The sequence below is a fragment of the Streptomyces sp. NPDC107546 genome, assembly GCF_055639175.1.
In genome coordinates this window covers 115344-171537 of record NZ_JBVKBA010000006.1, presented here as the reverse complement: position 1 = coordinate 171537, position 56194 = coordinate 115344, and the positions used below count along the sequence as shown (strand labels likewise).

Sequence of the window (56194 nt, the reverse complement as noted above, 5' to 3'; positions counted from 1 at the left end):
AGCAGCGTCATGAAGCACGCGGTGAAGACGCACCGGATCGCGGCCAGCCCATGCCACGACCACGATCTGCCGCGCAACGACGACCAGGACGACCACGTCTACCTCACCCACGACCAGCTGGAGACGCTCGCCGAACACGCCGGCCGCTACCAGACGTTCGTCAGGACGCTCGGATACACCGGCATCCGCTGGGGCGAGGCCATCGCCATCAAGGCCGGCCGGGTGCAGCTCGACGACCGGCGAGTCCGCATCCTGCAGGCGTACTCGGACATTGACGGGCACCTCGAGCTCGGGCCGGTAAAGAACCACGAGAAGCGATCGGTGCCGCTGCCGCGGTCGTTCGCCGAGGAGCTGCGGCCCCTGGTCGTCGGCAAGCCGCGGGACGGGCTCGTGTTCACGGCCCCGGAGGGCGGCCCAATGCGGTATCCGAACTTCAGGCGCCGCGACTGGGACAAGGCGGTGAAGGCGGCCGGACTGGACGGCCTCGACCTCACGCCGCACAAGCTGCGGCACACAGCCGCCTCGCTCGCGATCGCGGCCGGCGCGGACGTGAAGGTCGTGCAGACGATGCTGGGGCACAAGTCGGCGGCGATGACGCTCGACGTGTACGGGCACTTGTGGCCGGACCGCCTCGACGAGGTGGCGGACGTCCTCGACGCGGGCCGGGCCGCCGCTCTGGCGAGGCTGAGAGCGCCAATCACCCCTGTCGGGTAGCCAAAACCACGTGTACAAAATACGTACTGCCCCCCGAGTTGATCTCGGGGGGCAGTTTCGTGATCTAGCCCGTGACCTGCATGGACTGTGCTGTGCCCCCGGCAGGATTCGAACCTGCGACACCCGCTTTAGGAGAGCGGTGCTCTATCCCCTGAGCTACGAAGGCAAGGCCGAAGGCGTGAGAACGCGTGTCGACCGCTCACAGCCTAGCGGATGTGCTCCCTTGTGGTCGTCCCCGTTCCCCTGTAGTCGTGTGAGGGGACGCTCCCCGACCCTGGGGACATCCTGCCCGCGGCGACTCCCAGTGGCGTGAACCTGCGGCATGCCTACAGTAATCAGCCAGTTGCGTGGCGTAATTCGTCCGCCGTCAGAGGTGGCTCGCCCTCGATACACCGAAGCTACTCGGTCGGCTTCAGGGGCTCGACCGACCCCCCACCCGCGATCGGTATGCGCGACAGCATCTCCGGTGGGAAGTCGAACGCGTCGGCCAAGGGCAGCATCTGCGGGGCCAGCTCGGTGATGAGCGTGTCGCGTGCCGTGGGCAGTGCTCGTACGTGGTCCGGCGACAGGTGGCCCTCCGCGAGCAGATCCCCGGTGTGCGCGCGCAGCTGGCGGAGCAGGAACAGGCGGCACAGGCTGCGCAGCAGCCGCCGGGTCCTCGGGTCCGTCGGCCGTTCGGACGCCGTGGCGAACGCGTTCGCCGCCTGCAGCTGGGCGTGGGCCGAGACCATCTCCAGGGCGGCTTCCGAGGTGGTGTTCCAGCGGCCGACCGGGTCGCCGGACGGGCCCTCGCGCAGGGCCGCGCGAGCGCGTTGCTGCCAGACGGCCTCGACCCGGGCGAGCAGGCCCCGTAGGAAGGCGAGGTCTGTCAGGTCTGCGTCGGCCGGCGGTGCCTGCGGGGGGCTCGCATCGTGGCCGAAGACCATCTCGGAGGCGGCCTTCAGCCAGATCACCAGGTTGTCGCCCTCGGCGGTGATGCCGCCTTCGATGTTGCCGGGCAGCTCCGAGATGCCGTTGGCGGGGAACAGACCCTGCGCGCCGCACCGTTCGCGGCACTCGACGGTGATCGCGCGTGCCTGCCAGGTGATCCAGCCCTTGGCGATCGCCGCGAGTCGCTCGACCTCCTCGCGGTCCTCCTCGGTGTGTGCGGCGAACCGGTCCACGACGGTGCGGTGCAGGAACGTCATCGCGTACGCCGTCGCCAGGCCGTCGAGCAGTCGGCTGTGGTGGCTGCGGTGGGCGGCGACCGGTATACGCTCACCGGCCCTGGGGCCGGCGATCAGACGGCTGTGGGCGTGGCGGACCGTGATGGCGAGCGCGGCACGGGCCATGCCCAGGGTGCCGGCGCTCATGCAGAGCTTGCCCATCGTGACGCGGTTGATGGAGCGCAGGAACCGTTTGCGCTTGTTGCCGAGGTTGCTCGCCAGCGTGCCGTCCGGGGCGAGGCGGCCGTGGTCGGCCTCAAGGAGCGCCTCGCGCGGCAGCCACACGTGGTCGAAGGACGTGAGGGCGTGGTCGACCGGGGTGCCGGTGCGCTCCGGCAGTCTGCGGACCGTCACCCCCGGCAGGTGCCCGGTCTCGTCGCTGAGCGGGGTGAGGAGGAGGAACACGCCCTGGTCCTCGCCGTCCACGAGGAGCCGGGCGGCGACGACCGCCGTCTTGGGGCCGCCCGTCAGGGTCGTGTTGGGCATGAACTTCCGCGCGCCGGGCGTCGGCGTGTGCAGATGGAAGCCGCCGCTCGTGCGGTCGAAGACGGCGACGGTCTCCATCGCGGCCACGTCGTTGCCGTGCTCCAGCTCGGTACACAGAAACGTTCCTGTGCTGCGGAGCGAGCAGAAGGCGGACAGGTCGCGGTCCCCGTGGTCGTGGTCGACGAGGCTGCCGAGGAAGAGGTTGTAGTGGATGCTCGCGAGGGTGGTCAGCCCGCCGTCCACCGGTCCGATCCACTCGTGCAGCGCGGCCAGTCGGTGCGGGTCGGCCGCGAACCGCAGCGGATCGTCGAGGGTGTCGTTGAGGAGGCGCAGACGGTCGTAGGAGAGAGCGGTCCGCTCGGCGGCGGACAGGCCGGGCCGGTACGCGAACGCCCGGCCGGAGATCGCCGCGCGCCAGACGCCGTGGTTACGATCACGACGAGCGCCCTCGAAGAGAAGGTGCGCCAGATCGTCGGTCACCGGGTGTGCCTGGCCCCCGGCTTCCGTTCCTGACGTTGCTTCCGTCCCTAACGTCTCGGACGTCATGACAGTCATGGAGCTTTCCCCTGGTGTGGGTCCCTGGTGTGGGTCTGGGTCTCGAGGCGCGAAGCAGGACCGAAGATACGTACCAACCGGTTTTCTTTTCAAGCCCCCCACGGGTCGCGTGGGGCTCTCCCCGTCACTGGCCGGCCCCTTTTCGCTCCCGAGTGTCCGTTTCTCGGGGCGGTGTATCAGGGTTGTCAAACCGTTTGGCTGGTTTTATTGTCCGGTGCGACGGGAGAGGGGACTGCTTGTGGCGCGGCAGGAGCGGGCCATTCGCACGCGGCGGGCGATCCTGGTCGCCGCGGCGCAGGTGTTCGACGAGGTCGGGTACGAGGCGGCGACGATCTCCGACGTACTGAACAGGTCGGGGGTCACCAAGGGCGCCCTGTACTTCCACTTCGCCTCCAAGGAAGAGCTGGCCCAGGCGGTGCTGGCCGAGCAGGTCTCCTCGCTGCCGCGCGTCCCCGAGCAGGAGCTGAAGCTGCAGGAGTCGCTGGACGAGGCGCTGCTGCTGTCGTACCTGCTCCGCGGCGACACCGGTGACCCCATCGTCCAGGGAAGCGTGCGCCTGACCGTGGATCAGGGGTCGCCCAAGGACCGCCTCAACCGCCGGGTGCCGATGCAGGAGTGGACCGAGCACACGCAGGCCCTCTTCGAGGAGGCCAAGCAGAGGGGCGAACTCCTCCCGCACGTCGACGTCGCCGCGCTCGCCAAGCTGTTCGTCGGCGCGTTCACCGGGGTCCAGGTCCTGTCGCGGATCATGACCGGGCGGGTGGACCTGGCCGAGCGGGTGGCCGATCTCTACCGGTTCCTGATGCCGTCCGTGGCCGTGCCGGGGATCCTGGTCCGCCTGGACTTCTCCGCGGAGCGGGGGCCGAAGGTGTTCGAAGCCGCGATGAGACGCCGCGCGGAAGAACTCGAACAGGAACGCGAAGAAGAAAAACGCGGGTGATGCCTCCGCCGGCGCACCGCGTCGAAAGCCGAAGGGCCGACCGACCGATCGAACGGAGTGCACCCCCATGGACATGAGCGCGTGCCCGTACGCCCTTGACGTGACCGGACGTGACCTGCCCGGCGAGACCGCGCGGTTACGGTCGCGGGGACCCGCCGTCGAGGTGCAGCTGCCGGGCGGGGTGCGCGCCTGGGCCGTCGTACGGCAGAAGTACGTCAAGCGGCTCCTGACGGATCCCCGGGTCTCGAAGGACGCCCGCCGGCACTGGCCCGACTTCGTCGCCGGCCGCATAGGTGAGGACTGGCCGCTGTACCCGTGGGTGGCGAACGAGAACATGCTCTTCGCCTACGGTGACAGCCATGGTCGGCTGCGCCGGTTGGTCGCCGCCGCCTTCACCGTCCGCCGTACCGAGGCGCTGCGGCCCCGCGTCGAGCAGCTCACCGGAGAACTGCTCGACGAGCTGGAGGCGCTGCCGGACGGCGAAGTGGTCGACCTGCGGGACCGGTTCGCCAAGGTGCTGCCGATGCGAGTGATCTGCGAGCTGTTCGGCGTCTCCGAGGAGGCGCGCGAACCGCTCTGCGCCGACCTGGAGTTGGTGTTCGGTACGGCCGTGCCCGGGGCCGAGATGGCCGCGGCGCAGGTGCGGGTCTTCGGAATGCTCGGCGAGCTGGTCGCGGGGAAACGAGCCAGGCCCGGCGACGATCTGACGACCGCGCTGATCGAGGTCCGGGACAGCGACGAGGGCCGGCTGACCGAGCAGGAACTCCTCGGCACGCTCTACCTGATGATCGCCGCGGGCCAGGAGACGACCTGCACGCTCATCACGAACGCCGTCGGCGCGCTGTGCGCCCACCCGGAGCAGCGGGCGCACGTCCTTCAGGGGCGCGCGGACTGGGCCGACGTGGTGGCCGAGACGCTGCGCACGCACGCGCCCGCCGCGTATTCGCCGATGCGGTTCGCCGTCGAGGACATCGAGCTCGACGGGGTGCTCATCAGGAAGGGTGATCCGATCCTGGTCTCCTTCGCGGGCGCGGCTTCGGACCCCGAGGCCTACGGGGACGACGTGGGCGTCTTCGACGTACTGCGGCCCGGCCGGAGGGACGACCTGGCCTTCGGGCACGGTGTCCACCGTTGCCTGGGGGCACCCCTGGCCCGGTTGGAGGCGACGTCCGCCCTGGCGGCGCTCTTCACCCGCTTCCCCGACCTGGAGGCGGCGATGCCGCTGGACGGGATCGAACCGGCGCGGTCCTTCATCGTCCACGGATACGGGTCCCTGCCCGTCGTGCTCCGCCCGGACTGACCGAGCCGGTCGAGAGTCGGGCCCGCCGAGCCGGTGGGGCCCGCCGGATCGGCTCCCCCACCGAGCCCGCGGTACCGGCCTCGTCCGCCGAGCCCACCGGACCGGCCTCGTCCGCCGAGCCCACCGGACCGGCCTCGTCCGCCGAGCCCACCGGACCGGCCTCGTCCGCCCAGCCGATCGAGGCGATCGAGCCGATCGAGCTCAGAAACCGCACGGACGGTTTGTTATCCTGGCGGTACCCGCGCAGCAACGGAGCGTCTGATGGCCAAGCAGGAACGTGCTGTCCGCACGCGCAACGCCCTGATCGAGTCCGCCGCCGAACTGTTCAGCCGCGACGGCTACGAGGTGGTCTCGCTGGCGGCGATCAGCGCCAGGACCGGGGTCAGCAACGGCGCGCTGCACTTCCACTTCCCCAGCAAGGCCGACCTCGCCGCGGCGGTGCGAGGCGCGGCGGCCGAGCGGTTCGACCGGATCGTCTCCGCCGAGCGACCGCCGCCCCAGCTCGGCGGTTCGCTGCAGGCGCTGGTCGACACGAGTCACGCTCTGCTGCTGAGCCTGCGTCAGGACCTCGTGCTGCGCGCGGGCTTCTGCCTCGACGGTGTCGCGGAGGAGGCCGGTCGCGGTGTGAGCCTCAACGAGCGCTGGCACTCCTGGGTGGAGGACATCGTCGCCCGGTGTGCGCGGGAGGGGCTGCTCTCCGACGTCGCACCCCGGGACCTCGTGGCCACGGTGGTCGGCGCGACGGTCGGTTTCGCCGAGCTGGGCGGGCACGATGTGCGCTGGCTGTCCCGCGTCACGCTCACCCGCTTCTGGTCGCTGCTCCTGCCGCGCATCGCCACGGCGCCGATCCGGCGCAGGGTGGTGGCCACGGGGAGACAGGCGGAGGTCGTCTGATCGGTGCCCCCGATCCGCCGCGAGGACGCGAGGGTACGAGTGCGTGAGGGTGCGAGGGTACGAGTGCGTGAGGGTGCGAGGGTACGAGTGCGTGAGGGTGCGAGTGCGTGAGGACGCGAGTGCGCAGGGTCGCAGGTCGTCACCCCGTCAGGTGTTCGGCACCCTCCGGAACCGCCCCGCCACCCGCAGGTCCGCCTCGATCCGCGCCGCCGTCGCGTGCAGCTGCGGCAGGACGTCCGTCACGCACTCCTCGGGTGTACGGCGGCTGCTGTGCATGGCCACGTTGACCGCCGCCACCACCCGGCCCCCGCGCTCCCGCACCGGGACCGCGATCGACCGCAGCCCCGCCTCCAGTTCCCCGTCGACCAGGGCGTATCCGTCGCGCCGTACGCCCTCCAGCACCTTACTCAGCTCGGCCGGGTCCGTGACCGTCAACCGCGTCAGCGGGGCCGGCTCGGGCAGCGGCGGCTCCGGCAGGTCCGCCAGCATCACCCGGCCCAGCGAGGTCGCGTAGGCCGGCAGCCGGGCGCCGACCGTGATGTTGACGCTCATGATGCGGCTCGGGGTCACCCGGGCCGTGTACTGGATGTCGTCGCCGGTCAGCACCGCCAACGAGGTCGACTCGTGCACCCGGTCGGACAGGGCGGCCAGATGCGGGGTCGCGATGTCCGACAGGGTCGTCCGCGACAGCGGTGGGAAGCCGAGGCCCAGTACACGCGGGGTGAGCCGGAAGAAGCGGCCGTGCACGGTGACGTAGCCCAGGTGCTCCAACGTGATGAGCGCCCGCCGTGCCGTGGCCCGTGCCAGCCCCGTCGCCTCGGCCACCTCCGTCAGCGTCAGCTCGGAACGGCCCTCCCCGAACGAGGTGATCACCGTCAGCCCGCGGGCCAGCGACTCCACGAACTCCCGCCCCAGCTCCTGCTTCGACGCCCCCGTCCAGGCCGCGAGCCCGGACGGCGCCGTGGGTACGGCGGGCGGCGCCTCGCGCAGCTCCCGCTCCATCGCCGCGACCGCCGTGCGCAGCCGCGGCAGCAGTGCCCGGCGCAGATCGTCCGCCGTGTGTCGGCTGGTGTGGCTCACCACGCTCATCACGCAGGCGATCCCGCCGTCCTCCTCCCGCACCGGCAGGGACAGCGCGACCAGACCCGGCTCGATCAACTGGTCGTCCAGCGCCCATCCCCGTGCCCGCGCCTGCCTGGTGCGTTCCTCGAAGTCGTCGCCCACCGAGTGGTCGGAGCCGTCGAGCGGGCGGCTGCGCGCCGGCACCGCCGGGAAGCGGCGGTCCTCGGGGTCCTCCGCCCGGCGCGCGTGCCACCGCGCCCAGTCCTCCTCGTCCCACTCGGTCGCGAACAGCGGGCCCGGAGCGGTGCGTTCCGCGGGAAGCAGATCGCCGATGCGGAAGCTCAGCGACATCGCGCGGCGCCGGGTCGCCTGGTGGATGAAGCGGATGCCGTCCAGGTCGGCGACCGCGAGCGACACCGACTCGTCCAGCTCGTCGGCCAGCGCGTCCGCGTGCGCGTCCAGCAGCTTCGGCAGCCGCAGCCCCGCGAGGTAGGCGTTGCCCAGCTCCATCAGCCGCGGCGCGAGCACGACGTCCCGGCCGTCCAGCCGGACGTACTCCATACGGGCGAGGGTCACCGTGATCCGGTCGACCGTGGACCGGGCGAGCCCGCTGGCCCGCTCCAGGGCGCTGAGGCTGCAGCTGCCGTCGGCGTCGGTGAGCCGCCGCAGCACGTTGAGGCCGCGCATGAGGGGGGCGACGGCTTCGGCGGGGGCGGTCGTGTCCGGGGCCGGGGTGACGTTCGGGGGCATGGGGTCACGGTAATGCGGGGTCGGCCGCCTGCGTCGTGTTCACATACGGCGCAGGGCGCCCCGACCCCCGTATGCCTTCCGTGCGCGCCTCGCGGGTGCGTCAGCGCCGCGTCACCCGGACCCGGTAGTCGCCGGACGGGTCCTTCGCCTCGACGGTGATGACGATCCCCTCCTTGGGGTCCGCGAAGCTCTGCCCGGGCACGAACGGCGCGTCGGACAGCTCGACCTGCACGTTCGGGCTGCGGGTGCAGCCGCCGCTGTCCCGTGTGGAGTCGTAGACCTGGATGGGGCCGTTGCCGGTGTCGACGTCCGCGTCGACGCGGTAGACGAGGACGCCGGGCCGGCACACCGCCGCGTCGTTGCCCTCTCGGGTGCGCAGCTCCAGGGCGTACCCGGCCTTGGGGCTGAGGGGCAGGAAGACCAGTTTGCGGCCGCCGGGGCGGGCCAGCGGGGTCAGCGTGTACTGCCCGGACCCGCGCGCGGCCACACAGGCGATCTGGGAGTCGTCGAGCCAACCGAGCTTCCACTTGTGCCAGGCGAGCATGTCGTTGTCGGCGCCCCAGTCCTCGCTCATGATGTCCCAGTGCCCCACGGCGCCGCCGCCCTCCTGGGTGTAGAGGTCGGGCAGCCCGAAGATGTGGCCGTTCTCGTGGGGCAGGACCCGGAAGCCGGTCTGCGGGTAGGAGCCGGAGCCGTCGTCCTGGCGGCTGTAGATGAAGGACGCGTTGGCGACGGGGACGCCGTCGGCGACCGGGGCCTCGGCGTTGCCGGCGAAGGTCACCGACAGGACGGTGTCCAGGGCGGAGGGGCCGGCGTTCGGGGTGACGAGTACGTTCACCAGGTCGTAGTGGCGGAAGTCGACCTCGGGGTCGGCGGCGGTCACGAGGTCCTGCACCAGTTCGCGGTAGCCGGGGTCGAAGGGGGCGCCGCGCTGTATGCCGTACTCCCTGAACGGCTTGGGCATGCGCAGCCAGTGGCGTATCGGGGCCTCGGTGCGGTAGTCGAGGCGGCCGTAGGAACTGGTGGCGAACCACTGGCGGGTCTGCGGGACGAACTCCGCGAGCCGGTCGAGCGCGCTGCCCTGGCCGGGTGCGTCGGAGAAGTCGATCATCAGGTTCAGGGCGTGGACGGTGCCCGTGGAGCGGGCGTAGCCGGAGGGGCTGGGGATGCTCTCCGGCATCAGCACGCGGTTGTGGCCGTGGAGCATGCAGGGGCGCAGCGTCGAGGAGCGGGCCGGGGCTATCGGGCCCGCCGCGGAGCCCGCCGTCAGATGTGCCGTGCCGGCGGAGGTGGAGACCGCCAGCGTCAGGACGGTGACCGAGGCGAGCGAGGCGGCGCGGCGCGGGCATATCCGGCGGCGGGACGGCTGCATGCGGTTGCCCTTCGCTCCAGCGGCAGCCGCGCCTCACCGGCTGCACCCTTGCGATCACCCTGTGCCGGGGGGTGCGGGGATGCGCGCTGGGAGAGGCCGAACGAGGGGTTGGGAGGTGGGGGAGGGGTGACGGTGGGGGTGGGGAGGTGTGGGGAGGTGTGGGGCCACCTGACGTCGACGCGATGTGACTCAGGTCACATAAAATGGTTCCGTGTCGGCGAAATAACCGGGGACCGATTCCCCGTTTAGTCCTGTGTCCGAGCGAAACGGGGACTGAATCCCCGGATCGCGATCACTCAGCCCTCACCCAGGAGTACGCCGTGCAGACCGCCACCCCCGTGCAGCGACGGGCGTCCCGGCCACGGGCCGATGCCCTGCGCAACCGGGAGCGGATCGTCACCGCCGCCCGGGAGATGTTCGTCGAGTTCGGCCCCGACGTGCCGTTCGACGAGATCGCCCGTCGGGCCGGCGTCGGCAACGCCACGGTGTACCGCAACTTCCCCGACCGCGACGCCCTCGCCCGCGAGGTCGTCTGCTCGGTCATGGACCGTACCTCCGAGGTCGCGGAACAGGCGCTGGCCGAGGACACCGACCCCTTCGAGGCTCTGGAGCGGTTCGCGCACTCCGCCGCCGACGAGCGGGTCAGCGCCCTGTGCCCGATGCTCTCCGGCACGTTCGACAAGCACCACCCGGATCTGGAAGCAGCCCGCGAGCGCATCGAGCGGCTCGTCCAGGAGCTCATGGACCGCGCCATGGCGGCCGGCACGCTCCGTCCCGACGTGGGCGTCGGTGACCTGATGGTCGCCGTGGCCCAGCTCAGCCGGCCCCCGGCCGGCACCGTGTGCTTCAGCGCCGACCGTTTCGTCCACCGCCATCTTCAGCTGTTCCTGGACGGTCTGCGGGCTCCGGCCCGTTCCACGCTGCCGGGCACGGCCGTGACCATGGAGGAGCTGCGCCAGTCCTGAGCGATCCGTAGCGATTAGTTCCGCGCTCCAGCCAAGTCATCCCTCAGAGCAGAGCTTCCGGCCGTCGACGACGACGAGCCGTCACCAACCGTCACCATTTTCCTCTAAGACGTCCCGGAGTGGGTACCTCCATGTCTCAAACAGCCTCAACGGCCCCCGGCGTCCCTGACGCCAACCGCTGGAGGGCGCTCGTCTTCATCGCGCTCGCCCAGCTGATGGTGGTCCTCGACGCCACCATCGTGAACATCGCCCTTCCGTCCGCCCAGCAGGACCTCGGGATATCCGACGGCAACCGGCAGTGGGTCGTCACCGCCTACGCCCTGGCCTTCGGTGGTCTCCTTCTCTTCGGCGGCCGGATCGCCGACCTGTGGGGCCGCAAGCGGGCCTTCGTCATCGGCCTGACCGGCTTCGCCGCCGCCTCCGCGCTCGGCGGCGCGGCGACCACGGGCGCGATGATGTTCGGCGCCCGCGCCCTCCAGGGCGTCTTCGGCGCCATGCTCGCCCCCGCCGCGCTCTCCCTGCTCGCCGTGATGTTCACGGACGCCAAGGAGCGCGCCAAGGCCTTCGGCATCTACGGCGCGATCGCCGGCGGCGGTGGCGCGGTCGGCTTCATCCTCGGCGGTGTGCTGACCGAGTACCTGGACTGGCGCTGGACGTTCTTCGTCAACATCCCCTTCGCCATCGTCGCCGCGCTCGGCGCCTACTTCGTCATCCGTGAGCCCGAGGGCGGCCGCAACCGCAACCCGCTCGACATCCCGGGCGTGCTGCTGTCCACCCTCGGTCTGGTCTCGCTGGTCTACGGCTTCACCCGCGCCGAGTCCGACGGCTGGGGCGACTCCATGACCGTCGGCCTGTTCGTCGCCTCCGCGGTCTTCCTGCTGGCCTTCGTCGTCACCGAGGCCAGGGTGAAGGCGCCGCTGCTGCCCCTGCGCGTGGTCACCGACCGCAACCGCGGCGGCATCTACCTCTCGCTCGGCATCGCCATCATCGCGATGTTCGGCACCTTCCTCTTCCTGACCTACTACCTGCAGGTCGTGAAGGGCTTCTCGCCGATCAAGACCGGCTTCGCCTTCCTGCCGATGATCGCCGGCATGATGGTCGGCTCCACCCAGATCGGCACCCGGCTGATGACCCGGGTCCCGGCCCGGGCGCTGATGGGCCCCGGCTTCCTGGTCGCCTCGGTCGGCATGCTGCTGATGACCCAGCTGGAGATCGGCTCCTCGTACGCCTCGACGATCCTGCCGGCCATGCTGCTGCTGGGTCTCGGCATGGGTACGGCGTTCATGCCGGCCATGTCCCTGGCCACGCTCGGCGTCGAGCCCCGGGACGCCGGTGTCGCCTCCGCGATGGTCAACACCTCGCAGCAGGTGGGCGGCGCGATCGGCACGGCCCTGCTGAACACGATCGCCGCGTCCGCGACGACGTCCTACATCAAGGACCACATCGCCGGCGCGACGTCCAGGTCCCAGCAGCAGCTGGTGGCGCTGCAGGGCCAGGTGCACGGCTACACCAACGCGATCTGGTTCGCCGTCGGCATGCTGGTGCTCGCCGCGGTGATCGTGGTGACCCTGGTCAACGCCGGCACCCCCGGCTCGAGCACCGTCTCCGGCTCCGAGGAGGGCGCCGAGGACGAGGTGGCCGTCCCGGTGGTCGCCCACTGAGGCGCCTTGGCAGGGGTACCCGTAGAGAACCGAGCACGAATGTACGGACGAGGAAGGGGACGTCTCGGCCGTACGTCTGAAGGGGGTCCGCCCCGGCTCCGCCGGGGCGGACCCGTGTCCGGTGTCGGCGGGGTGGACCCGTCTGCGAGCGTCCGTCCGTCGGCTCAGCGGAGCCAGGGCAGGTCCGCCCCCGCGTCCTTGGGCTGCAGCCCCTCCGCGATGATCGCCATGATGTCGCCGAGGGACTTCTGCTGCTCGGGGGTGAGCCGGTCGAACAGGGCCTGGCGCACGGCCGCCACATGGCCGGGCGCGGTGCGTGCCAGCACCTCGTACCCCTCGTCCGTGAGGACCGCGAGCTGCCCCCGCTTGTCGGAGGGACATTCCTCGCGCCGCACCCAGCCGCTCTTCTCCAGGCGCGCGACGGCGTGCGAGAGCCGGGAGCGCGTGATCTTCGCCCGCATGGCCAGCTCGGTCATCCGCAGCCGCCGCCGCGGCGCCTCGGCGAGCTGGACGAGCAGTCCGTAATAGACGTGCGGCATGCCCGCGTCGCGCTGCAGCTGGCGGTCGAGGTGGTCCTCGAGCAGGGTGACGGCGTGCATGTACGCACGCCAGATGCGCTGTTCCTCGTCGGTGAGCCAGCGGGTGTCCTCAGCGGGTGCCGTCTTCATGACTCCACTGTACGAGCCGCCTTCTTGAATTTTAAACAAGTGCGGCGTAACCTCGCCGATGAGAGAGCTTGAGTTTTCAAGCAATCAGTCTTCAGGGGCACGCCGCACCGTTGCCGTACGAAGGGAGCCGCCGCCATGTCCGCCGCCGTCGAGGAGCGCACCGCGCCCCAGCGCATGCCCGCCCTCTACCTGAGCCACGGTGCGCCCCCGCTGGCCGACGACCCGATCTGGCCCGGCCAGCTCGCCGCCTGGTCCGCCGACCTGCCGCGCCCCAAGGCGATCCTGATGGTCTCCGCCCACTGGGAGGAGGCCCCGCTCGCCCTCGGCGCGACGCGCACCGTCCCGCTGGTCTACGACTTCTGGGGCTTCCCCGAGCACTACTACCGGGTGCGGTACGAGGCCCCGGGCGCCCCGCAGCTCGCCGACGCCGTCCGCAAGCTGCTGCGCGCCCCCGGCACCCCCGTCCAGGACATCCCGGACCGGGGCCTGGACCACGGCGCGTACGTCCCACTCGTCGAGATGTTCCCCGAGGCCGACATCCCGGTCCTGCAGATCTCCATGCCGACACTGGACCCGGTGAAGCTGATGGAGATCGGCCGCAAGCTGGCCCCGCTGCGCGACGAGGGCGTCCTGATCGTCGGCTCCGGCTTCTTCACCCACAACCTGGCGGCCCTGCGGCACACGGGCGGGGGAGTGCCCGCCTGGTCCTCGGAGTTCGACGACTGGGGCCGCCGCGCCCTGGAGACGCGCGACTGGGACGCCCTGCTGGACTTCCTGAACAAGGCCCCGGCCGGTCGGTACGCCCACCCGCGCACCGAGCACTTCGCCCCGCTGTTCGTGACCATGGGCGCGGCGGAGGCCGGCGGTGAGCTCGACGCCCAGAGGTCCGTGATCGACGGCTTCTGGATGGGAATGGCGAAGCGGTCGGTGCAGTTCGGATGACGGTGGCCGGACGCTACGCGTCCTGATCGAGGCCCTGCTGGAGGTCCTTCTCGTACCAGGCCACGTCCCAGTACCGCCCGAACTTGCGGCCCACCTCGCGGTAGGTGCCGACGTGTCGGAAACCGAAGCGTTCGTGCAGACGTACGGACGCTTCGTTGGGCTGGGCGATGCCCGCGTACGCACGGTGCAGGTCCTCGCCCGCAAGGGCTTCGAAGAGGGCCCTGTAGAGGTGTCCGCCGACGCCGCGGCCGGTCGCGTGCGGGGCGAGGTAGATCGTGACCTCGACCGAGGTCGCGTACGCCGGCTTCGGGCGGAAGGCGCTGGATGTGGCGTACCCCAGGATCTGCTGTGACTCGGCGTCCGCGGCAACCATCAGCCGGTGCGGCCCGTCTTCAGAGTGGGAGAGCAGCCAGGGGCGGCGGTCCTCGGCCGTGAAGGCCGTGGTGTCGAATGTGATCGGCGTCTCACGCACGTAGTGGTTGTAGATGTCGGTGAGAGCTTCGAGGTCGCCCTCGGCTCCCGGCCTGACCTGCACGTGCCTACGCCCTGCCATTGCCCCGCCCCTCAGTGTGGCGGGACAGGGTACTGCATGATCAGAAAAAATGAGGGGCGGGTTGGGAATTCTGTCCGGATTCCAGTCGTTGTTTCCTTCGGATGCAGGGCACCCGGAAGGGTGGCCGAATCGTTACCAGACCATCCGCTAGCCCACCATCGCAAGGGAGCACGCATGGCAACCCGTGCCGTCGCCCGTCGCCAGGCCGCCGAGGGCGAAACCATCGACGCCGCGGCAAGCAGTGTTCGCGCCCAGGGCGACATAGCCGACCGCGACCTGGTCGGCATGTACCTCGACGAGATCGCGCGTACGCCCCTCCTCGACGCCGCCAAGGAGGTCGAGCTGTCACAGATCATCGAGGCGGGCGTGTTCGCACGGCAGATCCTCGACGGTGAGGAGGAGGCCAAGGCGGATGCCACCCGTGAGGAGCTTGAGGCCCTGGTCGCCGAGGGGGAGCGGGCCAAGGACATCTTCATCCGCTCCAACCTCCGACTGGTCGTCGCCGTCGCGCGCCGCTATCCGCGCAGCGGCCTGCCGCTGCTCGACCTGATCCAGGAGGGGAACGCGGGCCTGGTGCGCGCCGTCGAGAAGTTCGACTACCGCAAGGGCTTCAAGTTCTCCACCTACGCCACCTGGTGGATCCGCCAGGCGATCACGCGGTCGATAGCCGACCAGTCGCGCACCATCCGGCTGCCCGTCCACCTGGTCGAGGAGCTGGGCCGCATCCGCCGTGTCCAGCGCGAGTTCAACCGTGAGAACGGCCGGGATCCCGAGCCCGCCGAGATCGCGGCCGAGCTCGACTCGTCGGCGGAGCGCATCAGCGACGTCCTCGACTGGGCGCGTGACCCCGTCTCGCTGAACATGTCGGTGGACGACGAGGGCGAGACCCAGTTCGGCGACCTGCTCGAGGACACCTCCGCGGTGTCGCCGGAGCAGTCGGTGCTCACGCTGCTGCGCAGCGAGGAGCTGGACGACCTGATCGGCCGGCTCGACGACCGCACGGCCTCGATCATCAAGATGCGGTACGGCATCGAGGACGGCCGGGAGCGCACGCTGACGGAGGTCGGCAAGGAGCACGGCCTGACGCGTGAGCGCATCCGCCAGATCGAGAAGCACGCCCTGCTCGAGCTGAAGAAGCTGGCCCGCCAGACCGGCTTCGACGCGGCGGCGTGACGACGGTGCAGTTGCCCCGCATCGAACACGCGGGTCCGGGGCACAAGACCTCCGGGTCCCGCGACCGCACGGTTCGCACATCCACAGAGCCGAGTCCCGACGCACTCCCCCCGGCGCCGGGACTCTCCCCGGGCCGGCCCCGGCGCCACTCCCCCCTGGCGCCGGGGCCCGGCTCTACGTATGTCCGGCCACGGCAGGGGCACGTCGACCGGGCCGCCCCGGACCTGAACCCCGGGGCGGCCCGGATGGCAGATTGTGCCACGCGGCATGACCTGCCGTAGCTGAGCAGTACCGCCTAGGCGCATCCCTGACCGAGCGGCGCCCGGTTCGGCCGCGGCCTCACCCCGCCGCCCGGCTCAGCCGCGCCCCCAGGTCCCGTACCGAAGCGACGAGGTCGGCCGGACGGTGCACCGTGAACTCGCAGTCCACCAGCGCGAGCCGCACCGCGAGCCACTCCACCGAGTCGCTCGCCTCACCCCGCAGTCGGCAACTGTGCTCGTCGAGCGGCTCGGGAGCGCCGACCCACCGGGGTATGCGTGCCGCGACGAAGTCGGCGGGGGCGGCGAAGGTCGCCTCGAACTCGTAGGTCTCCTGCCGCCGGTACACCGACTGCCGCAGATACTCCGCCGCGCTCCCGGTCGGCAGCTCACGCGGCGCGAACCGGGCACCCGTCGCGAACGGCTCGGCGACCCGGTCCATCCGGAACGTCCGCCAGTCCTCACGCTCGAGGTCGTAGGCGACCAGGTACCAGCGGCGCCCCGTCGACACCAGCCGGTACGGCTCCGCCAGGCGCTGCGACGGTGTGCCGTCCCCGGAGCGGTAGGCGAACCGCAGCCGCTCCCGGCCCGCGATCGCCGAAGCCATCACGGTCAGTGTCTCCGGTGCGATGCTCGCCCCGTCGCCGCTGGCCAGGGCGGTGGTGGCGGCCTGCAGCGTGGTGACGCGGTGGCGCAGCCGGCTCGGCAGCACCTGCTCCAGCTTGGCCAGTGCCCGTACCGAGGCCTCCTCCACGCCCTCCACCGCGTGCCCGGCGCCCGCCCGCAGCCCTACGGCGATCGCCACGGCCTCCTCGTCGTCCAGAACCAGCGGCGGCATCGCCTTCCCGGCGACCAGCCGGTAACCGCCGTCGGCGCCCTTGCTGGCCTCCACGGGGTAGCCCAGCTCGCGCAGCCGGTCGATGTCCCGCCGCACGGTGCGCCGGGACACCCCGAGCCGCTCGGCGAGCTCGCCGCCGGGCCACTCGCGGGGTGTCTGCAGGAGGGACAGCAACTGGAGGAGCCGGGCCGGAGTGTCGGTTGTCATGTGTCGAGGATGCCGGAGAACTAGGACGTGATCTGACCTAATGCACTCCTAGGTTCGGGGCATGACCTCCACCGAGACACTCAGCAGCAGTACGGTCGGCGCGGGCGACCGCCGACGCTGGTTCGCGCTCGCGATCGTGATGACCGCGGCCTTCATGGACCTCGTCGACGTCACGATCGTCAACATCGCCATCCCGTCGATCCAGCGGGACGCGGGCGCCTCCTTCAGCCAGATCCAGTGGATCACCGCCGGTTACGCCCTCGCCTTCGCCGCGGGACTCATCACCGGCGGCCGACTCGGCGACATCCACGGCCGCAGACGGCTCTTCCTGATCGGCGTCGGCGGTTTCACGCTCGCCTCGGCGCTGTGCGGATTCGCCGCGAACCCGGAGATGCTCGTCGCCTCCCGGATCCTGCAGGGCGCGATGGCCGCGATGATGGTGCCGCAGGTGCTGTCGATCGTGCACGCCACCTTCCCGGCGCACGAGCGGGGCAAGGTCTTCGGCCTGTTCGGCGCGATCGTCGGGCTGGGTGCCGTCTCCGGGCCGCTCCTCGGCGCGCTGCTCACCGAGTGGAACCTGTACGGGCTTCAGTGGCGGCCCATCTTCCTGATCAACCTGCCGGTCGGCGTCGCCGCGTACCTCCTCGGCCGGCGCTTCATCACCGAGTCGAAGGCTCCGCGGGCCCTGCGCCTCGACCTCGTCGGCGTCGCCCTGGTCACGCTCGGTCTGCTGATGCTGCTCTACCCGCTCACCCGCGGCCGGGAGCTGGGCTGGCCGCTGTGGGGGTACGCGTCGATGGCGGGCGCCCTCGTCGTCTTCGGGGCGCTGGTGGCGTACGAGAGGCGCAAGGCCGCGCGCGACGGTTCCCCGCTGGTCGAACTGTCCCTGTTCCGGGTGAAGAGCTTTGCGGCGGGCATCGCGGTGCAGACGGTGTTCGGCGTCGGCCTCGGCGTCTTCTTCCTGGTCTGGACGCTGTACATGCAGGTCGGCCTCGGCTGGAGCGCGCTGCGGGCCGGACTGACGGGCGTGCCGTTCTCGATCGCGGTCTCCACCGCGGCCGGGATGTCGGTGCAGAAGCTGGTCCCGCGCTTCGGCCGCAAGGTGCTGCAGGCGGGTGCGCTGGTGATGGCGGCGGGTGTGCTCCTCTACATGGCGGAGGCCCACCGGTACGGCCAGTCGATCGCCTCCTGGCAGATGGCGCTGCCGCTGGTGGTCATGGGCGTGGGCATGGGCCTGATCGTCGCCCCGCTGACGGACGCGATCCTGTCCGAGGTGCCCCGCGAGCACTCCGGATCGGCGTCCGGCCTGATCAACACGGTGCAGCAGATGGGCAACGCGCTCGGCCTGGGGCTCGTGTCGGTGGTCTTCTTCGGCGAGATCGACGACCGGCTGACCCCCGTACAGGTGGGGCCGGCCTTCGTGCACGCCTTTCAGCACGCGCTCGGTTGGGTGGCGGCGGTGATGCTCGTGATCTTCCTGCTGATGTTCGCGCTGCCCAAGCGACCGGCGCAGCATGTCGAGGGCGGTGCCGCGGAGCGCCCCGACAGCGGCGTGGGCGACGGCCCCGACAGCGGCGCGGGGAACGGCGCGAGCAACCGCACGCAACCCACAGACGGCGTACAACCCGTCGGGGCAGCCCGGTAGCCGAACCGGCCAAGCCCCCTGCAGCACACCGCGCCCGTTCGTGTCCGTTCTGTAGCCCCAACCTGTTTACTTTCCGGAAATTCGGACGTAGCCTCCGACTGAAACCACACGTTCGGGCATGATCGGAGGTGAACGGGCGTGTACGCGCCGGAGCGCCAGCAGGAGATCCTCCGGCTCGCCCGTGACGGCGGCCGGGTCGATGTCGTCTCGCTGGCCGAGGAGTTCCAGGTCACGGCCGAGACGATCCGCCGCGACCTCAAGGCCCTCGACCGCGCGGGCCTCCTGCGCCGGGTGCACGGGGGCGCCATCCCCGCCGGGCGCCTCGACTTCGAGCCGGACCTGGCCGAACGGGAGTCCACCGCGGCCGACGAGAAGGACCGCATCGCCAAGGCGGCCCTCGCGGAGCTGCCGAGCGGGGGCACGATGATCCTCGACGCCGGTTCGACGGTCGCCCGGCTGGCGGGGGCGATCCCGCTCGACGCGCAGCTCACCGTCGTCACGCACGGCCTGCCCACCGCTGCGCGCCTCGCGGACCACCCCGGCATCCAGCTCCATCTGGTCGGCGGGCGCGTCCGGCACCGTACGCGCGCCGCCGTGGACGCCTGGGCGCTGCGCGCCTACGGAGAGATCCGCGCCGACGTCGTGTTCATCGCCGCCAACGGCTTCTCCGCCGACCACGGACTGACCACGCCCGACCTCGCCGAGGCCGCCGTCAAGCGCGCAGCGATCCGCGCCGCGCGCCGGGTGGTGCTGCTCGCCGACTCCTCCAAGCACGGCCAGGAGCACTTCGCCCGTTTCGGCAACCTCGGTGATGTGGACCTGCTGATCACCGACAGCGGCCTGAGCCCCGAGGACGCCACCGCGATCGAGCGCGGCGGCACGGAAGTAGTGCGCGCATGATTCTCACCGTCACCCCGAACCCCTCCCTCGACCGCACGTACGAGGTCCCGTCCCTGGACCGCGGCGAGGTCATCCGGGCCACCGGAGAACAGGTGGACCCGGGCGGCAAGGGCGTGAACGTCTCACGCGCGGTCGCCGCGGCCGGGCAGCGCACGGTCGCCGTCCTGCCCCTCGGCGGCGCCCCGGGCGCGCTCGTCGCCGACCTGCTGCACGCTCAGGGCATCGACGTCGCACCGGTCCCGATCGCCGGAGCCACCCGCTCCAACATCGCGGTCGCCGAACCGGACGGCACCCTCACCAAGATCAACGCGCCCGGTCCGGAGCTCTCCCCGGCCGAGGCCGAACTCCTCCTGGAGACGGCCCGTGCGCAGTACCAGGCGGCCGACACCACCTGGATCACCTGCTGCGGCAGCCTCCCGCGCGGCCTCGGCCCGTCCTGGTACGCCGACCTGGTGGCCCGTGCCCACGCCGCGGGCGCCCGGATCGCGCTCGACACCTCCGGCCCCGCGCTCCTCGAGGCGCTGCGCGAGCGCCCCGACGTCGTGAAGCCGAACGCCGAGGAACTCGCGGAGGCCGTCGGGCGCCCCCTCGTCACGGTGGGCGACGCGGCCAAGGCGGCCGAGGAGCTGCGCGCGATGGGCGCGGGCGCCGTGCTCGCGAGCCTCGGCGCGGACGGACAATTGCTGGTCAACGCCGCCGGCACATGGTTCGGCAGCGCCCGCGTCGATGCCGTACGCTCCAACGTCGGGGCCGGCGACTCCTCTCTCGCCGGTTTTCTGATCGCGGGCGGCAGCGGCCCGGAGGCCTTGGCCTCGGCCGTCGCCCATGGCGCCGCAGCGGTGCAACTGCCCGGCAGTGTGATGCCGACCCCCGCCGACCTCGACCTCTCCGCCGTCACCGTCACGTCGGAGGTACCCGTGGACCGCGTGTTGACGGAGCCCGTCTCATGAGCGCGCACCCGACGCGGCGGAAGGCGGCCGCACCCGCCGTGGTCACCCGGAGGCGGGGTTTCCCCGACCGCGCCGCCCCGTCCCTCCCCGTAGCACCTCACCTCCCCCCCGTCCCCACCACCGCCCACGACAACCCCCGGGCGATACGCGTGCGAAGGAGCCCGCGATGAGCGAGATGATCACCGCGGACCTGGTCGACCTCGACCTGTCCGCCGACACCAAGGAAGCGGCGGCCCGTGCCCTCGCCGAGCGGATGGTGGCCCAGGGCCGGGTGACCGACCTGGAAGGCTTCCTCGCCGACGTGGCCGCCCGCGAGGCACAGATGCCGACCGGCCTCGACGGCGGCATCGGCATACCGCACTGCCGCAGCGAGCACGTCACCGAGCCGACCCTCGGCTTCGGGCGCAGCGCCCGGGGCATCGACTTCGGCGCCGCGGACGGCCCGGCCGACCTGATCTTCCTGATCGCCGCCCCGGCGGGCGCGGACGACGCGCACCTGACGATCCTGTCCTCACTGGCCCGCCAGCTGATGAACACCGAGTTCACCTCCGCCCTGCGGTCGGTGAACGACGCGGCGGCCGCGGCCGCGCTCATCCGCGGGGACGAGGCTCCGGCGGCGGCCCAGGCTCCGGCGGCGGCCCAGGCTCCGGCGGCGGCCGAGGCCCCGGCGGTGGTCGAGGAGCCCGCCGCCTCCGCCGCTTCCTTGGAGGCGGCCGGTGAGGAGGCGGACGGGCGCCCGTTCCGTATCGTCGCCGTCACCTCCTGCCCGACCGGTATCGCCCACACCTACATGGCCGCCGAGTCGCTGGAGAACGCGGGCCGCGAGGCGGGTGTCGAACTCGTCGTCGAGACGCAGGGCTCGGCCGGCTTCACCCGGCTCGACCCGGCCGTCATCACGGCGGCGGACGCGGTGATCTTCGCCCATGACGTCCCCGTGCGGGAGAAGGACCGCTTCGCCGGCAAGCCGACCGTCGACGTCGGCGTGAAGGCGGGCATCAACCGGCCCGCCGAGCTGATCGCCGAGGTGCGCGCGAAGGCCGAGCGCGGCGAGGCGACCGCTCCGGCCTCCGGCGGTACGCCCGTGGAGCGCGTCGGCGAGTCCGGCGAGGGGTACGGCACCAAGCTGCGCAAGTGGCTGATGTCCGGCGTGAGCTACATGGTCCCGTTCGTCGCCGCGGGTGGTCTGCTCATCGCCCTCGGCTTCGCGATCGGCGGCTACAAGATCAACAAGGCGCCGTCGGTCATGGACCACTTCGTGTGGAGTCAGGGCGACAGCTGGGCCGCGCTGCTCTTCCAGATCGGCGCCGTGTCCTTCGGCTTCCTAGTCCCGGTCCTGGCCGGCTACATCGCATACGGCATGGCGGACCGCCCCGGCCTGGTGCCCGGCTTCGTCGGCGGTTCGATCGCCCTCACCATCAACGCGGGCTTCCTCGGCGGCCTGGTGGCCGGTCTCCTCGCCGGTGGTGTGGTGATGGCGATCCAGAAGATCGACATCCCCCAGGCGCTGCGCGGCATCATGCCGGTGGTGGTGATCCCGCTCATCTCCTCGGCGATCGTCGGGTTCCTGATGTTCGTCGTGATCGGCAAGCCCATCGCCTCCGCGCAGAAGGGCCTCACCGACTGGCTGAACGGCTTGTCCGGCACCAACGCCATTCTGCTCGGCGCCCTGCTCGGCCTGATGATGTGCTTCGACCTCGGCGGCCCGGTCAACAAGGTCGCGTACACCTTCGCCACCGCCGGTATCGCGGTCTCCAACCCGAGCGACTCCGCGATGAAGATCATGGCCGCGGTGATGGCCGCCGGTATGGTCCCGCCGCTGGCGATGGCGCTGGCCACCACCGTGCGCGGCAAGCTGTTCACGCACACCGAGCGCGAGAACGGCAAGGCCGCCTGGGTGCTCGGCGCCTCCTTCATCTCCGAGGGCGCGATCCCGTTCGCGGCGGCCGACCCGCTGCGCGTCATCCCCTCGTCCATGGTCGGCGGCGCCATCACGGGCGCACTGTCAATGGGCTTCGGCGCCACGCTGCGCGCCCCGCACGGCGGCATCTTCGTGGTCCCGCTGATCGGCAACCCGTTCCTCTACCTGGTCGCCCTCGTCGCCGGCGTGTGTGTGACCACGGCTCTGGTGGTGATCCTGAAGGGCATGCGCAAGCAGAGCCCCGAGGGCTTCGCGAAGGAGGCCGCGGGAGCGTCGGCGTCGGCCCGGGACTCCAAGCAGCCCGTCGCCGCCTGATCCGGCGGTAGTGACAACGCGGTTGGGCCGCGCCCCTCAACAGGGGCGCGGCCCAACCGCGTTCCGGCGTGCTTACCTCGTCCTTTGCCCGCCTTCGCCTCGACTCGCCGTACTCGTCGTGCTCGTCACAGTGGTCGCACCTGCGAGATTGGTCACGGTCCGGCGCTGGAAGCCCGGTTGGTGGTGTCTACTGGAGGCATGTCCGCGCACGAGTCGATCCCCCTGGTGGTCGCCGTGGTCGTCGCCGCCATAGCGACCGGCCTCTGGGTGATCGGCCTGTTCCAAATGCACCGCCAGTACCGCAAGGGCGTGATCCGGCGCGGAACCCTCCGTGGCGTGCCCCGGCAGCGATGGGCGGCCCCCCACTGGGACTCGGTCCACCTCACCTCTGCCGAACGGGACGCCTTCGCCAACCTGGTACGGCGCTTCCGCGACGGCCGCTCCCAGGGACACTCCGGAAACTAGTGCCGCCACCAGGCGCTAAACGGTGTCCGCCGGCTGGCCCAGCGTCGCCGCGCGGCGCTCCATCGCCTCCCGGGCCGCCTCCTCGGTCGCGTACACCTCGCACATGTGCCGGCCGTCCGGTGTCGCCGTGTGCTCGACCTCCCACAGGGACAGCTCCCGGCCGTCCCGCAGCAGGAACGCGTGCTCGTACAGCGAGAAGCACAGCGCCGCCCCCGCCTGACCGGCCCGGCGCGGCCGCCCGAACGCCTGCGTGATCTCGTGTGCGAAGGCCGAGTCCAGCAGTAACGTCGACAGGTCCGCGCCCGGCCGGTCCGGGTTCTCCGCCCGGCGCAGCAGTCGGCGCGCGTGGTCCGCCGAGCCGTCGAGCACATACGCGTGACGGGGCTCGGGGACCGGGGACAGCTGCGCCGGCACCGGCAGTTCGAAGTCCGGTGTGTCCGAGGGCAGCGGGAGCCGGGCCGTGGCGGTCTGCAGTTCCTCCGTGTCCACGTACACCTCGTGCTGGAGATGGCCGCCCGGCGCCGTGTTGTGGACGAGCTCCCACAGGGTGACCGCCGTGCCGTCCGCGAGCAGCCAGGTGTGCCGGTATGTCTCCCGGTGCAGCCCCGCGCTGTGGTGCGCGGAGTGCAGTGAACTGTCGTACGCCAGCGCGCAGTCCAGGCGCCCGATCGTCTCGTCGGGCAGCTCGAAGGAGTTCAGGGCGCGGCCGAGGAGTCGCGCGAGGTGCTCCTCAGGGGACTCCGGCGACTCGGTCGGCTCGTACGCTGCCGTCTCGTACGGAACGCTCAAGGTTTCTCCCGGCGTTGCTGCATGTCACCTTGTGGGTGCATACCGTAGCCCCTCGCTCGGGCACGTGCCTGAGAACCGGGAAAACCCACGGTGGGAAAACGGATGGGCCGCACGACTGATTCCCCCGCGGCCTGATCCGCTGTCATATGCCCCTGATGGAACGGCAGCTCACGGGGCTGGTCGGGCGGCCGGTCACACCGTGCTTCCGGCGGTCCACTCGCTCCACGGCATGTTCCAGTCGTTGAGGCCGTTGTCCGGTGCGACCGTCGTGTCGGGGGAGTTCTCGACGATCACGACGTCACCGATGAGCGAGTTGTCGTAGAACCACTTGGCGATCGTGTTCCCCCGCGCGCCCTGCACGTCCTCCATGCCGACGCAGCCGTGGCTGGTGCCCTCGCGGCCGAAGGGCGGATTGCCCTGGTTGTACCAGTAGTTGCCGTGGATGAAGGTCCCGGAGGTCGTCAGCCGCATCGCGTGTGGCACGTCCGGGATGTCGTACTCGCCGCCGAGACCGACCGTCTGGCTGTTCATGCGCGTCTGCGGGAACTTCTCCGAGATCACCATCCGCCCGTTGTACGTCGTGTGCTGCGCGCTGCCGGTCGACACCGGAATCGTCCTGATGGTCCTGCCGTCCCGCACGACCGTCATGGTCTGGGTCTTCGCGTCCACCGTGGAGACCTGGGAGCGTCCGATGGTGAACGTGACGGTCTTCTTCTGCACACCGCGGACGCCGTTCGCGCCCTCCACACCGTCCAGGTCGATCTTCATGGTGACCTTGGAGCCGGCCTTCCAGTACTCCTCGGGCCGGAAGTCCAGGCGCTGCGCGCCGAACCAGTGCCCCACCGCCTGCTGGCCGCTGCTGGACGTCACCGTGATGTGCGACTGCACGGCCTTCCTGTCGGTGATCGCCCTGTCGAACGTGAAGGACACCGGCATACCGACACCGACCGTCGCCCCGTCGTCGGGCGTGTAGGTGCCGATGAAGCTGCCCGCCTGAGTGACCGTGGTGAAGATGGAGTTGGCGGCGGCGACCCGATTGTCGGCGTCCTTGGCGGTGGCGGAGATCTGATACTTCGTCCCGCGGTCCAGCTGCTCCTTCGGCTTCCAGGTCGTCCCGTCCGCGGAGATCTCCCCCGGCACCGCCGTGCCGGTTTCCGCCGCCGTCATCTTCACCTGGGTCAACTTGCCGTCGCTGACCCTGACTCCGGTGGTGTTGATCGACGCACCGGTCGAACCGTCCTTGGCGGAGATGGTGATCCTGGCGGCGGACACCTTGGCGGACTCCTTGGCGTCCATGCCGCCCTTGTCGTTGTCGGCGGTGGCGCTACCGCCGCAGGCGGTGAGGGTCAGGGCGCCGACCATCAGGGCGGCACAGGCCCCCAGTACGCGCCGCGCTCGCATGTCCGGCGTTGTCACAGGCTTCTCCAGGTCGTCGGGGCGTGCGTCCGGTTGCGTGATCCGCTCGAGTACGTGGAGAGAGAGCGAACGCCGCGCTGAAGGGTTCCCCTCCGCCACGCCGCACGCCCTTACGTGACAGAACCGGGACAATCGCCCGCCACCCCGGGGCCTTTCGGCCTCTCATGTCCTTCCGTCATATCCTCTCCGCCGGGCCGTACAACTCCCCGTACGACGGCCATGCCCCGCCCGGCCCGTCCACCGGCTCCGCGGCGCGCACCGCCCGTACGATCGCGCGCGTCACGAGGTCCGCGCCCGCCGCCAGCACCTCGTTGAGCGCGAGGGGGTCCGCGGCGGGGAGCGGACGGGCGCCGGTCGCCAGCGCGAACACCGTGTCCCCGTCGTGCAGCAGGTGTGCCGGCCGCACGGCGCGCGCCAGACCGTCGTGCGCCACGCCCGCGAGCTTCTGCGCCTGCGCCTTGTCGAGATCGGCGTCGGTCGCCACCACGGCGAGGGTCGTGTTCAGCGGCGGGCGCGGGAGGTGCGCGGCGGATTCGGCGAGCCGCCGCCGCGCGGCCTCATGCACCTCTCGCGCCGGACGGCCGACCCGGCCCTGGACCAACTCCCCGTACAGCGCGCCCGTCTCCGGGTCGATCGCCGAGCCCACCGCGTTGCACACCACCAGGGCGCCCACCGTGATCCCCGAGTCCAGCACGGTGCTCGCGGTGCCGACGCCGCCCTTGAGCGGTCCGACCGTCGCGCCGGTGCCCGCGCCCACGCAGCCCTCCGCCACGGGCGCGCCCGGCTTGCTTGCGGCCGCCGCCTCGACCGCGGCCCGGCCCATGGCCGCGTCCGGGCGGGCCCTGAAGTCACCGCCGCGCCCCAGGTCGAAGACGCAGGCGGCCGGCACGACCGGCACCACGTGTGACGGATCGGGGCCCACCCGCACCCCGCGGCCGTGCTCCTCCAGCCAGGCCATGACGCCCGACGCCGCGTCGAGCCCGTAGGCGCTGCCCCCGGTCAGGACGACCGCCTCGACCTTCTGTACCAAGTTGCGTGGATCGAGCGCGTCGGTCTCCTTCGTGCCAGGCCCGCCCCCGCGCACGTCGACCGCCGCGACAGCGCCGCCCTCCGGCGCCAGGACGACCGTGGTGCCGGTGAGCCAGCCGTCCCCGATCCGCGTGGCGTGACCCACACGCAGACCGGCGACATCTGTCAGAGCGTCACGTGTCATGGGCCCATGATCCTTCGCCGGACGCCGCTCGTGACACCGCGCCGCAGGAATCCGCCCCGTCGGTGTCACCCCGTGGCGAGCGCCCCTCCCCTGCGAAGCCGCGACGCCGCGTCCTGGTGCGGCGGAGACGTACGCTGGGGCTATGAGCGCCACCCCGACGTCCACCCCCGACCGCGAACCGCGGGATGCGAAGCCCGAGCCCAAGAACGCCCTGGTCTTCGACGACCCGCTGACGACGCAGTCGTCGGACGACACGGACCTGGGGTGGGGCGAGCGGCCCCGCCCTGGCGGCGACAGCGCTGCCGATCTGGCGCGGTTCCTGGACGAGAAGCCGCCCCACCATCTGTGAGAACCGTCACAGGGCCAGGGCCCGTTGTGGGCCCTGTCCTGCGTGATGTGGCGCGTCTTGGCGTCCGTCAGGCGTCGGTCCGGTTCGGGCTGCGCTGCGCGAGGAGGGCGTCGCGGATCTCCTCGAGCACCTCCAGTTCGGTCACCTCGGACACGTCCCTGGTGCCGTGCTTGGCCTTGCGGCGGGCTTCCTGCCGGGCCAGGAACTTGGACATGGGCAGGACCATCAGGAAGTAGACGACGGCGGCTGTGATCGCGAAGTTGAGCGTGGCGCCGAGGACCGAGCCCCAGAGTATGCGGACGCCCGTCGCGTCCGCGCCGGTGCCCGTGCACGGTCCCTTCAGGCAGGAGCTGTAGCCGTCCAGGCTCTTGGTGCCGAGCGCACCCACGACCGGACTGATGACGCCCTTCACCACGGAGTTCACGATGCCGGTGAAGGCGGCGCCGATCACCACCGCGACCGCCAGGTCGACGACGTTTCCACGCATCAGGAAGGCCTTGAAGCCCTGCAGGACGCCCGGCATTTTGATCTCGCTCACTACTGGGACCCTTCTCGACTGCACACGCTTCCGAACGAACAGCTCCGCAACCTACGGCAGGGCGTACCACGGTTGTCCAACCGCATGCCGTTGCGAAGGGGCCGGGCTCGGCACGGCGCGACGGCCGGCAGTGTGAGACAGGTCCGGACTCAGCACAGCGTCACCGCCAGCCGTGAGGTGGCGCCGACGCCGGCGAGGCGTGCGGCCGTGGGGCGCGGCACCGACAGCACCAGCAGCGCGCCGTTCTCCGTCGGATCGACATCGGGCACCCGCGTGACCCGGGCCCCGGCCGCGACGACCCTGGCCTGGCCGCTGCCGTCGGCCGCGATCACGTCGACGCGGTCGCCGGGCCGCAACAGCCGCACGGTCGCCGCGTCCGCGATCCGCACGGGCGCCGTCACCGTTTCCACCGGGCGCGGCTCACGTACGGCCGCCGCGGTCGGGCGGGCCCCGGTGCCCGGGTGTCCGCGTGCGCCCGCGGAGCCGCCCGGCCCCGCCGCCACGAGCGCGGCAGCGGTGACGGCCAGTCCCGCGGCCACGGCCCGCCTCCGGTACCGCAGCACCCGCCGCAACCGCTGCCGCCCTCCTCGTACCCGTACCGGGGCGAAGTGAGGCACGGCACAGGTGGGAGGCGTGTCGGGACGCGGGGAGAGGCCGGCGGGCGGGTACGCGGTCGTAGAGACGGCTGCGTAGGGCTGAGGGGTGGAGGGGGAGATGCGGGGCATGGTGGTCACCACCTGCGTCGTGAGTGATCGGGTCGCGATCCACGATGACGCTTCGCGGTGGAGGCCGCGGACGTCTGTGGGCTACTCCGCGGTTGTGGACAACTCGCTCACCCGAACGGGACGTTCCGCACGGCCGGACCCACTACGGCCCCACGGCCGCCCACGGCCGCCCTCCCACAGTCGCCCCGTCACCGTCGCGGCGGCCCCCATCACGGCAGCTCGAATCCCGGGTCCATCCCGCCGAGCGCGTTCACGCACAGGCAGTCCCGCTCCTCGGTGGCCGGCAGCGCGGCCACCGCGTCGAACAGCACGCCCCGCAACCGGTCCACATTCGCCGCGAACACCTTGAGCACCTCGTCGTGGGAGACGCCCTCACCGGTCTCCGCCCCCGCGTCCAGATCCGTGACCAGGGTCAACGACGTGTAGCACAGCTCCAGTTCACGAGCCAGCGCGGCCTCGGGATGGCCGGTCATGCCCACCACGGACCAGCCCTGCGCCCGGTGCCACAACGATTCGGCGCGGGTGGAGAACCGCGGCCCCTCGACCACGACCAGCGTGCCGCCGTCCACGGGCTCCCAGTCCCGCCCGCGGGCGGCCTTCAACGCGACCGCCCGCCCGACCGGACAGTAGGGGTCGGCCAGGGACACGTGCACCACGTTCGGCACGGTGCCGTCCGGCAGTGGCAGCCCGTCGAAGTACGTCTGCACCCGGGTCTTCGTGCGGTCCACCAGCTGGTCGGGAACCAGCAGCGTGCCCGGCCCGTACTCCGGGCGCAGTCCGCCCACCGCGCACGGGCCGAGGACCTGGCGTACCCCGACGGAGCGGAGCGCCCACAGGTTGGCGCGGTAGTTGATCCGGTGCGGCGGCAGATGGTGGCCGCGGCCGTGGCGGGGGAGGAACGCGACCCGCCGGCCGGCGATCTCGCCGAGGAAGAGAGAGTCGCTGGGAGCCCCGTACGGGGTGTCGACCTGGACCTCGGTCACCTCGTCGAGGAAGGAGTAGAAGCCAGAGCCGCCGATGACACCGATGTCCGCGTTCGTCATGGCGAGCACAGTAGCCGCCCCGCACGGGGGTGCGAGCCGGCGGGAGAGAACTCCGCAGCCGCCGCCTCAGGCGGGCCGGATACCCGTGAGACCCCGCCGTCGTACGACGGCGGGGTCTCACGGCACGGACCTATGCGGCGGAGGAGCTGGTGCTCGACGACGAGGACGACGAAGACGACGAAGACGACGTGGAGGACGACGAGCCGGAGTCGGACGACGACGAGCTCGACGACTTCGACGCCGGGCTGCTGCTCGACGACGAGCCGCGGCTGTCGTTGCGGTAGAAGCCGGAGCCCTTGAAGACGATGCCGACCGCGGAGAACACCTTCTTCAGGCGGCCACCGCAGTTGGGGCACTCGGTCAGGGCGTCCTCGGTGAACTTCTGCACCGCCTCGAGGCCCTCGCCGCACTCGGTGCACTGGTACTGGTAGGTCGGCACTTGTCTTCCTCCTGGCACTCTCACTCAATGAGTGCTAACGACGATCCATAGTGACCTATTCCGCGGGATCAGTCCACCGTCACCGGTGCGCGGTGACCGACGCCACGTGCCACGGTGCGGCCGTGAGCTCGCGTGAGCAGCCACGACCGCAGGGACAGCAGGGTCAGCAGCGCCAGCACCGTACCGCCCATCGGGACGAGGAAGCCGGCGCCGGTCCACAGCCGGTCCTCCAGCTGTCCGGCGACCGTGACCGCCGCCGCCTGGCCGAGCGCGACCGCGCCGGTCAGCCAGGTGAAGGCCTCGGTGCGGGCGCCGGCCGGGACCAGGCCCTCGACCAGGGTGTAGCCGGTGATCAGGGACGGCGCGATGCACATGCCCACCAGGAGGCCGAGTCCGGCCAGCACGGCCACCGAGTGCGCGGTCCACAGAGCGGAGGCGGCCAGGGCGAGGGCCGTGTAGCCGACGACCAGGCGGCGCTGCGGGGCGGCCTTCCAGGCGATCGCGCCGCACACGACGCCGGAGAGCATGTTGCCTGCGGCGAAGACGCCGTACAGGACGCCGTTCAGGCCGGGCTCGCCGATCGACTGGCTGAACGCGGAGAGCGAGACCTGCATACCGCCGAAGACGCAACCGATGCCCAGGAAGGTGACGACCAGAACCCGCACCCCGGGGACGCGCAGGGCGGACGCGTGCTCCACGCGCGCGTGCGTGACGGCGGCGACGGCCGGCTGCGTACGCTTCTGCGCCGCGAACAGCACACCGCCCACCAGCGTCAGCGCCGCCTCCATGAGCAGGCCGGCGGCCGGGTCCACGGCGGTGGACAGGGCGGTCGCCAGGAGCGGGCCGAGCACGAAGGTCAGCTCGTCGGTGACCGACTCGAAGGCCGCCGCCGTCGACATCAGGGGCGAGTCCTTCAGCTTCACGCCCCAGCGGGCGCGGACCATGGGGCCGATCTGCGGCACCGACGCGCCGGTCGGGACGGCCGCCGCGAAAAGGGCCCACAGCGGGGCGTGGGCCAGCGCGAGGGCGGTCAGCGAGGTGCCTGCCAAGGCGTGCACCAGGACGCCGGGGAGCAGCACCGCCCGCTGGCCGTGGCGGTCGGCGAGACGGCCGCTGTACGGCGCGAACAGGGCCATGGACACGCCGGTGACCGCCGCCACGGCGCCCGCGGCACCGTAGGAGCCGGTGGTGTGCCGGACGAGCAGCACGATGGAGAGGGTGAGCATCGCGAACGGCTGACGCGCCGCGAAGCCGGGGAGCAGGAACGTCCAGGCGCCACGGGTGCGCAGCAGCTGCCCGTAGCCCGGGCGGGACGCCTTCGAGGTGACCGTGGACTCCACGGCCCGTGCCTTTCTGCTGCCTGGTAGCGCGGGTGCGCGCCGAGAGCTGTCCTCTTGCGCGGACTGCGGTAGATACCGGCCCCTACGGAGGAAGGGCGCCCGGCCGCCATACGGTCGCGCCAGCTCTGCGTCAGGCAGAGTTGGTTCGATCAGGGTGCGCCTGGATTGTACAGGGGCATGGCACAGGACGCCTGTGAAACAGAGCACGGTCCGGCGCTCGGCCTGGGATTCCCGACAATGTGAACGGTACGAAACGCGCCGTTCACCAAGGGCGCCCTCAACGTCCCGGCGCGCCGTTCCCGGTGGTCCCCAGCCAGCCCGCCAGCTTGCCGCCCTGGCCGACCGCCCGCAGGCGCCTCTCCGCCGCGTCGCGGACCTGGTCCGTGGCGACCACGAGCAGTTCGTCCCCGCGCCGCAGCACCGTCGTCGGCAGCGGAACGAGCGATTTCCCTTCCCGGACGACGAGGGTGACCGCGGCTCCGGCCGGCAGCCGCAGCTCGTTGATCTCGACGCCGTGCATCCGCGAGCCCTCGGGGATCGTGACGGACAGCAGATGCCCGCGCAGCCGCTCCAGGGGCGCCGATTCGATGCCGAGGTCCGCGGCTTCGGGACCCTCGCCGAGGTGCAGCTTGCGGGCCAGCCAGGGCAGGGTCGGCCCCTGGACGAGGGTGTAGACGACGACGAGCACGAAGACGATGTTGAAGATGCGGCGGCTGCCGGCGACGCCGTTCACCATGGGGATCGTCGCCAGGATGATGGGCACCGCACCGCGCAGCCCGGCCCACGACATCAGCGTCTGCTCCTGCCAGGGGAGCCGGAAGGGCACGAGGCTCATCACGACGCTCAGCGGACGCGCCACCATCGTCAGCACCATGCCGATGACCAGGGCGGGCAGTACGTCGTCGGCCAGTTCGTGCGGGGTCACCAGCAGACCGAGCAGGACGAACATGCCGATCTGGGCGATCCAGCCGAGCCCTTCGGCGAAGCCCCGGGTCGCGGGCCAGTGCGGCAGCTTGGCGTTGCCGAGCATCATCGAGGCGAGGTACACCGCGAGGAAGCCGCTGCCGTGGGCCAGCGAGCCGCCGGCGTACGCCATGACCGCGATGGCCATGACCGCGATCGGGTAGAGGCCGGAGGCGGGCAGCGCCACGTGCCTGAGACCCCAGGAGCCGAGCCAGCCCACCGCGAGGCCGATGGCGGCGCCGATGGCCAGCTCCAGGAGTATCTTCCCGAGCAGCGTGTACCAGTGCTCGATCGGCCCGGACGTGGAGAACGCGACGACGAGGATGACGACGGGTGCGTCGTTGAAACCGGACTCGGCCTCCAGGACGCCCGTCACGCGCGCGGGCAGGGGCACTTTCCGCAGCACCGAGAAGACCGCCGCCGCGTCGGTCGACGACACCACCGCTCCGATGATGAGCGCCTGCCTCCACCCCAGTCCGCTCAGGTAGTGCGCGCCCACGGCCGTGACGCCGACGCTCACCGCCACGCCGACGAGTGCCAGCGCGGAGGCCGCCGGGAGGGCCGGCTTGATCTGCTTCCACTTCGTGCCGAGACCGCCCTCGGCCAGGATCACGACCAGTGCCGCGTATCCCATGACCTGGGTCAGCTCGGCGTTGTTGAAGTGGATGCCGAATCCGTCCTGGCCCATGGCGATGCCGATGCCCAGGTAGACGAGCAGGCTGGGGAGGCCGCTGCGCGACGAGATCCGGACCGCTGCCACCGCGACGAGCAGGACGAGCGAGCAGAGGAGCAGGAGCTGGTTGAGGTGGTGGACAGTCAGCGGCCGTTCCCTTCTCGCCAATCCGTGGGCCGCGGTGCGACGCCACGATCCGAGCACGCGAAGCCCGGTGCTGGGGCGGACTTCACTCCGACTACTTCATTAGCTTACCTAACTCTTGACGCTTTCTTGACGCTTCCGGCCGCGTGATCGAACTCCAGTCCGGGCTGGTTCCCGACTCCGCGTCAAGGCGGACCGGGCCCTGCGCCTATGGTTGCTCCAGCGCTCAGTAGAAAGCACAGCCCGCCCTGCCGCTCGTGTTAGGACAGCAAGGACAGCGATGCCCTCCAACACCACCGCCTCTTCCGGCCAGAAGCCCGGCAAGCCCGGCAGGAAGAAGGGGCGCAGAGCCCGACTGCTCGTGATCGTCCTGGTTGTGGCCCTTGTGGGAGGTTTTGGATACGGCGGCTACTGGTCCGTCAGCACCGTGCGCGCCTCCTTCCCGCAGACCAAGGGGACGATCACGCTCGAGGGCCTGTCGGGTCCCGTCGACGTCAAGCGCGACGGCTACGGGATCCCGCAGATCTACGCGTCCTCCGACGAGGACCTGTTCATGGCGCAGGGGTACGCCCAGGCGCAGGACCGGTTCTACGAGATGGACGTGCGCCGCCACATGACGTCCGGACGCCTGTCCGAGATGTTCGGCAAGAGCCAGGTCAAGAACGACGAGTTCCTGCGCACCCTGGGTTGGGACCGGGTGGCGCAGAAGGAGTACGACACCAAGCTGTCGGCCTCCACGAAGAAGTACCTCCAGGCGTACGCCAAGGGGGTCAACGCCTACCTGAAGGGCAAGGACGGCGAGGAGATCTCCCTCGAGTACGCGGCCCTGGGCCTGACCAACGACTACACGCCCGAGCCGTGGACGCCGGTCGACTCGGTCTCCTGGCTCAAGGCGATGGCCTGGGACCTGCGCGGCAACATGCAGGACGAGATCGACCGCTCCCTGATGACCAGCCGCCTGGGCCCCAAGCAGATCGCCGACCTGTACCCGGAGTACCCGTACAGCCGCAACAAGCCGATCGTCCAGGAGGGCGAGTACAACGCCCTCACGAAGGCGTTCGAGCAGAGCGACTCGACGGGTACCACGGGTACGGCGGGCTCGAAGGGTGCGACGGGCACGACGGGTACGCGGTCGACGTCCGGAACGTCGAGTTCCACGTCGACCTCGACCTCCTCGGCCTCCTCGGCCTCCTCGGCCTCCTCGGCCTCTTCGTCCCTGCGCAGCCAACTGGCGGGCCTCACGAACGTCCTGGCCGACGTTCCGACCGCCGTAGGCGTGAACGGCCACGGCATCGGCTCCAACTCCTGGGTCGTCGACGGCAGCCACACCATCACCGGCAAGCCGCTGCTGGCCAACGACCCGCACCTGTCGGCCTCGCTGCCGTCGGTCTGGTACCAGATGGGCCTGCACTGCACGACCGTCTCCAGCAAGTGCGGCTACGACGTCACCGGCTACACCTTCGCCGGGATGCCCGGCGTGATAATCGGCCACAACCAGAACATCGCCTGGGGCATGACCAACTCCGGCGTCGACGTCACCGACCTCTATCTGGAGAAGCTCTCAGGCGACGGCTACCTGAGGGACGGCAAGGTCGTGCCGTTCACCACCCGCACCGAGACGATCAAGGTGGCGGGCGGCGACTCGAAGAAGATCGTCGTCCGTGAGACGAAGAACGGCCCGCTGCTGTCCGACCGCGACGACGAACTCGTCAACGTCGGCAAGAAGGCCACCGTCGACACACTGGCCCCCGACCGCGCCGACGGCTACGGCGTCGCCCTGCGCTGGACCGCGCTGGACCCGGGCACCACCATGGACGCCATCTTCGAGATCGACAAGGCGTCGAACTGGTCCGAGTTCCGCCGGGCGGCCCGCTCCTTCGACGTGCCCTCGCAGAACCTGATCTACGCCGACACCCAGGGCAACATCGGCTACCAGCTGCCCGGAAAGATCCCCACGCGCGCGCAGGGCGACGACGGCTCGATCCCGGCGCCCGGCTGGGACTCGAAGTACGACTGGACCGGCTACATCCCGCAGTCCGCGCTGCCCTACGAGTTCAACCCCAAGCGCGGCTACATCGTCACCGCCAACCAGGCCGTGATCGACAAGGACAAGTACCCCTACACGCTCACCACGGACTGGGGCTACGGCTCGCGCAGCCAGCGGATCACCGACCTGATCGAGTCGAAGATCAAGGGCGGCGGCAAGATCTCGACCGACGACATGCGGCAGATGCAGCTCGACAACAGCAGCGAGATCGCCAAGTTGCTGGTGCCCAAGCTGCTCAAGATCGACGTCTCGGACAAGCACGTCCGCGCTGCCCAGAAGCTGCTGGAGGGCTGGGACTACACCCAGGACTCCGACTCGGCGGCGGCCGCGTACTTCAACGCCGTCTGGCGCAACATCGTCAAGCTCGCCTTCGGCAACAAGCTGCCCAAGGAGCTGCGGGTCAAGGGCCAGTGCCTGTGGGTGGAGCCCGCCGACTCCACCGGCCCGGCCGACGAGGACCGCAAGGTGCGCGAGTGCGGCCAGCGCGAAGCGGACCAGGCGCAGCCGGACGGCGGCGACCGCTGGTTCGAGGTGGTGCGCGACATCGTCGACGACGAGAAGAACGACTGGTGGCAGTCGCCCGCGACGCGGACCGACCCGGCCGCGACGACGCGTGACGAGCTGTTCGGGCGCGCCATGAAGGACGCGACCTGGGAGCTGGTCGCCAAGCTCGGCAAGGACATGGACACCTGGAGCTGGGGCCGGCTGCACCGCCTGTTCCTGAAGAACCAGACCCTGGGCACCGACGGCCCGCGCATACTGCAGTACATGCTCAACCGAGGGCCCTGGAAGCTGGACGGCGGCGAGGCGACCGTGAACGCCACCGGCTGGAACGCGGCGGGCGGCTACAACGCCCTGTGGGTGCCGTCGATGCGGATGGTCGTCAACCTGGCCGACCTCGACAAGTCCAAGTGGATCAACCTCAGCGGTGCCTCGGGCCACGCCTACAGCGCCCACTACACCGACCAGACGGAGAAGTGGGTCAACGGCGAGCTGCTGCCGTGGAACTTCTCGAAGGACGCGGTGGACAAGAGCACGACCGACACGCTGGTGCTCAAGCCCTGACGGGCGCCGCACCGTGAGAACGGCCCTCCACGCGCGCGTGAAGGGCCGTTCTCCATGTGTGCGGCTCTCATGGCCGGCGGTGGAAGCGGCGTACGCCCGACGGGGTCACCACGGCGTGCACCGGGCGGTCGTGCGCCTCCTCGGGGACCCGCTCGACGACCTCCGGGTCGTACAGGAGGACCACCAGGGCGGGGTCGGCGCCCGCGCGCTCCAGGCGGGCCAGCACCCGGTCGTAGGAGCCGCCGCCGCGCCCGAGGCGCATGCCGCGGGCGTCGACCGCCAGCCCGGGCAGCAGTACGGCGTCGGCATCCCGGACGGCCTCCGGGCCCAGGCGCTCGCCCGCGGGTTCCAGGAGGGCCATCCGCCCGCCGTGCCGCACGCTCACCAGGGACTCCGGTCCGGCGTACGTCCCCCAGTCGAGGTCGTTGTCCGGCATGAGCACCGGGAGCAGTACGCGCACGCCCCGCGCGCGCAGCGCGTCCAGAAGCGCGAGCGTGCCCGGTTCGCTCCCCACGGAGACGTACGCGGCCACCGTGCGGGCGTGCGCCAGCTCGGGCAGCTCCAGGGCCCGTTCGGCCAGCGCCACCGCCGCTTCCCGCACGTCATCGGCGGTCAATCCGCTCCTTACCGCGAGGAAGCCTCCCCGCAACATTCGCTTGCCAGGATCTGCCTGGTGTTCCATGGGACCCACAGGTCAGTGGCCTCCTCGTTCACAATGCGCTCATATGAGAGCGAATTAACCGGAGCCACAGTTTCCGCACATACCCACCGGATATCGTTGCGGACATGACTCAGTCGCACCCCAGGATCACCAAGGCTGTCATTCCCGCTGCCGGCCTCGGTACCCGGTTCCTGCCGGCCACCAAGGCCACGCCCAAGGAGATGCTGCCGGTCGTCGACAAGCCCGCGATCCAGTACGTGGTCGAGGAAGCCGTGTCCGCGGGGCTCGACGACGTACTGATGGTCACCGGCCGCAACAAGCGCCCCCTCGAGGACCACTTCGACCGCAACTACGAGCTCGAGTCGGCCCTGGAGAAGAAGGGCGACGCCGAGCGGCTCGCCAAGGTCCAGGAGTCCAGTGACCTCGCCACCATGCACTACGTCCGCCAGGGCGACCCCAGGGGCCTCGGTCACGCCGTCCTGTGCGCCGCCCCGCACGTCGGCCAGGAGCCGTTCGCGGTCCTCCTCGGCGACGACCTGATCGACCCGCGCGACCCGCTGCTCAAGCGCATGATCGAGGTCCAGGAGGAGTACGGCGGCAGTGTCATCGCGCTCATGGAGGTCGCGCCCGAGCAGATCCATCTCTACGGCTGCGCGGCCGTGGAGACCACCGAGGACAGCGATGTGGTCCAGGTGACCGGCCTGGTCGAGAAGCCGGACCCGGCGGACGCCCCGTCGAACTACGCCGTCATCGGCCGCTACGTCCTCGACCCGCACATCTTCGAGATCCTGCGCAAGACGGAGCCGGGCCGCAGCAACGAGATCCAGCTCACCGACGCCCTCCAGCAGCTCGCCGAGGACGAGAAGGTCGGCGGCCCGGTGCACGGCGTGGTCTTCAAGGGCCGCCGCTATGACACCGGCGACCGTGGCGACTATCTGCGTGCCATTGTCAGACTCGCATGCGAACGTGAGGACCTGGGCCCTGGCTTCAGGACCTGGCTTCGCAGCTTCGTAGCCGAGGAGATGTAGCGATTTGAGCGCCGCCGCGACCCGCACCACCGGCCAGGACCGCCTGTGGTCGGTGGACGAACACCTGGAGGACATCCTCTCCACCGTCCGCCCCCTGGAGCCGATCGAGCTGAACCTGCTCGACGCGCAGGACTGCGTTCTGGTCGACGACGTCACGGTGCCCCTGTCACTGCCGCCGTTCGACAACAGCTCCATGGACGGGTACGCGGTGCGGGTCGCGGACGTCGCGGGCGCGAGCGAGGAGTTCCCGGCCGTCCTCACGGTGATCGGCGACGTCGCGGCGGGCGCGGCCGACCTGCTGCACGTCGGGCCCGGCCAGGCCGCGCGCATCATGACCGGCGCTCCGCTGCCGCCGGGCGCCGAGGCCGTCGTCCCCGTGGAGTGGACCGACGGCGGGCTGGGCGGCGGCCCCGTCTCCGGGATGCGCGCCCGCAGTCTCGCGCCCGAGGGAGCCGCAGGGCAGGTGCGCGTCCACCGCCCGGCCGAGGCCCGCGCGCACGTGCGCGCCGAGGGCAGCGACGTCCGGGCCGGTGACTTCGCCCTGGCGGCCGGCACCGTCCTCGGGCCGCCGCAGATCGCGCTGCTCGCCGCGATCGGCCGCGGCACGGTACGCGTGCGCCCGCGCCCGCGCGTGGTCGTCCTGTCGACCGGGAGCGAACTCGTCCAGCCCGGCGAGGAACTGGCGGCCGGCCAGATCTACGACTCCAACAGCTTCGCCCTCACCGCCGCGGCCCGGGACGCCGGCGCCATCGCCTACCGGGTCGGCGCGGTCGCAGACGACGCGGACACGCTGCGCTCCACCATCGAGGACCAGCTCGTCCGGGCCGACCTCATGGTCACCACCGGAGGGGTGAGCGTGGGCGCGTACGACGTCGTCAAGGAGGCGCTGTCCTCCGTGGGCGACGCGGACGAGGCGGGCGGCGGCGTCGAGTTCCGCAAGCTCGCCATGCAACCCGGCAAGCCCCAGGGCTTCGGTTCCATCGGCCCCGACCACACGCCGCTGCTCGCGCTGCCGGGCAACCCGGTGTCGTCGTACGTCTCCTTCGAGCTGTTCGTACGCCCGGCGATCCGCACCCTGATGGGCCTGCCGGACGTGCACCGCCCCCGGACCAGAGCCGCCCTGAAGGCGGACAAGGCGCTGACGTCGCCCGCGGGCCGCCGGCAGTTCCTGCGCGGCACCTATGCCGACGGCACGGTGTCCCCGGTGGGCGGCGCGGGCTCCCACCTGATCGCCGCCCTCGCCCAGGCGGACGCCCTGATCGTGGTCCCCGAGGACGACACATCCATCGAGCCGGGCACGGAGGTCGAGGTGGTCCTGCTCGGCTGACGGCGGGCGCCCCGGGTGTCCGGGTTCGGAGGCTTCGTCCGGTCGGACTGGCCTGCCCGAGCGGTCCGGCCACGCCTCCGTATCCGGTCAGTGGACCTTGATCCGATGCCCGGGGCGACTTGGCGGTACCGTGTCGCGCACAGCAGGCCCGCGTGCCGGGCCAGGACCGGGAGTGCCGCAGCACATGAGTTCGCAGGACAGACTGACCCATATCGATGACGCGGGGGCGGCCCGCATGGTCGACGTCTCAGGCAAGGACGTCACCGAGCGCACCGCGCGCGCCAGCGGCCGTGTGCTGGTCTCACCGCGCGTGATCGAGCTGCTGCGCGGCGAGGGCGTCCCCAAGGGCGACGCGCTGGCCACCGCGCGCATCGCGGGCATCATGGGCGCCAAGCGCACCCCCGACCTCATCCCCCTGTGCCACCCGCTCGCGGTGTCGGGTGTGAAGCTGGATCTGTCGGTCGCGGACGACGCCGTGGAGATCACGGCCACCGTGAGGACCACCGACCGTACGGGTGTCGAGATGGAGGCGCTCACCGCGGTCGGTGTCGCGGCGCTCACCGTGATCGACATGGTCAAGGCGGTCGACAAGGCGGCGGTGATCACCGACGTGCGCGTGGAGGAGAAGACGGGCGGGAAGTCGGGCGACTGGAGCCGGGCATGACGGCACGGGCCGAGCCGCCGATCGGCGGTGCCCTCCTGGCGCCCTACGCGGCCCTGGTGGTGACCGCGTCGAACCGCGCGGCCGCGGGCGTCTACGAGGACAAGGGCGGACCCCTGATCGCCGAGGCGCTCACCCGCCTCGGTTTCGCGGTCGACGGCCCGTGGGTCGTGCCGGACGGTGACCCGGTGGAGAACGCCCTGCGGACCGGCTCGAGCGCCGGCTACGACGTGATCGTGACCACCGGGGGCACCGGCATATCCCCGACCGACCGCACCCCCGAGGCGACCCGCGCGGTGATCGACTACGAGGTGCCGGGCATTCCCGAGGCCATCAGGGCGTTCGGAAGTAAGAAGGTGCCCACGGCGGCGCTCTCCCGGGGACTGGCCGGAGTCGCCGACGGGACGCTGATCGTCAACCTGCCGGGGTCCACCGGCGGGGTGAGGGACGGACTGGCCGTCCTGGAGCCCCTGTTGGTCCACGCCGTCGACCAGATCCGCGGCGGGGACCACCCCCGGGCCGACGCCGGCGGGTCCGCGGTCCGCCAGGACCGCCCCGGACCGAGTGGGGGTGCGAGCTGAACAGCCCATCCTGGCCCGTCGAGCTGGTGGACGGCGATGTCGTCCTCCGGCCGATACGGCTGCGCGACCAGCGGGCCTGGCGCGAGGTCAACCGGCGCAACCGGGAGTGGCTGCGGCCGTGGGAGGCGACCATTCCGCCGCCCGCGCCCGGCGGCCCGACAGCGCACCGGCCGACCTACCGGCAGATGGTCCGGCATCTGCGCGCCGAGGCCAGGGCGGGCCGGATGCTGCCCTTCGTCATCGAGTACCAGGGGCGCCTGGTGGGGCAGTTGACGGTGGCCGGGATCACCTGGGGCTCGATGTGCTCCGGGCACGTCGGCTACTGGGTGGACGAGGCGGTCGCGGGCCGCGGGGTGATGCCGACGGCCGTGGCGCTCGTCGTCGACCACTGCTTCCGCGCCGTCGGGCTCCATCGCATCGAGGTCTGCATTCGCCCCGAGAACGGTCCGAGCCGCCGGGTCGTGGAGAAACTGGGATTCCGTGAGGAAGGGCTCCGGCCGCGTTATCTGCACATCGACGGGGCCTGGCGGGACCATCTGGTCTTCGCGCTCACCGCGGAAGAGGTGCCCGAGGGGTTGCTGGCGCGCTGGCGCCGGGCACGCTCTCAGCAGGCCCACCGCCACCCCGGAAAATAAAAAGTACGTTCGAATTTGATCGGGTGGCGATCGTCTCGCGTTCGTCTGAGGGCAATGAGATTAGCGGCCCCGTCGGTCTGCTGATCGCATCCGTCCCAAAAAAAGTTCGAAATATCAGCCAGATCGTGCGACACACCGGCTCAATTGGCAGATGGCCTCACGCAAACCCCTCTACCGTGTGAGACGTGAGCAGCAGCGGCCTCATCTACGCAGTCATTGTCGGGGCCTGGGCCGCCTACTTGGTGCCGATGTGGCTCCGTAGGCAGGACGAGCTGAACGAGTCTCGTCCGACGGAACGCTTCAGCACCGCCATCCGGCTGCTGTCCGGACGGGCGGGAATGGAGCGCCGATACGCCAAGGACCTGCGGGCGCGCTCCGCCGAAGAGGGGGAGCCCGGCGCGAAGCCGGACGGTGTCACCGGCTCGGTGGACGTCCGGTCCTTCGCCATGCCCCCGACCGAGCGGCAGCCGCGGGCTCGGGCTGAGGCGGAGCCGGAGAGCAGGCCCCGGCGGGAGCAGGGAGAGCGGGCCGAGCCGGGGGAGCCGCGCGCGGCCGAACCGGGTGCCCCCGGACGGGTGCCCCCGGCGCGGAAGGTCTCCTCGGCGGAGGCCATGGCGCGCGCCCGGCGCTCGAAGGTGCTCGCGCGCCGGCGGCGGACGACCGTGGTGCTCTTCCTCGCTTTCACGCTCGGCGCGATCGTGGCCGCCGTCGGCGGGCTCGCGTTCCTGTGGGCGCCGGGTGTGCCGGCCGTGCTGCTGAGCGCGTACATCGCCTACCTGCGGACGCAGGAGCGGAAGCGGTTCACGTACACGATGGACCGGCGGCGGGCCGAGGCGGCGGCGCAGCGGTTGCGGGAGCGGCAGCCGAGGCGGCGGCCACCGGTCGACTCCGACACGGACGAGGCGGAGGACGGCCCCGAGGCGGAGAACGACCCCGGGCTGTCCGCACTGGCCGCCGACCGACGCGCGCTCGTGGAGCAGACGGACCACGCGGAGTGGGTGGACCAGCAGCGGGAGCGACAGCGCAGGCCGGGGCACGGGGAGAGCTGGGACCCGGTGCCGGTGCCGCTGCCGACGTATGTGACCGCGCCGGTCGCTCCGCGGGCGACGCCGAGTGTCGACCTCGGGGCGCCGGACGCGTGGAGCTCGGCACGGTCGAGCACGGCGGAGGCGGCGCCGACGGCGGGCGCGGAGCCCGGGCCCGGCGCCGATCCCGGGGCGGGGTCGGGGGAGCGGGCGGAGCCCTCGGAGGGTGCCGACCGGAGCGATGCCCGGCGGGCGGCGTCGGCTCGGCGGTCGAGGGAGCGGGGGCGGACCCCGCTGTTCGACCAGTACGAGGAGGGGGAGCGGCCGCGGGCCGCGAACGAGTAAGGGGCGGCGGCGGCACGATTGCCCGTGGCCGGGGCGGCTCTGGAACGGATTTCCTGACCAGCCGACGGGGATGCTAGAGTTTCACTCGTTGCAAGGGCCTGTGGCGCAGTCCGGTAGCGCACCTCGTTCGCATCGAGGGGGCCAGGGGTTCAAATCCCCTCAGGTCCACGCAGCATGGAGGCCCGCTCCCCGCAAGGGGGGCGGGCCTCTTGCCATGCCCGTCCCGACTTTCGCGGCGCGGCGTTCCCAACTCCGCCCGGCGGTCACCCTGAAGCGGTGATCCTGAAGCGGTGATCCTGAAGGGAAGAGCCGGGAAACCGCGAGGATTGCCCGGCCTCTTGTCTGTGCGACTGGTGAGCCTCACCCGACGCCTAGAGCGGCTTCGCGAAGCACAGGCTCGATTCGTAGAGGCGGTAGTAGCCGAACTTCGCGCACGGTTCGTAGCCGCTGGAGGTGTAGAGGGCCACCGCCTCCGGCTGCTTGGTGCCCGTCTCCAGGACCATGCGGGTGCGGCCGGCCGCACGGGCGTCCTCCTCCAGGGCGGCGAGGATGCGGCGCGCCAGACCCCGGCCGCGCATCTCCTCGATGACGAACATCCGCTTGAGTTCGGCGTCCCCGTCCTCGTACCCCTCGTCGTTCTTCTCCTGTGAGCGCCAGCCGCCCGTGGCCACGGGGCGGTCCTGCTCGTCGTACGCGATCAGGTAGAGGCCGGCCGGCGGTACGAACATCGCCGGGTCCAGGTGCGTGGCGTCGCCACCGTCGCCGTAGCGAACGTGGTACTCGGCCTGGACGAGGTCGTTGAGCTTGACGGCGTCGGGGTGGTCGAAGGAGGCAGGGCGAATATTCACGCCGGAAAGCGTACATCTATACGAATAATGCCGGTGGGGCTGTGCCCGCCTGCCGGTATCGTTCCCGGGTGCTCACTGTGACCTCCGTGAACGTCAACGGGATCCGTGCCGCCGCGAAGAAGGGCTTCGTGGAGTGGCTCGACGGTACCTCCGCCGATGTGCTGTGCCTCCAGGAAGTACGCGCCGAGCCCGGGCAGATCCCCGAGGGTGTCCGGGCGCCCGACGGCTGGCATGTCGTGCAGGCCCCGGCCACCGCCAAGGGGCGCGCGGGGGTGGCGCTCTACACGCGGCGCGAGCCCGACCGGGTGCGGATCGGGTTCGGGTCGGCCGAGTTCGACGGCAGCGGCCGGTATGTCGAGGCCGATCTGCCCGGTGTCACCGTCGCCAGCCTGTACCTGCCCTCGGGTGAGGTCGGGACCGAACGGCAGGACGAGAAGGTCCGGTTCATGGCCGAGTTCCTCGGCCATCTCAAGGAGTTGCGGGAGCGGGCCGCCGCCGACGGACGCGAGGTCGTCGTCTGCGGCGACTGGAACATCGCCCACCGCGAGGCCGACCTGAAGAACTGGCGCGGCAACCGGAAGAACTCCGGCTTCCTGCCCGAGGAACGCGAGTGGCTTGGCCGAGTGTTCGATCCGGCGGACGGCGGGTACGTCGACGTCGTACGGTCGCTGCATCCCGATGCAGAGGGGCCGTACACGTGGTGGTCGTACAGGGGGCGGGCCTTCGACAACGACACGGGATGGCGCATCGACTACGAGGTCGCCACGCCGGGTCTCGCCGCCAAGGCGGTCAAGGCGTACGTGGAGCGCGCGGCAACGCACACCGCGCGCTGGTCGGACCATGCGCCGGTGACAGTGGTCTACGACCTCTGATCCCCCAGCAGCCGCCGGTCCAGCGCCAGTGAGAGTTCCGCCTCCACCACGCTCTTCGCCAGCGGGCGCAGGCGTTTGATGTCCTCCGGTGAGCGGTCCTCCGCGGCCACCAGGTCGTTGAACAGCTCCGCCAGGGCCTCCGCGTGGTGGCGGACGCGGCGGGCGGCGGCCAGGACGTCCGCCAGTGGGATGCCCTCGCGGACCAGTGCGGCCGAGACGTCCAGCAGCCGGCGGCTGACGTGCACGATCTCGCCGCCGTCCGTGCCGAGGTAGCCCAGTTCGAGTGCGGCGGAGAGGTTCTCGGGTGTCGCCTGGTCGCCGAAGACGTCGGCCAGTGCCTCGGGGGTGAGCCGGACCGGGGTCTCCTCGCTGGGTGCGCCGAGGCCGAGCAACTCGCCGACGTCGCGGCCGTGGTCGAAGGCCTCCGCGAGTTCCGCGATGCCGCTGAGGGTGTGGCCGCGTTCCAGGAGCGCGGAGATCGTCCGCAGCCGGGCCAGGTGCGTGTCGTCGTACCAGGCGATACGGCCCTCGCGGCGCGGCGGGTGGATCAGCTTGCGCTCGCGGTAGAAGCGCAGGGTGCGCACCGTGATGCCGGCCTTCCCGGCCAGCTCCTCCATGCGGTACTCGTGCCGCTCCCCGTTGCCTGCCACGCCCGAACCCTACGTCGTACCGTCGGTAACTTTCCTTGTCCCACCCCTACCCATCGGTACGGCCGCTGCCCTACCCTCCCGATTGCGCCAGTGTTCACTGGCAGAGTCTGGCGGACCAGGAGGCTGCGGGATGGCCGAGCACGAGCATGTACGGGTGGCGGTGATCGGGTCGGGGTTCGGCGGGCTCGGTGCCGCCGTGCGACTGCGCCGGGAGGGGATCACCGACTTCGTGGTCCTGGAACGGGCGGACTCGGTGGGCGGCGCGTGGCGCGACAACACCTACCCGGGCTGCGCCTGCGACGTCCCCTCCCACCTCTACTCGTTCTCCTTCGCACCCCACCCAGACTGGCCGCGCACCTTCTCCGGTCAGGAGCACATCCGCGCGTACCTGGAGCATGTGGCGGACGTCTTCGGCCTGCGGCCGCACCTCCGCTTCCGCAGCGAGGTGAAGCTGACGACCTGGGATGCCGCGAAGCTGCGCTGGGACATCGAGACCAGCAGCGGATCGCTCACCGCGGACGTCGTCGTCTCCGCCACCGGCCCGCTCTCCGACCCGAAGATCCCCGACATCCCCGGCCTCGACTCCTTCCCGGGCGCGGTCTTCCACTCCGCCCGCTGGGACCACGACCAGGACCTGCGCGGCAAGCGGGTCGCCATGGTCGGCACCGGGGCCTCCGCGATCCAGATCGTGCCGGCCATCCAGCCCGACGTCGCGAAGCTCGTCCTCTTCCAGCGCACCCCACCGTGGGTGCTGCCCCGTGTCGACCGCGCGATCAGCGGCCCGGAGCGGGCACTGCACCGCGTGCTGCCCGCAACGGCGCGGCTGCGGCGCGGACTGCTGTGGGGGATACGGGAGTTGCAGATCCAGGCGTTCACCAAGCACCCGAACGAGCTGGGCCTCGTCGAGCGGCTGGCCAAGGCCAACATGGCCCGCGCCGTCAAGGACCCGGCCCTGCGCGCCAGGCTGACCCCCGACTACCGCATCGGCTGCAAGCGGATCCTGCTCTCCAGCGACTACTACCCGGCCCTCGCGCAGCCGAATGTGGACGTCGTCGCGAGCGGGCTCGCCGAGGTCCGCGGTCGGGCGGTCGTCGCCGCGGACGGCACCGAGGCCGAGGTCGACGTGATCGTCTTCGGTACCGGGTTCCATGTGACGGACATGCCGATCGCCGAGCGGGTCGTCGGCGTCGACGGCAGGACGCTCGCGGAGAGCTGGAGGGGCGGGATGCGGGCCCTGCGCGGGGCCTCGGCCGCCGGGTTCCCCAACTGGATGACGATCATCGGGCCCAACACCGGGCTCGGGAACTCCTCGATGATCCTCGTGATCGAGTCCCAGCTGAACTACATGGCCGACTTCCTGCGGCAGTTGCGGGTCCTGGGCGGCCGGGTCGCGCTCGACGCCCGTCCGGGTGCCGTCGCGGCCTGGAACGACAAGGTGCAGGAACGTATGAAGCGCACGGTGTGGAACACCGGCGGCTGCACCAGTTGGTACCTCGACGCGGACGGCCGCAACACCACCGTCTGGCCGGGTACGACGACGGAGTTCCGAGCGGCGACGCGGCGCGTGAACCTCGCGGAGTACGACGTGCTGCGGGCATCCGCCCGGCGGAGCGCGCAGGCCGAGGAGCGCGTGGAGGCCGGCGCATGAGGCGCCCGACGCCGGTGGCCACGGGCCCCTACGCGCCCCCGGCCCCGGACCGTGAGCTTTCGGTCCTCTCCGCCGACGGCGCCCGGTTGCACGTCGAGGTGCACGGACCCGAGGGCGCGTCCCCGGTGGTCCTCGTGCACGGCTGGACCTGCTCGACCGCCTTCTGGGCCGCGCAGATCCGGGACCTCGCGGCCGACCACCGGGTGATCGCCTACGACCAGCGCGGACACGGGCGCAGCCCCGTGAGCCCCACCTGCTCCACCGAGGCCCTCGCCGACGATCTGGAAACGGTGCTCGCCGCCACGCTCGCACCGGGCGAGAGAGCGGTGGTCGTGGGGCACTCCATGGGCGGGATGACGGTGCTGGCCGCCGCCGCGCGCCCCCGCTTCCGCGCACACACGGCGGCCGTCCTGTTGTGCAGTACGGGCAGCGGGCGCCTGGTGGCCGAGTCACTGGTGGTGCCGATGCGCGCCGGGCGTGTGCGCACCTGGCTCACGGCCCGCGTCCTCGGCTCGCGCGCTCCGCTCGGGCCGGTCACGCCGGTGGCCCGGCGCATCCTCAAGTACGCCACCATGGGCGCCGCTGCGACGCCGGCCATGGTGGAGGCGTGCGCGCGGGTGGTGCACGCCTGTCCGCGCGAGGTGCGTCACGCCTGGTCGCTCGTGCTCGAACGGCTCGATCTCGAAGACGTTGTACGGGAGTTGACCGCACCGACTGCCGTCGTCGTCGGAACCGCCGACCGGCTCACCCCGCCGGTGCACGCGCGGGCGCTGGTCGCCGCGCTGCCGCACTGCGTGGGCGGCACGGAGCTGCCGGGGCTCGGCCATATGACACCCGTGGAGGCACCGGAGCTGGTCACCGGGAGGATCCGCGAACTCGTCACCGCGTACGCGGCACACACACCGAACGAGCCGGTCAAGGAGGGCACATGAGCAGGGTGAGCCTCAAGGGGCAGGTCGCCGTCGTCACCGGCGCGGCGCGGGGCGTCGGCGAGCTGCTGGCCCGCAAGCTGTCGGCACGCGGCGCCACGGTCGCCCTGGTCGGCCTGGAGGCGGACGCCCTCAAACGCGTCGCGGAGCAGCTGTACGGGGACGGCGGCCACTGGTACGCCGACGTCACCGACCACGAGGCGATGACGCGGGTCGCGCGGGAGGTTCAGCAGCGGTTCGGGAAGGTCGACATCGTGGTCGCCAACGCCGGTGTGGCGAACGGAGGGCCGTTCGCCGAGTCCGACCCCGAGGCGTGGCGGCGGGTGATCGAGGTCAACCTGATCGGCTCGGCGGTGACGGCCCGCGCCTTCCTGCCGGCGCTGATCGCGAGCCGGGGCTATCTCCTCCAGATCGCCTCGCTGGCGGCGATCACGCCGGCGCCGATGATGACGGCGTACTGCGCGTCCAAGTCGGGCGTGGAGGCGTACGCGCACAGTCTCCGCGCCGAGGTCGCGCACCGGGGTGTACGCGTCGGAGTCGGGTATCTGTCCTGGACCGACACGGACATGGTGCGGGGTGCCAACCAGGACGAGGTGATGCGGGAGCTGCGGCAGCGGCTGCCGTGGCCGTCCAACAAGACGTATCCACTGGGGCCGGCGGTGGACCGGCTGGTGGCCGGGATCGAGCGGCGGTCGAGCCATGTGTACGGGCAGGCGTGGCTGCGCGGGATGCAGGCGGTGCGCGGGTATCTGCCGGGAATCATCGCGACCGTGGGACAGCGGGAGATGCGGCGGTTCGAGCCGCGGCTCAGGGGGGTGCGCACGGGGCTCGTCGGGGCCGGCGGTCAGGCCGATGAGCAGCGGCAGAGTACGCTCGGTAACTGATCGAAATGCGTGCTTTGTTCCTGCGTGTCAGTCTGGTCGAGCCCGATCCCCTCACCCACTTCGGGAGTGAACCCACATGGGTATGAAGGACAAGTCCGAGCAGATCAAGCAGCAGGCCAAGCAGAAGATGGAACAGGCCAAGCAGCAGGCGCAGCAGCGCGGCCAGCAGGCTCAGCAGCGGGGTCAGCAGCGGGGCCAGCAGTCGCGGGACGAGGCGCAGCGGATGCAGGAGGAAGCGGAGGACCGCTTCGACCGGGACCGCGAGCGGTAGCCTGCGGCCGGCTTCGGCCGCGGTGAGTGGGGCGCCCTTCCTTTGAGGGCGCCCCATTTTCGGGTGCCCCACTGCGGTTACGGCCTCGGTGGAAGTTTCGGGCGGGTTATGTCCGGGACCTGGCTGTAGTCCGGTGGGGTCGCCGCCGGCTGCGTCTGAAGGAGGTTCAGGGCCACCTCGACCGCGTCCGACAGTTGCCTGTGGCGGCCCTCCGCCCAGTCCACGGGGGTGCGCTCGATCTCCAAGTCGGGGGTGACGCCCCGGTTTTCCACCGACCACCCGTACGCGTCGAACCACGCCGCGTTCATCGGCACCGTGATCACCGTGCCGTCGCCCAGGCGGTGACGGCCCGTCACGCCGACCACGCCGCCCCAGGTGCGCTGGCCGACCACCGGACCGAGCTTCAGCAGTTTGAACGCGGCCGTGATCATGTCGCCGTCGGAGGACGTGGCCTCGTCGGCGAGGGCCACGATCGGTCCGCGCGGGGCGTTCGAGGTGTACGACACCGGCTGGGCGTTGCGAGTCAGGTCCCAGCCCAGGATGGTGCGCGTCAGCTTCTCGATGACGAGTTCGCTGATGTGGCCGCCCGCGTTGCCCCGTACGTCCACGATGAGGGCCGGCCGCGAGACCTCCTTCCTGAGGTCCCGATTGAACTGTGCCCAGCCGGAGCCGCCCAGGTCCGGGATGTGCAGGTACCCGCAGCGGTCGCCGCTCAACTCCTTCACGACCGCACGGCGCTTGGCGACCCAGTCCTGGTAGCGCAGCGGCCGTTCGTCGACCAGCGGCACCACGGCCACACGACGGGCTCCGCCCTCCCCGTCGGCGGGCAGGAACGTCAGCTCCACCGTCGTACCGCCCGCCCCGGCCAGCAGCGGATACGGTCCCGTCACCGGGTCCACCGGCCGCCCGTCCACATGGGTCAGCACGGCGCCCTCACGGATGCCGGTGCCCGCGAGGGGGGAGCGCGCCTTGGAGTCCGACGACTCGCCCGGCAGGATCCGCCTCACCACCCAGCGCCCGTCGCGGCGCACGAAGTTGGCGCCCAGCAGGCCCTGGTAGCGCTGGTAGTGCGGCGGGCCCTCGTTGCGTCGGGCCGCCGCCACGTACGCGTGCGAGGTGCCCAGTTCGCCCAGCACCTCGCGCAGCAGGTCCGCGAACTCGTCCGGGGAGGCGACCCGTTCGACCAGCGGGCGGTACTGCTCCAGGATCGCGTCCCAGTCGATCCCGCACATGTCCGGCTCCCAGAAGTAGGCCCGGATGAGCCGGCCCGCCTCCGCGTACGCCTGCCGCCACTCCGCGCCCGGGTCCACCTCGTGCATGATGCGGCGTGCGTCGATCCACACCGTCGTGTCCAAGTCGCCGGACTCGGTCGACGGCACCGCCCGCAGGTCGCCCTCGTCGACGACCACCAGCCGCGTCCCGTCCCCGCTCACCGCGAACCAGTCCAGGTGGCCGACCAGTTCGGACTTCTTCGCCTTGCTGAGGTTGAAGTGCTCCAGGGTGGGGCGGCCGGAGACGTCGTCCGGGTTGACGAAGGTCTCGCCCAGCGCGCCCGAGATCGGCCAGCGCAGCCACACCAGGCCGCCGCCCGCGACGGGACGCAGCTCGGAGTACTTCGAGGCCGTGACCGGGAACGGCGTCACCCGGTTCTCCAGCCCCTCGACCTCGACGGTCACCACGCCGCCGCCCTCCTCCTCGTCCTCTGCCGGGTCGAGACCGCCGGCCGCGGGCCGTCCCTCCGGGTTCAGCGCGAAGGGGGAGTGGGTCGCGGAGGACAGCGGGACCAGGTACGGGCGGCAGCCGAGGGGGAAGGACAGGTCGCCGGTGTGCACGTCGTACACGGGGTCGAAGCCGCGCCAGGACAGGAACGCCAGGTAGCGGCCGTCGCGGGTGAACACCGGGTTCTCGTCCTCGAAGCGGCCGTTGGTGACGTCGACGATCAACTGGTCCTTTATGCGGGCCATTTTGATCTGCCTCAGCGACCGGCCGATCCCCGGATGCGACCACGTGAGCCACGCGCCGTCCGGGGAGAACGCCAGGTCCCGTACCGGCCCGTTGTCCGAGCGGACCAACTCCGTGACCGTGCCCTCCGTGACCGCGCCCTCCGTGACCGCGCCCTCCGTGACCGCATCCTCCGTGACCGCGCCCTCCGGCTCCTCGCTGTGAGGCTCCTCGCCACCAGACTCCTGGCCACCGGACCCCTCGCCACCGGGCTCCTCGCCACCGGATCCCTCGTCGGCCACGGTGACGAGCAGCAGACGTCCGTCGTTCGAGGCGATCGCGAGCCGTTCGCCCTGCGGGTCCGCCACCATCTCCAGGACGCGTCCCAGTTGCCCGGAGGCCAGCCGGCGCGGCCCGCGGTCGCCGGAGGCACGCGGCAGATACGCGATCTCGATGGCGTCCTCGCCCTCGGCGTCCGTGACGTACGCGATCTGCCCACCGGCGCCCAGCATCTCCGGCAGCCGGATGCGCACCCCGGGGGTGTCCGTGATCGTGCGGGCGGGGCCGTCCCGGTGCGTGAGCCAGTACAGGCTGCCGCGGACGACCACGGCGCTGGCCCGCCCGGTCTCGTCCACCGAGATCCCGTCCACGTGCTGCGCCGCCGGCACCTGGTACTTGCGGCGCCCGGCCCGTGGTCCGCCCAGGCGCACGTCCAGGCGGCGCGGGATCGAGTCGGGGGACAGGTCGTCGACGATCCACAACTCGCCCGCGCACTGGTACACCACCCGCGCGCCGTCGCTCGCGGCGTGGCGGGCGTAGAAGCTGTCGTGGTCGGTGTGGCGGCGCAGGTCGGAGCCGTCGTACGCGCACGAGTACAGGTTGCCGATGCCCTCGTGGTCGGAGAGGAACGCGATCCGCCCGCCGACGAACATCGGCGAGCCCAGGTGGCCCTCGAGGTCGACGAGCAGCCGCTGCCCGTGCAGCCACAGCCGGCCCATGGCGCCGCCGCGGTAGCGCTTCCAGGAGGCCGGTTCGTGCGGGGGTGTGCCGGTGAGCAGCAGGGTTCTGCGTTCGCCGTCGATGTCGGCCACGGCTATGTCGGAGACCGGGCCCCAGGGCAGCTTGCCGCCGGGGTCGCCGTCGGTCGGGACCTTGTAGGCGAAGGTGTAGTGCGAGAAGGGCTCACCGTGCGAGGCGACGGCGAGGAGGTCGCCCTCCGGGGTCCAGCCGCACACCCGGGTGTCGACGCTGCCCCAGTAGGTCAGCCGCCGGCCGGGGCCGCCGTCCACCGGAGTCAGATGGATCTCCGGGAACAGGCTGCGCCAGCTCGTGTACGCGATGAACCGGCCGTCCGGGGAGAAGCGGGGATGCCCGATCTTCGTACGGTCCACGGTGAGCCGCCAGGCCCGGCCGGAACCGTCCAGCGGAGCCGTCCACAGGTCGTCCTCTGCGGCGAAGCACAGGCGGTCGCCGTGCAGGTGAGGGAAGCGGAGGTAGCCGGGTGCCTTCTCGTTCTCGTACTCGTCGCGCGCTTCATTCACCTACCCATGCTTTGTCCGGCGACGGGGCGCGGCAACTCGTAGGGAGGGTGTGTCGGCAAGGGCGTCGACAACCGCGTGACCCAGAACACGTACGAAACTGTTTCGTTTCGTTTGGCTGTCGGGGTATCGTCATGGAGTACGAAACAGTCTCGTTCGGAGCCCTGCCGCTCCGGGCGGGAAGCAGGAAACACCGAGCAGGAGAGGTGAGTCGCATGACCGATGTCGCGACAGGGCGTCGTAGTCGGATCACCCCCGAGCGTGAGGCCGAGTTGTACGAGGCCGTGCTCGACCTGCTCCGTGAAGTCGGCTACGACGCCCTGACGATGGACGCCGTGGCCGCCCGCACCCGTTCCAGCAAGGCGACGCTCTACCGCCAGTGGGGCGGCAAGGCCGAGCTGGTGGCGAAGGCGATCCGGCACGGCAAGCCGAGCCGCTTCGCGGACGTCGACACCGGGTCCCTGCGGGGCGACTTCCACGCCCTCACGGCACACCAGGACGACTGCACCATGGAGCAGAACCACGCCCTGATGCGGGGTCTGGCCATGGCGACGCACACCAACCCCGACCTTCAGCGGGCGTTCCGGGAGCACCTCGTCGAACCGGAGAGGGAAGAGTTCCGGCGCGTACTGCAGCGGGCCGTCGACCGCGGGGAGATCCGCGCCGACAACCCGGCGCTGCAGTACGTGGTGCACATGTTGATCGGCGCGTTCGCCACGCGCTCCCTCATCGACAACCTGCCTCCCACGCAGGCGTTCCTGCGCTCGTACATCGACGCCGTGGTCCTCCCCGCCCTCGGCGCACCCACCACCTGACCTGTCCCCCAGCTGGCCCCCACCTGACGTCACCGCTCACGTCGTCGGGCTGATCACCCCTGCCCTGAAAACCCCACGACTGACCGGGAGTACGCCCTCGTGGCCACTTATCTCTACAGACTCGGCCGTCTCGCCTTCCGGCGACGGCACTTCGTCGCCCTGATCTGGGTGGCGCTGCTGACGCTCGCGGGCGTCGGCGCCGCCAGCGCCCCGGCGGCGGGCTCCTCCTCCTTCTCCATCCCCGGCACCGAGGCCCAGAAGGCCTTCGACCTGCTCGAACAGCGCTTCCCGGGGATGAGCGCCGACGGGGCGACCGCCCGTGTCGTCTTCAAGGCGCCCGGCGGGGAGAAGGTGACGGCCAAGGACAACAAGTCGGTCGTCGAGAAGACCGTCACGGAGCTGCGCTCCGGCTCCGAGGTCGTCTCCGTCGCCGATCCGTTCACCGCGCAGGCCGTCAGCAAGAACGGCACGATCGCGTACGCGCAGGTGAAGTACAAGGTCTCCGGGATGGAGCTGAAGGACTCTTCCAAGGACGCCCTGCAGGAGGCCGCGCAGAACGCGCGGGACGCCGGGCTGACCGTCGAGATCGGCGGTGACGCGCTGCAGGCCGCACCGGAGACGGGCGCTACCGAGGTCATCGGTATCGCGGTCGCCGCGGTCGTCCTCGTCATCACCTTCGGTTCCCTCGTGGCGGCCGGGCTGCCGCTGCTCACGGCCCTGATCGGCGTCGGCATCGGCGTCTCCACGATCACGGCCCTGGCGAACGCGCTGGACCTCGGTACCACGACCTCCACGCTGGCGATGATGATCGGCCTCGCGGTCGGCATCGACTACGCGCTGTTCATCGTCTCCCGCTACCGGGCCGAGCTGGCCGAGGGCCGTGAGCGCGAGGAGGCGGCGGGCCGGGCGGTCGGCACGGCGGGCTCGGCGGTGGTCTTCGCGGGCCTGACCGTGGTGATCGCACTGGTGGGCCTGTCCGTCGTGAACATTCCGATGCTGACGAAGATGGGTGTCGCGGCGGCCGGCACCGTGGCCATCGCGGTCCTGATCGCGCTGACGATGATCCCGGCGCTGCTCGGCTACGCGGGCCGCAGGGTCAAGCCGGCGGGAGAGAAGAGCAGGCTGCTGGGTGGCGGCCGGGCCGCGGCGGGCAAGAAGGACAAGCCGAACATGGGCACGCGCTGGGCGAGTTTCGTCGTCCGCCGCCCGGTCGCCGTGCTGCTGCTGGGTGTGATCGGCCTCGGTGCCGCGGCCCTTCCGGCGTCCCGGCTGGAACTGGGCCTGCCGGACGACGGTTCCCAGCCGACGTCCACGACCCAGCGCCGGGCGTACGACCTGCTGTCGGAGGGCTTCGGGCCAGGCTTCAACGGGCCGCTGATGGTGGTGGTCGACACCAAGGCGAGCGACGACCCGAAGGCGGCGGTCGCGACGGTGACCGACGACATCAAGGGCCTGAAGGACGTCACGACGGTCACGCCGGCGACGTACAACAAGGCCGGCGACACGGCGATGATCACGGTCGTCCCCGGATCCAAGCCGTCTTCGACGACCACCGAGGACCTGGTGCACGGCATCCGGGACACCGGCGCCGGGCTGAAGTCGAAGACGGACGCCAAGTTGCTGGTCACCGGCACGACGGCGATGAACATCGACTTCTCGCAGAAGCTCAACGACGCGCTGATCCCGTACCTGGCGCTGGTGGTGGGCCTCGCCTTCCTCCTCCTGATCCTGGTATTCCGCTCGATCCTGGTCCCGCTGAAGGCGGCGCTCGGCTTCCTGCTCTCGGTGACGGCGGCGCTCGGCGCGGTGGTCGCGGTGTTCCAGTGGGGCTGGCTGTCCGGTCTGCTGGGCGTCCAGCAGACGGGCCCGATCATGTCGATGATGCCGATCTTCATGGTGGGCGTGGTGTTCGGCCTGGCGATGGACTACGAGGTCTTCCTCGTGACCCGTATGCGTGAGGCGTACGTCCACGGGGAGAGCCCCGGTCAGGCGATCGTGACCGGCTTCCGGCACGGTGCACGGGTGGTGACGGCGGCGGCCGTCATCATGATCGCGGTGTTCTCCGGCTTCATCGGCTCCAGCGAGTCGATGATCAAGATGATCGGCTTCGGCCTCGCGATCGCGGTGTTCTTCGACGCGTTCGTGGTCCGGATGGCGCTGGTTCCGGCCGTCCTGGCGCTGCTGGGCCGCCGGGCGTGGTGGCTGCCGAAGTGGCTGGACCGGGCACTGCCGAACGTGGACGTCGAGGGTGAGGGCCTGCGCGCGGCGTCCGACGCGGCCGATCGCCGGGACCCGGACGCGGATCCGGACCAGGAGAGGGAGCTGGTGCGGGTCTGAGCGACTGGGCCTGAACGCGAACGGGGCGCCTCACCGGTGGGTGGGGCGCCCTGTCGGGTGAGTGCGTCGTGGCCCGCTCTCAGTGCGCTGCGTCGCCGGACTGGTCGTCCGCGAAGACCTCGGCGGCGGAGGCGGCAGTGATGGCGCGGTCGAACCAGCGGGTGAGGGTGTCGAGGTCCTTGCAGGAGGTGACGCGCTCGCGGTCGGCGTCGGTGAGGAGCATGTTGCGGCGGTCGACAACCCAGTCGCCTGCCCTGTCCAGCTGCCGCTACCGTGCCTCGCATGACGGCAGCCGCCACTGACGCCGAACGCCCCGGGAACTCGGGAACGCACCCCCTCTTCGTTGCGGCCCTGCATGACATGGGCCTCGGTGAACTGCAAGCACGCATCCGCCGCTTCCCGGACGCGACCCGTACCGCCGCCGAGGCCGCCGCCGCGATCGGGTGCGAGCTCAGCCAGATCTGCAAGTCACTGGTCTTCTCGGCGGACGGCGAGCCGGTGCTCGTGCTCATGGACGGAGCGTCACGGGTGGACGTGGAGCGCGTCCGCGAGGAGCTGGGCGCCGAGAAGGTCGCCCGGGCGAAGCCCGATGTCGTACGGGAGACCACCGGGTATGCGATCGGTGGCGTGCCGCCCTTCGGGCACCGTACGAGGACGCGGGTCCTCGCCGACCGTGCGCTGCTCGACCACGAGACCGTGTGGGCCGCCGCCGGCACCCCCCACACCGTGTTCCCGATGGACCCGAAGTCACTGATCGCCCACGCGGGCGGCACGCTGGTGGACGTGCGCGAGCAGACCTCGTGACGCCCGCCGTCGCCATGGCGGTGCTGCTCGCCGCCGTGACGCACGCCAGCTGGAACGCCATCGCCCACCGCATCACCGACAAGCTGGTCGGCTTCACGCTGATCTCGGGCGGCGGGGTGCTCATCGGACTCGCGATCGCCCTGTGCGCGGCGTTCCCGGCGGCCCGGGCGTGGCCGTACCTTCTGGCCTCCGCGGCCATCCACATCGCCTACATGGCGCTGTTGATGCGCTCCTTCCGGCTGGGCGACTTCGGGCAGGCGTACCCCATCGCGCGCGGCACCGCGCCCCTCGTCGTCACCGTGCTGGCGGCGGTGTTCGCCCACGAGGTGCCGGACGGCTGGGTGGCCGCGGGCGTCGCCGTGTCGTGCGCCGGGTTGACCGGAGTCGCACTGTGGGGGCTACGCGGGCGCCGGCCGAACTGGGCGGCCATCGGCGCCGCGCTCGCCACCGGCCTGACGATCGCCGCGTACACCCTGGTGGACGGGCTGGGCGTACGGACGTCGGGATCCTCCTTCGGCTACATCGCCTGGCTGATGGCCGTGCAGGGGGTCGTCATCCCCGCGTACGCCTGGTACCGGTGGCGGGGCGAATTCACCGCGCGGCTCCGGCCGTTCGCGGCGCTCGGGCTGCTCGGCTCCGCGCTGTCCGTGACGGCGTACGCCCTCGTGCTGTGGGCCCAGACCCGGGCCGAGCTGGCGCCCATCGCCGCCCTGAGGGAGTCCTCGGTCATCGTCGGCGCGGCCATCGGTGCCGTCTTCTTCAAGGAGCGGTTCGGCGTTCCGCGGATCGCGGCGGCGGGGTTGCTGGTGGTCGGGATCGGGCTGATGCTCCACGCCGGGTAGGTGACGACGGAACGTGCGTCCGCTGGGGGAGCATGGGAAGCGCATCAGTCACCGTGGGATCAGGAAGTTGACG

General features: G+C 71.2%; 50 protein-coding genes and 2 tRNA genes (1 of these 52 running past the window's edge). 31 read left to right on the top strand and 21 right to left on the bottom strand.

The features are described from left to right. Positions 1 to 714 carry the 3' portion of a tyrosine-type recombinase/integrase gene (locus tag ACZ7L1_RS11185; RefSeq protein ID WP_471436127.1) on the top strand. Its footprint begins 489 nt before the window's first position, so the window shows 714 of its 1203 coding nt (coding positions 490-1203); its start codon lies beyond the left edge, outside the window; its stop codon occupies positions 712 to 714. Positions 715 to 807: 93 nt separating this feature from the next. Here the strand turns inward: ACZ7L1_RS11185 and ACZ7L1_RS11180 are convergent. Together ACZ7L1_RS11180 and ACZ7L1_RS11175 are read right to left on the bottom strand one after the other, a co-directional pair. Further along, positions 808 to 880: transfer RNA gene (locus tag ACZ7L1_RS11180), tRNA-Arg, on the bottom strand. Between the two features lie 232 nt (positions 881 to 1112). Then, positions 1113 to 2885: an acyl-CoA dehydrogenase family protein gene (locus ACZ7L1_RS11175; RefSeq protein ID WP_471436125.1), complete on the bottom strand. Its 1773-nt coding sequence runs from the start codon at positions 2883 to 2885 to the stop codon at positions 1113 to 1115. Between the two features lie 313 nt (positions 2886 to 3198). Here ACZ7L1_RS11175 and ACZ7L1_RS11170 point away from each other — a divergent pair, with 313 nt between their 5' ends. The 3 genes from ACZ7L1_RS11170 (at position 3199) to ACZ7L1_RS11160 (ending at position 6094) form a co-directional block, all read left to right on the top strand. After that, positions 3199 to 3900: a ScbR family autoregulator-binding transcription factor gene (locus ACZ7L1_RS11170; RefSeq protein WP_471436401.1), complete on the top strand. Its 702-nt coding sequence runs from the start codon at positions 3199 to 3201 to the stop codon at positions 3898 to 3900. A gap of 67 nt (positions 3901 to 3967) precedes the next feature. Further along, positions 3968 to 5200: a cytochrome P450 family protein gene (locus tag ACZ7L1_RS11165; RefSeq protein WP_471436123.1), complete on the top strand. Its 1233-nt coding sequence runs from the start codon at positions 3968 to 3970 to the stop codon at positions 5198 to 5200. 261 nt (positions 5201 to 5461) lie between these two features. Then, positions 5462 to 6094 carry a ScbR family autoregulator-binding transcription factor gene (locus ACZ7L1_RS11160; RefSeq protein ID WP_471436122.1) on the top strand — a complete coding sequence of 211 codons (633 nt, stop codon included), beginning with the start codon at positions 5462 to 5464 and terminating at the stop codon, positions 6092 to 6094. 147 nt (positions 6095 to 6241) lie between these two features. Here the strand turns inward: ACZ7L1_RS11160 and ACZ7L1_RS11155 are convergent, their stop codons facing one another. Further along, positions 6242 to 7906, bottom strand: coding sequence for an IclR family transcriptional regulator domain-containing protein (locus ACZ7L1_RS11155; protein ID WP_471436120.1), 1665 nt, complete (start codon positions 7904 to 7906; stop codon positions 6242 to 6244). A gap of 100 nt (positions 7907 to 8006) precedes the next feature. After that, a complete protein-coding gene (locus ACZ7L1_RS11150) occupies positions 8007 to 9278 on the bottom strand; it encodes a M6 family metalloprotease domain-containing protein (protein WP_471436118.1) in 1272 nt (423 codons plus the stop codon). 320 nt (positions 9279 to 9598) lie between these two features. On the opposite strand from ACZ7L1_RS11150, the gene ACZ7L1_RS11145 reads away from it, so the two are divergent. Next, complete coding sequence (locus ACZ7L1_RS11145; RefSeq protein ID WP_471436117.1) at positions 9599 to 10243, top strand: TetR/AcrR family transcriptional regulator; 645 nt, start codon at positions 9599 to 9601, stop codon at positions 10241 to 10243. 131 nt (positions 10244 to 10374) lie between these two features. Then, positions 10375 to 11904, top strand: a complete 1530-nt coding sequence (locus ACZ7L1_RS11140; protein ID WP_471436115.1) for an MFS transporter — start codon at positions 10375 to 10377, stop codon at positions 11902 to 11904. 164 nt (positions 11905 to 12068) lie between these two features. Here the strand turns inward: ACZ7L1_RS11140 and ACZ7L1_RS11135 are convergent, their stop codons facing one another. After that, positions 12069 to 12572, bottom strand: coding sequence for a MarR family winged helix-turn-helix transcriptional regulator (locus ACZ7L1_RS11135; protein WP_471436114.1), 504 nt, complete (start codon positions 12570 to 12572; stop codon positions 12069 to 12071). Between the two features lie 135 nt (positions 12573 to 12707). Here ACZ7L1_RS11135 and ACZ7L1_RS11130 point away from each other — a divergent pair, with 135 nt between their 5' ends. Beyond that, entirely contained in the window at positions 12708 to 13514 is an 807-nt protein-coding gene (locus ACZ7L1_RS11130) for a dioxygenase family protein (RefSeq protein WP_471436113.1), read from the top strand. 13 nt (positions 13515 to 13527) lie between these two features. Here ACZ7L1_RS11130 and ACZ7L1_RS11125 read toward each other — a convergent pair whose 3' ends face one another. Next, positions 13528 to 14067, bottom strand: a complete 540-nt coding sequence (locus ACZ7L1_RS11125) for a GNAT family N-acetyltransferase (protein ID WP_471436111.1) — start codon at positions 14065 to 14067, stop codon at positions 13528 to 13530. Positions 14068 to 14241: 174 nt separating this feature from the next. On the opposite strand from ACZ7L1_RS11125, the gene ACZ7L1_RS11120 reads away from it, so the two are divergent. Beyond that, positions 14242 to 15240 carry a sigma-70 family RNA polymerase sigma factor gene (locus ACZ7L1_RS11120; RefSeq protein WP_468237119.1) on the top strand — a complete coding sequence of 333 codons (999 nt, stop codon included), beginning with the start codon at positions 14242 to 14244 and terminating at the stop codon, positions 15238 to 15240. 339 nt (positions 15241 to 15579) lie between these two features. On the opposite strand, the gene ACZ7L1_RS11115 is transcribed toward ACZ7L1_RS11120, so the two are convergent. After that, a complete protein-coding gene (locus ACZ7L1_RS11115; protein WP_471436109.1) occupies positions 15580 to 16542 on the bottom strand; it encodes a helix-turn-helix transcriptional regulator in 963 nt (320 codons plus the stop codon). 61 nt (positions 16543 to 16603) lie between these two features. Between ACZ7L1_RS11115 and ACZ7L1_RS11110 the strand changes: the two genes are divergently transcribed. The 5 genes from ACZ7L1_RS11110 (at position 16604) to ACZ7L1_RS11090 (ending at position 22735) form a co-directional block, all read left to right on the top strand. Next, positions 16604 to 18187, top strand: coding sequence for an MFS transporter (locus tag ACZ7L1_RS11110; RefSeq protein ID WP_471436108.1), 1584 nt, complete (start codon positions 16604 to 16606; stop codon positions 18185 to 18187). A 138-nt stretch (positions 18188 to 18325) separates the two neighbouring features. Next, complete coding sequence (locus tag ACZ7L1_RS11105) at positions 18326 to 19087, top strand: DeoR/GlpR family DNA-binding transcription regulator (RefSeq protein WP_471436106.1); 762 nt, start codon at positions 18326 to 18328, stop codon at positions 19085 to 19087. Beyond that, the gene (gene pfkB / locus ACZ7L1_RS11100; protein ID WP_471436105.1) at positions 19084 to 20037 is read left to right on the top strand and encodes a 1-phosphofructokinase; all 954 of its coding nucleotides are present in this window, start codon (positions 19084 to 19086) and stop codon (positions 20035 to 20037) included. Before ACZ7L1_RS11105 ends, pfkB begins: the two co-directional genes overlap by 4 nt. Before the next feature lie 166 nt (positions 20038 to 20203). Then, on the top strand, positions 20204 to 22270 hold the full coding sequence (locus tag ACZ7L1_RS11095) for a PTS fructose transporter subunit IIABC (RefSeq protein ID WP_471436103.1): 2067 nt from the start codon (positions 20204 to 20206) through the stop codon (positions 22268 to 22270). A gap of 198 nt (positions 22271 to 22468) precedes the next feature. Next, positions 22469 to 22735, top strand: a complete 267-nt coding sequence (locus ACZ7L1_RS11090) for a hypothetical protein (RefSeq protein ID WP_471436102.1) — start codon at positions 22469 to 22471, stop codon at positions 22733 to 22735. A 15-nt stretch (positions 22736 to 22750) separates the two neighbouring features. Here the strand turns inward: ACZ7L1_RS11090 and ACZ7L1_RS11085 are convergent, their stop codons facing one another. The 3 genes from ACZ7L1_RS11085 to ACZ7L1_RS11075 all read right to left on the bottom strand — a co-directional run bounded on the left by ACZ7L1_RS11085 (position 22751) and on the right by ACZ7L1_RS11075 (position 26153). Continuing rightward, on the bottom strand, positions 22751 to 23524 hold the full coding sequence (locus tag ACZ7L1_RS11085) for a DUF6227 family protein (RefSeq protein WP_471436101.1): 774 nt from the start codon (positions 23522 to 23524) through the stop codon (positions 22751 to 22753). 192 nt (positions 23525 to 23716) lie between these two features. After that, a complete protein-coding gene (locus tag ACZ7L1_RS11080; protein WP_471436100.1) occupies positions 23717 to 24940 on the bottom strand; it encodes a L,D-transpeptidase in 1224 nt (407 codons plus the stop codon). 175 nt (positions 24941 to 25115) lie between these two features. Continuing rightward, entirely contained in the window at positions 25116 to 26153 is a 1038-nt protein-coding gene (locus ACZ7L1_RS11075; RefSeq protein ID WP_471436099.1) for a P1 family peptidase, read from the bottom strand. 142 nt (positions 26154 to 26295) lie between these two features. On the opposite strand from ACZ7L1_RS11075, the gene ACZ7L1_RS11070 reads away from it, so the two are divergent. After that, entirely contained in the window at positions 26296 to 26502 is a 207-nt protein-coding gene (locus ACZ7L1_RS11070; protein ID WP_471436097.1) for a hypothetical protein, read from the top strand. Between the two features lie 67 nt (positions 26503 to 26569). Here the strand turns inward: ACZ7L1_RS11070 and mscL are convergent, their stop codons facing one another. From mscL to ACZ7L1_RS11040, 6 genes are all read right to left on the bottom strand, one after another. Then, positions 26570 to 27040: a large conductance mechanosensitive channel protein MscL gene (gene mscL / locus ACZ7L1_RS11065; RefSeq protein ID WP_471436095.1), complete on the bottom strand. Its 471-nt coding sequence runs from the start codon at positions 27038 to 27040 to the stop codon at positions 26570 to 26572. Positions 27041 to 27189: 149 nt separating this feature from the next. Beyond that, positions 27190 to 27765: a hypothetical protein gene (locus ACZ7L1_RS11060; RefSeq protein WP_471436399.1), complete on the bottom strand. Its 576-nt coding sequence runs from the start codon at positions 27763 to 27765 to the stop codon at positions 27190 to 27192. A gap of 209 nt (positions 27766 to 27974) precedes the next feature. Continuing rightward, entirely contained in the window at positions 27975 to 28808 is an 834-nt protein-coding gene (locus tag ACZ7L1_RS11055) for an S-methyl-5'-thioadenosine phosphorylase (RefSeq protein ID WP_471436093.1), read from the bottom strand. Positions 28809 to 28938: 130 nt separating this feature from the next. Further along, positions 28939 to 29247: an FmdB family zinc ribbon protein gene (locus ACZ7L1_RS11050; RefSeq protein ID WP_471436092.1), complete on the bottom strand. Its 309-nt coding sequence runs from the start codon at positions 29245 to 29247 to the stop codon at positions 28939 to 28941. 68 nt (positions 29248 to 29315) lie between these two features. Continuing rightward, positions 29316 to 30587, bottom strand: a complete 1272-nt coding sequence (locus ACZ7L1_RS11045; RefSeq protein WP_471436091.1) for an MFS transporter — start codon at positions 30585 to 30587, stop codon at positions 29316 to 29318. Between the two features lie 277 nt (positions 30588 to 30864). Further along, complete coding sequence (locus ACZ7L1_RS11040) at positions 30865 to 32391, bottom strand: potassium/proton antiporter (RefSeq protein ID WP_471436090.1); 1527 nt, start codon at positions 32389 to 32391, stop codon at positions 30865 to 30867. 256 nt (positions 32392 to 32647) lie between these two features. Here ACZ7L1_RS11040 and ACZ7L1_RS11035 point away from each other — a divergent pair, with 256 nt between their 5' ends. Further along, positions 32648 to 35479 carry a penicillin acylase family protein gene (locus ACZ7L1_RS11035; protein WP_471436088.1) on the top strand — a complete coding sequence of 944 codons (2832 nt, stop codon included), beginning with the start codon at positions 32648 to 32650 and terminating at the stop codon, positions 35477 to 35479. Between the two features lie 67 nt (positions 35480 to 35546). Here the strand turns inward: ACZ7L1_RS11035 and ACZ7L1_RS11030 are convergent, their stop codons facing one another. Next, entirely contained in the window at positions 35547 to 36131 is a 585-nt protein-coding gene (locus ACZ7L1_RS11030; RefSeq protein WP_471436087.1) for a 5-formyltetrahydrofolate cyclo-ligase, read from the bottom strand. Positions 36132 to 36265: 134 nt separating this feature from the next. Between ACZ7L1_RS11030 and galU the strand changes: the two genes are divergently transcribed. The 7 genes from galU (at position 36266) to ACZ7L1_RS10995 (ending at position 41910) form a co-directional block, all read left to right on the top strand. Beyond that, positions 36266 to 37168 carry a UTP--glucose-1-phosphate uridylyltransferase GalU gene (galU, locus tag ACZ7L1_RS11025; RefSeq protein ID WP_471436085.1) on the top strand — a complete coding sequence of 301 codons (903 nt, stop codon included), beginning with the start codon at positions 36266 to 36268 and terminating at the stop codon, positions 37166 to 37168. Between the two features lie 4 nt (positions 37169 to 37172). After that, on the top strand, positions 37173 to 38495 hold the full coding sequence (gene glp, locus ACZ7L1_RS11020; RefSeq protein ID WP_471436082.1) for a molybdotransferase-like divisome protein Glp: 1323 nt from the start codon (positions 37173 to 37175) through the stop codon (positions 38493 to 38495). Between the two features lie 184 nt (positions 38496 to 38679). Then, positions 38680 to 39159: a cyclic pyranopterin monophosphate synthase MoaC gene (gene moaC, locus ACZ7L1_RS11015; protein ID WP_471436081.1), complete on the top strand. Its 480-nt coding sequence runs from the start codon at positions 38680 to 38682 to the stop codon at positions 39157 to 39159. Next, positions 39156 to 39737 carry a MogA/MoaB family molybdenum cofactor biosynthesis protein gene (locus tag ACZ7L1_RS11010; RefSeq protein WP_471436080.1) on the top strand — a complete coding sequence of 194 codons (582 nt, stop codon included), beginning with the start codon at positions 39156 to 39158 and terminating at the stop codon, positions 39735 to 39737. The genes moaC and ACZ7L1_RS11010 overlap by 4 nt, the downstream gene beginning before the upstream one ends. A gap of 26 nt (positions 39738 to 39763) precedes the next feature. After that, positions 39764 to 40372 carry a GNAT family N-acetyltransferase gene (locus ACZ7L1_RS11005; protein ID WP_471436079.1) on the top strand — a complete coding sequence of 203 codons (609 nt, stop codon included), beginning with the start codon at positions 39764 to 39766 and terminating at the stop codon, positions 40370 to 40372. Between the two features lie 185 nt (positions 40373 to 40557). Beyond that, a complete protein-coding gene (sepX, locus tag ACZ7L1_RS11000) occupies positions 40558 to 41742 on the top strand; it encodes a divisome protein SepX/GlpR (RefSeq protein WP_471436077.1) in 1185 nt (394 codons plus the stop codon). 94 nt (positions 41743 to 41836) lie between these two features. Then, positions 41837 to 41910, top strand: a tRNA-Ala gene (locus ACZ7L1_RS10995). A gap of 203 nt (positions 41911 to 42113) precedes the next feature. On the opposite strand, the gene ACZ7L1_RS10990 is transcribed toward ACZ7L1_RS10995, so the two are convergent. After that, entirely contained in the window at positions 42114 to 42590 is a 477-nt protein-coding gene (locus ACZ7L1_RS10990) for a GNAT family N-acetyltransferase (RefSeq protein ID WP_471436076.1), read from the bottom strand. A gap of 68 nt (positions 42591 to 42658) precedes the next feature. Between ACZ7L1_RS10990 and ACZ7L1_RS10985 the strand changes: the two genes are divergently transcribed. Continuing rightward, positions 42659 to 43462 (top strand): exodeoxyribonuclease III, encoded by an 804-nt coding sequence (locus ACZ7L1_RS10985; protein WP_471436075.1) that lies wholly within the window; start codon positions 42659 to 42661, stop codon positions 43460 to 43462. On the opposite strand, the gene ACZ7L1_RS10980 is transcribed toward ACZ7L1_RS10985, so the two are convergent. Beyond that, a complete protein-coding gene (locus ACZ7L1_RS10980) occupies positions 43450 to 44079 on the bottom strand; it encodes a MerR family transcriptional regulator (protein WP_471436397.1) in 630 nt (209 codons plus the stop codon). The two genes, ACZ7L1_RS10985 and ACZ7L1_RS10980, sit on opposite strands and share 13 nt — an antisense overlap. 163 nt (positions 44080 to 44242) lie before the next feature. Here ACZ7L1_RS10980 and ACZ7L1_RS10975 point away from each other — a divergent pair, with 163 nt between their 5' ends. From ACZ7L1_RS10975 to ACZ7L1_RS10960, 4 genes are all read left to right on the top strand, one after another. Further along, positions 44243 to 45760 carry a flavin-containing monooxygenase gene (locus ACZ7L1_RS10975; protein WP_471436073.1) on the top strand — a complete coding sequence of 506 codons (1518 nt, stop codon included), beginning with the start codon at positions 44243 to 44245 and terminating at the stop codon, positions 45758 to 45760. Then, complete coding sequence (locus tag ACZ7L1_RS10970) at positions 45757 to 46692, top strand: alpha/beta fold hydrolase (protein WP_471436071.1); 936 nt, start codon at positions 45757 to 45759, stop codon at positions 46690 to 46692. The genes ACZ7L1_RS10975 and ACZ7L1_RS10970 overlap by 4 nt, the downstream gene beginning before the upstream one ends. Then, positions 46689 to 47573: an SDR family oxidoreductase gene (locus ACZ7L1_RS10965; RefSeq protein WP_471436070.1), complete on the top strand. Its 885-nt coding sequence runs from the start codon at positions 46689 to 46691 to the stop codon at positions 47571 to 47573. The genes ACZ7L1_RS10970 and ACZ7L1_RS10965 overlap by 4 nt, the downstream gene beginning before the upstream one ends. A gap of 76 nt (positions 47574 to 47649) precedes the next feature. Beyond that, the gene (locus ACZ7L1_RS10960) at positions 47650 to 47844 is read left to right on the top strand and encodes a hypothetical protein (RefSeq protein ID WP_471436069.1); all 195 of its coding nucleotides are present in this window, start codon (positions 47650 to 47652) and stop codon (positions 47842 to 47844) included. A 77-nt stretch (positions 47845 to 47921) separates the two neighbouring features. Here ACZ7L1_RS10960 and ACZ7L1_RS10955 read toward each other — a convergent pair whose 3' ends face one another. Continuing rightward, complete coding sequence (locus tag ACZ7L1_RS10955; protein WP_471436068.1) at positions 47922 to 51326, bottom strand: S41 family peptidase; 3405 nt, start codon at positions 51324 to 51326, stop codon at positions 47922 to 47924. Positions 51327 to 51538: 212 nt separating this feature from the next. Between ACZ7L1_RS10955 and ACZ7L1_RS10950 the strand changes: the two genes are divergently transcribed. Both ACZ7L1_RS10950 and ACZ7L1_RS10945 read left to right on the top strand, forming a co-directional pair. Beyond that, on the top strand, positions 51539 to 52138 hold the full coding sequence (locus ACZ7L1_RS10950) for a TetR/AcrR family transcriptional regulator (protein ID WP_471436066.1): 600 nt from the start codon (positions 51539 to 51541) through the stop codon (positions 52136 to 52138). Positions 52139 to 52237: 99 nt separating this feature from the next. Then, on the top strand, positions 52238 to 54475 hold the full coding sequence (locus tag ACZ7L1_RS10945; RefSeq protein WP_471436065.1) for an MMPL family transporter: 2238 nt from the start codon (positions 52238 to 52240) through the stop codon (positions 54473 to 54475). A 79-nt stretch (positions 54476 to 54554) separates the two neighbouring features. Here the strand turns inward: ACZ7L1_RS10945 and ACZ7L1_RS10940 are convergent, their stop codons facing one another. Beyond that, positions 54555 to 54698, bottom strand: a complete 144-nt coding sequence (locus ACZ7L1_RS10940) for a hypothetical protein (RefSeq protein ID WP_471436063.1) — start codon at positions 54696 to 54698, stop codon at positions 54555 to 54557. A 59-nt stretch (positions 54699 to 54757) separates the two neighbouring features. Here ACZ7L1_RS10940 and ACZ7L1_RS10935 point away from each other — a divergent pair, with 59 nt between their 5' ends. Both ACZ7L1_RS10935 and ACZ7L1_RS10930 read left to right on the top strand, forming a co-directional pair. Continuing rightward, positions 54758 to 55279 (top strand): YbaK/EbsC family protein, encoded by a 522-nt coding sequence (locus tag ACZ7L1_RS10935; protein ID WP_471436061.1) that lies wholly within the window; start codon positions 54758 to 54760, stop codon positions 55277 to 55279. Further along, the gene (locus tag ACZ7L1_RS10930; RefSeq protein WP_471436060.1) at positions 55276 to 56121 is read left to right on the top strand and encodes an EamA family transporter; all 846 of its coding nucleotides are present in this window, start codon (positions 55276 to 55278) and stop codon (positions 56119 to 56121) included. Before ACZ7L1_RS10935 ends, ACZ7L1_RS10930 begins: the two co-directional genes overlap by 4 nt. The last annotated feature ends 73 nt before the right edge of the window (positions 56122 to 56194 follow it).

Coding starts and splice junctions, on each gene's coding strand:
- ACZ7L1_RS11030 (WP_471436087.1), bottom strand. CDS start 36,131: ATGTTGCGGGGAGGCTTCCTCGCGGTAAGGAGCGGATTGACCGCCGAT.
- ACZ7L1_RS11165 (WP_471436123.1), top strand. CDS start 3,968: ATGGACATGAGCGCGTGCCCGTACGCCCTTGACGTGACCGGACGTGAC.
- ACZ7L1_RS11125 (WP_471436111.1), bottom strand. CDS start 14,067: ATGGCAGGGCGTAGGCACGTGCAGGTCAGGCCGGGAGCCGAGGGCGAC.
- pfkB (WP_471436105.1), top strand. CDS start 19,084: ATGATTCTCACCGTCACCCCGAACCCCTCCCTCGACCGCACGTACGAG.
- ACZ7L1_RS10970 (WP_471436071.1), top strand. CDS start 45,757: ATGAGGCGCCCGACGCCGGTGGCCACGGGCCCCTACGCGCCCCCGGCC.
- ACZ7L1_RS11055 (WP_471436093.1), bottom strand. CDS start 28,808: ATGACGAACGCGGACATCGGTGTCATCGGCGGCTCTGGCTTCTACTCC.
- ACZ7L1_RS11110 (WP_471436108.1), top strand. CDS start 16,604: ATGACCTCCACCGAGACACTCAGCAGCAGTACGGTCGGCGCGGGCGAC.
- galU (WP_471436085.1), top strand. CDS start 36,266: ATGACTCAGTCGCACCCCAGGATCACCAAGGCTGTCATTCCCGCTGCC.
- ACZ7L1_RS11130 (WP_471436113.1), top strand. CDS start 12,708: ATGTCCGCCGCCGTCGAGGAGCGCACCGCGCCCCAGCGCATGCCCGCC.
- ACZ7L1_RS11115 (WP_471436109.1), bottom strand. CDS start 16,542: ATGACAACCGACACTCCGGCCCGGCTCCTCCAGTTGCTGTCCCTCCTG.
- ACZ7L1_RS11060 (WP_471436399.1), bottom strand. CDS start 27,765: ATGCCCCGCATCTCCCCCTCCACCCCTCAGCCCTACGCAGCCGTCTCT.
- ACZ7L1_RS10980 (WP_471436397.1), bottom strand. CDS start 44,079: ATGGAGGAGCTGGCCGGGAAGGCCGGCATCACGGTGCGCACCCTGCGC.
- ACZ7L1_RS10950 (WP_471436066.1), top strand. CDS start 51,539: ATGACCGATGTCGCGACAGGGCGTCGTAGTCGGATCACCCCCGAGCGT.
- ACZ7L1_RS11150 (WP_471436118.1), bottom strand. CDS start 9,278: ATGCAGCCGTCCCGCCGCCGGATATGCCCGCGCCGCGCCGCCTCGCTC.
- ACZ7L1_RS10965 (WP_471436070.1), top strand. CDS start 46,689: ATGAGCAGGGTGAGCCTCAAGGGGCAGGTCGCCGTCGTCACCGGCGCG.
- ACZ7L1_RS11140 (WP_471436115.1), top strand. CDS start 10,375: ATGTCTCAAACAGCCTCAACGGCCCCCGGCGTCCCTGACGCCAACCGC.
- ACZ7L1_RS11090 (WP_471436102.1), top strand. CDS start 22,469: ATGTCCGCGCACGAGTCGATCCCCCTGGTGGTCGCCGTGGTCGTCGCC.
- ACZ7L1_RS11035 (WP_471436088.1), top strand. CDS start 32,648: ATGCCCTCCAACACCACCGCCTCTTCCGGCCAGAAGCCCGGCAAGCCC.
- ACZ7L1_RS10960 (WP_471436069.1), top strand. CDS start 47,650: ATGGGTATGAAGGACAAGTCCGAGCAGATCAAGCAGCAGGCCAAGCAG.
- ACZ7L1_RS10935 (WP_471436061.1), top strand. CDS start 54,758: ATGACGGCAGCCGCCACTGACGCCGAACGCCCCGGGAACTCGGGAACG.
- ACZ7L1_RS11095 (WP_471436103.1), top strand. CDS start 20,204: ATGAGCGAGATGATCACCGCGGACCTGGTCGACCTCGACCTGTCCGCC.
- ACZ7L1_RS11155 (WP_471436120.1), bottom strand. CDS start 7,906: ATGCCCCCGAACGTCACCCCGGCCCCGGACACGACCGCCCCCGCCGAA.
- ACZ7L1_RS11135 (WP_471436114.1), bottom strand. CDS start 12,572: ATGAAGACGGCACCCGCTGAGGACACCCGCTGGCTCACCGACGAGGAA.
- ACZ7L1_RS11070 (WP_471436097.1), top strand. CDS start 26,296: ATGAGCGCCACCCCGACGTCCACCCCCGACCGCGAACCGCGGGATGCG.
- ACZ7L1_RS11010 (WP_471436080.1), top strand. CDS start 39,156: ATGACGGCACGGGCCGAGCCGCCGATCGGCGGTGCCCTCCTGGCGCCC.
- ACZ7L1_RS11160 (WP_471436122.1), top strand. CDS start 5,462: ATGGCCAAGCAGGAACGTGCTGTCCGCACGCGCAACGCCCTGATCGAG.
- ACZ7L1_RS11120 (WP_468237119.1), top strand. CDS start 14,242: ATGGCAACCCGTGCCGTCGCCCGTCGCCAGGCCGCCGAGGGCGAAACC.
- ACZ7L1_RS10975 (WP_471436073.1), top strand. CDS start 44,243: ATGGCCGAGCACGAGCATGTACGGGTGGCGGTGATCGGGTCGGGGTTC.
- moaC (WP_471436081.1), top strand. CDS start 38,680: ATGAGTTCGCAGGACAGACTGACCCATATCGATGACGCGGGGGCGGCC.
- ACZ7L1_RS11075 (WP_471436099.1), bottom strand. CDS start 26,153: ATGACACGTGACGCTCTGACAGATGTCGCCGGTCTGCGTGTGGGTCAC.
- ACZ7L1_RS10940 (WP_471436063.1), bottom strand. CDS start 54,698: ATGCTCCTCACCGACGCCGACCGCGAGCGCGTCACCTCCTGCAAGGAC.